Raw genomic sequence first — 54346 nt, forward strand, 5'->3', positions numbered from 1 at the left:
TAGACGCAGCCGGGATCGAGCGGCTCGCCGATCGAGCGCAGCTCGTCTCCGGTGGAGAAGAACGCCACGCGCAGGCGCCGGCGCACGCGCACCTCGGCCACGCCCAGCGAAGCCAGCAGGCCCAGGTCGGCCGGCTGGAGGATGCGTCCGGCCTGCAGCGCGGCCTGGCCGCGCGCCAGATCTTCGCCGCGCAGGCGCCGGTTGTCGCCGGTGCGCACGCAGTCGGCGGCAAAGCGGATGCGCGCGCCGTCGTCCACGGCTTCCACGAACTCCTGCGGCACCACGGTGTCGCAGCCGGCCGGCATCACCGCGCCGGTCATGATGCGCACCGCCTGCGCCGCCGTGGGCGCCAGCGCGCGGGCGCCGCCGGCGAAGGCGCTGCCGATGACTTCCAGCTCGACCGTGGCGGTCTGCGCGGCAGCCAGCGCGGCACCCTGGAAGGCATAGCCGTCCATCGCCGCGTTGTCATGCGCCGGCACGTCGATGGGCGAGACGATGTCCTCGGCCAGCACGCGGTCCAGGGCGCTGCGGATCGGCAACTGCTCGACGCCGCGCACCGGCTCGACTACCTCGCCGATGATGCGGTTGGCTTGGTCCACCGGCAGGGCGGTGGGGTCGTAGTCGGAAAGGCAGGAGATGACGGATTGCAGGGTGGGCATGGTGGCTCAGCGCGTTTCGTGCGTGCGCAGTTCGTCCAGGGTGTTGATATTGGCAAAGGCCGCGGCGTCGTCGAACAGCACTTCGGCCAGGCGGTGCGAGGCGGCCCAGGTCTCGATCTTGCGGCCGCCGCCGGAAAGATAAGCCACCAGGCTGTCGAGCGCACTGACCGGCATCAGGCAGAACACAGGTTGGGTCTGGCGTCGGCCGTCTTCGTCCAGCGTGACGGGGATCGCCAGGTCCGCGCCTTCGGCCTCGATCGCCTGCGCCAGGCGCGCCACCAGGTCGGTCGGCAGGAACGGCGAATCGCAAGGGGCGGTCACCATCCACGGCGTGGCGCATTGCTCCAGGCCGGCCAGCATCCCCGCCAGCGGACCGGCGAAGTCGGGCACGGTATCGGTGTAGACCGGCACGCCGAACGACTCATAGGCAGCCAGGTTGCGGTTGGCATTGATCATCAGCCCGCCCACCTGGGGGGTAAGCCGCATCATCGTGTGCATGGCCATCGGTGTGCCGTGCAGCGGCTGCAGGCCCTTGTCGGTGCCGCCCATGCGGCTGCCCCTGCCGCCTGCGAGGATCAGGCCGGTGATGTCGTCGCGTGCAATCATGGATTGTGTGTGCGGCGGGGTCAGCCGCCGATATAGGACATCTCGATCTTGCGCTCGGCACGCCTGGCGCGCACCGTCGGGTCGCTGCGCTGCTCGGAATAATTGTCGGTGCGGCCCTGCCACACCTGCGCAATCGCATTGGAGATTTCCAGGTCGCTGTAGCCGCCGCGCAGCAGCGCGCGCAGGTCGAAGCCCTCGGTGGCGAACAGGCACAGGTAGAGCCGGCCTTCGGTGGACAGCCGGATGCGGCTGCAGTCGCCGCAGAAGGCGTGGGTGACGCTGGAGATCACGCCGACCTCGCCGCTGCCGTCGCGGTAGCGCCAGCGCTCGGCGGTTTCGCCGGAGTAGTTGGCCTGCACCGGTTCGAGCGGGAATTCCGCATCGATGCGCTTCACCACCTCGGCGGACGGCAGCACTTCATCCATCTGCCAGTGGTTGCTGGCGCCCACGTCCATGAACTCGATAAAGCGCAGGATGATGCCGCTATTGCGGAAGTGGCGCGCCATCGGCACGATTTCCTGGTCATTGGTGCCGCGCTTGACCACCATGTTGACCTTGATCGGCGCCAGCCCCACGGCCTGCGCGGTCTCGATGCCGTGCAGCACGTCGGCGACGGCGAAGTCCACGTCGTTCATGCGGCGGAAGGTGGCGTCGTCGATCGCGTCCAGGCTGACGCTGACCCGCGTCAGTCCCGCGTCGCGCAGCGCGCGCGCCTTGCGCGCCAGCAGCGAGGCGTTGGTGGTGAGCGTCAGGTCCAGCGGCTTGCCCGAGACCGTCTCGATCTTCGCCAGCATCTCCACCAGGTGCTCGATATTCTTGCGCAGCAGCGGCTCGCCGCCGGTCAGGCGGATTTTCTCGACGCCGTGGGCGACGAACAGGCGCGCGGTGCGCTCGATCTCCTCAAAGCTCAGCAGCTCGGAGTGCGGCAGGAAGGTGTAGTCCTTGTCGAAGACTTCCTTCGGCATGCAGTAGACGCAGCGGAAGTTGCAGCGGTCCGTCACCGAGATGCGCAGGTCATGCAGCGGCCGGCCGCGGGTGTCGGCCACCAGGCCGGTGGGGGCAGCCAGCTTGCCGGGAATGCTGGGCGTCATCGAGCGGTAGCGATGGTCGCGCAGGTCGAAAATCGGAATGACGGATTCGGTCATGGCCTGTGGGTGGGCACGGCGTCCGGGGAGCGGCCTGGCGGCGTGGCCAAATCAGGGGCGCTCGAGGGCCGGATGCCTTCTGCTGCCATTCTAGCCGAGGCGGGGGCGGGGCACCCGCATCCCCCGGAGATGGCGGGGATTCATCCGGCCGGCTGCCCATGAAAAAAGGGGACGGCGTGGCCGTCCCCTTCTTGCTTTGGCTGCGGTGCAGCGGCAACGCTTACTGCTGCGATGCCATCTCCACTTCGCGGCCACCGGTTTCCACCAGGATCATCGGACCGTGGGGCAGTGGCGGCAGCGCCTTGCGCTCGCGCTGCACGCGCGGGGCGGGCGCGATGCGGGCGGCGGCTTCCTGGGCCGAACGCAGCTTGTCGCTGTCGGTATGGACCCATTGAAGGCCGGCGGTGGCCAGCATCGATTCCAGGTTTTCCAGCGCTGCCGGGGTGGCCGGCGCTGCAGCAACGACCGGGGCTGCCGGGGCGAACACTTCGGCCGGTGCGGCTTCGGCGACAGGGGCGGCGACCGGTGCAGCGGCAGGTGCCGCCACCACCGGAGCCGCTTCGACGGCCACGCTTGCGGTGGTCTCGACGATCGCTTCGGCGGCAAGGGCTTCCGTGACGGCAACGGCTACCGGCGCAGCTTGCTGGGGCGCGGGCTCGGCAACCGGCGCGGTCACCGGGGCTGCCTCGGCGACCGGCGCGGGCGTCACATCTTCCGGCACGGCGATGCGGATCGCTTCGACGGCCTCGGCCGCAGCGGCCACGGCCACGGCAGCTTGCGGTGCGGGCTCGGCCGGCACGGGGGCTTCTGCACGTACCGGGGCAACGGCTTCAGCAGCGGCGGCCTCTTCGTCGCCTTCGCCCTGGGCAACTTGCACCGACTCGTCGCGCTCGCGGCGATAGCGGTTGCGGCCACGGCGGTTGCGGCGGCGGCGCTCTTCGCCCTCAGCGGTCTCGGCGGTGCTTTCGGCACCTTCCGGCAACTCGGCGCGGACGGCTTGCGTCTCTTCGGTCACGGCCTGCGGCAGCACGCCCAGAGCCTGGGCGGCGGCGACGGCTTCCGGCCGCGGTGCTTCACCGGCTTCGGCTTCGCGCAGTTCGCTGCGTTCGCGCTGGCGTTCACGCTGGCGCTCGCGGCGTTCCTGGTTGCGGTCGCGGCGGCCTTCCTGACGGCCCTCGACGCGCTCGCCCTGGGCGCGCTCGGCTTGCACCGCCTCGCCCTGGCGTGCCAGGGCCGGGGTGGCCTGGCCTTCACCTTGCTGGCGCGGCTGGCGGCCCTGGCGTTCGCCACGGCCCTCGCGTTGCTCGCCGCGCTCGGCACCCTGGCGTTCACCACGTTCCGCGCGCTCGGCACGGTCGCCGCGCTGGCCGCGGCCCTGGCGCTCGCCACGCTCCGCGCGCTCACCACGCTCGGCGCGGTCGCCACGCTCACCACGCAGGCCACGGCCTTCGCCGCGCTGGCCGCGCTCGCGCCGGCCTTCGGCGCTGCGGGCCTCAGTGGCAACCGCCGGCTTGGCCGGTTCCACCACCGGCGGGGTTGCCGGACGGGCACCGAACAAGCCCTTCAGCCAGGCGATAAAACCGCCGCTGACCACCGGCTGGGTGGCCGGCACGGGCGGGGCGACCGGGGCTTCCGGCTTGGGTGCGCGCTCGGGGCGCGGCACCGACACCGGGGCCGGTTGTTCCGGGGTGATGCCCTTGACCGCGGCTTCCTGGCGCGGCTTGGCTTCTTCCTTGCGGCGGCTGCTGTAGCTGGTGTCGGCTTCCAGTTCCTTGGCGGCGGCCTCGGCCATGCGGTAGCTGGCGGTGCTTTCTTCCAGGCGCGGGTCGTCGTGGCGCAGGCGCTCCAGCTTGTAATGCGGCGTTTCCAGGTGCTTGTTGGGGATCAGCAGCACATTGACCTTGAAGCGCAGCTCGATCAGGTTGATTTCCTGGCGCTTCTCGTTCAGCAGGAAGGCGGCCACTTCCACCGGCACCTGGCAGTGGATGGCGGCGGTGTTTTCCTTCATCGCCTCTTCCTGGATGATGCGCAGCACCTGCAGGGCGGACGATTCCGTATCGCGGATATGGCCGGTGCCGTTGCAGCGCGGGCAAGTGATGTGCGAGCCCTCCGACAGCGACGGCCGCAGGCGCTGGCGCGACAGCTCCATCAGGCCGAAGCGGCTGATCTTGCCCATCTGCACGCGCGCGCGGTCGTGGCGCAGCGCGTCCTTCAGGCGCGTTTCCACGTCCTTCTGGGCCTTGCCCGACTCCATGTCGATGAAGTCGATCACGATCAGGCCGCCCAGGTCGCGCAGGCGCAGCTGGCGCGCGATCTCGTCGGCGGCCTCGAGGTTGGTGCGCAGCGCGGTTTCCTCGATGTCGGCGCCCTTGGTGGCGCGGGCCGAGTTCACGTCCACGGAGACCAGCGCCTCGGTGTGGTCGATCACGATGGCGCCGCCCGAGGGCAGCATCACCATGCGCGAGTAGGCCGACTCGATCTGGTGCTCGATCTGGAAACGCGAGAAGAGCGGCACGTCGTCCCGGTACTTCTTCACGCGGTTCATGTTGTCAGGCATCACCACGCTCATGAAGGCGCGGGCCTGTTCGTAGATCTCGTCGGTGTCGATCAGGATCTCGCCGATATCCGGCTGGAAGTAGTCGCGGATGGCGCGGATGACCAGGCTCGATTCCAGGTAGATCAGCAGCGGGGCCTTGTTGTCGCCGGCGGCGCCGTCGATGGCCTTCCACAGCTGCAGCAGGTAGTTCAGGTCCCACTGCAGTTCCTCGGCCGAGCGGCCGATGCCGGCAGTCCGGGCGATGATGCTCATGCCTTCCGGCACGGTCAGCTGCGCCATGGTCTCGCGCAGTTCCTGGCGGTCCTCGCCCTCGATGCGGCGCGACACGCCGCCGCCGCGCGGGTTGTTGGGCATCAGCACCAGGTAGCGGCCGGCCAGCGAGATGAAGGTGGTCAGGGCCGCGCCCTTGTTGCCGCGTTCTTCCTTCTCGACCTGGACGATCAGTTCCTGGCCTTCATGCAGGGCATCCTGGATGCGCGCGTTGCGCACGTCGATGCCTTCCTTGAAGAAGGCGCGGGCTACTTCCTTGAACGGCAGGAAGCCGTGGCGCTCTTCGCCGTAGTTGACAAAGCAGGCTTCCAGCGAGGGTTCGATGCGGGTGATGACACCCTTGTAGATGTTGCCCTTGCGCTGTTCGCGCCCGGCAGTCTCGATGTCGATATCGATCAGTTTCTGACCGTCGACGATGGCGACGCGCAATTCCTCCTGTTGCGTCGCGTTGAACAGCATGCGTTTCATCGCAATACCTCACTCCAGTGTCGCGGGTGGCACCGTCTGGGCGGTGTCCGCGGCGATCCATGGAGCACGCGAGGGAGCGAGCGAGGCGCGAGAATTGCCGGAAAGCGCCGCTGCGCGGGATAGGCGAGCGGCTGGGCGCGGGTGAAAGAGAGCGATGACGTCGGGGTAACGTCCGCGGGGCAGGAGAGAACACCGGAGGCTGCTCTTGCGCAGACATCCGGCGCGTTCCCGTACCGGAGGCGATGCTGAACGCCGGCGCAACCGGCGCCGGCGGCATCGCGGCCGGCCGCGGAAGGCCTAGACGCGTCAAAGAGCAAATTTTTCGGACACGGCATGGTTGCCGTTGCTGCCTGACTACTCCTGGCGGGCGCACCTACTACTTCTTGGAATTCTGCGACCGGGCGCCGGTATTTCCAGTCAGGCGGCAGGCTAACCTGCCGGCCGGCACCGTTTCCCGGTGCGGGCAGGACTTCTCTCACCGAAGCGGATGCCGGCAGTGGCATCCGCCTTTAAATTCTGTTTTACCTGAACACTCAGTTCCCACGTCACCGCCTGCCTCGCCGAAGCCTCCTTTGGGCGACTTCCTGCATGCCGGCGGCACCGTGCGTGCTGCTTTTTACTGCCATTTGCCCGTCTGGCGCTTGGCGGAACGCAAAGTTGCGGGAGACGGGCGGGGTTGGCGGCAACCCCAAGTGTAGAATGCGAAAAATCCAGGAAAACTCGAAGATTAATCGCTTACACAGGTCTTGCGCTGCCGGCCACAAGCCGGGACAGCGAGGAAATTATATTGAAAATGAATGAGTTACGCCATCAAATTGAAAAGGCTGCCGAAGCTGCGCCGGCCAGCCCACAGGTGGCGTATGTCACGATTGACGAAGGCTCGGAAGGTCAGCGCATTGACAACTTCCTGCTGAAGGTGGCCAAGGGCGTGCCCAAGAGCCATATCTACCGGGTGCTGCGTTCGGGGGAAGTTCGCGTCAATAAGGGGCGGATCGATGCCACTTATCGTCTGCAGTCGGGTGATGTAGTGCGCATTCCGCCAATGCGGGTGGCGAATTCGGCGCAATCGGACAATGCCCAGCATGTGCCGGCGGGGGAGTTCCCGGTGCTGTTTGAGGACGCCCAGCTGCTGGTGATCAACAAGCCGGCCGGCGTGGCCGTGCACGGCGGCTCGGGCGTGGCCTTCGGCGTGATCGAGCAATTGCGCCGGTCGCGGCCCGAGGCCAAGTTCCTGGAGCTGGTGCACCGGCTCGACCGCGAGACCTCCGGCATCCTGGTGCTGGCCAAGAAGCGCTCGGCGCTGGTCCACCTGCACGAGCAGATTCGCGGCAGCGCGATGGACAAGCGCTATTTCGCCTGCGTGGCCGGCGAATTCCCGAACGCGCGCCAGCACGTGAAGCTGCCGCTATATAAGTACAGCACGCCGGACGGCGAGCGCCGGGTGCGGGTGCAGGCCGACGGGCTGGCCTCGCACACCGTGTTCAACCGGGTCGAGGCCTTCCAGGGCTTCACCCTGCTGGAGGCCGAGCTGAAGACCGGCCGTACCCACCAGATCCGCGTCCACCTGGCCCACTCGGGTTTCCCGATCGTCGGCGACGAAAAATATGGTGACTTCTCGCTGAACAAGGCACTGGCGCGTTCCGGCGCCAGGCCGGGCCTCAAGCGCATGTTCCTGCATGCCCACCGGCTGGTGTTTATCCACCCGGCCACGGGCGAGCCGCTGGCGGTGGAAGCGCCGCTGCCCGACGAGTGCGTCGGATTCCTGCAACAATTGCGTGAACTGCATGCCCCGGAGTAGGGTAGTGCATCAAACGCCACAAGGATTTCCATGGCCAGGCAACAATTTGACCTGATCGTTTTCGACTGGGACGGGACGTTGATGGACTCGACCCCGACCATCGCGAAGTGCATCCAGCTCGCCAGCCGCGACCTGGGCCTGCCGGTGCCGGATGACAGCGCCGCCAGCCACGTGATCGGGCTGGGCCTGAAGGATGCGCTGTCTTACGCGGTGCCGACGCTGGACCCCGCCGACTACCCGCGCCTGGCCGAACGCTACCGCTACCACTTCCTCGCTCGCGACGCCGACCTGGTGCTGTTCGACGGCGTGCGCGAAATGCTGGAGGCCCTGCGCGGCGAACATTATTTTCTTGGCGTGGCCACCGGCAAGACCCGCGTCGGCCTGCAGCGCGCGCTGGCCGCGAGCGGTCTGACCCGCCTGTTCGACGCCACGCGCTGTGCCGACGAGACCTTCTCCAAGCCGCACCCGGCCATGCTGCACGAACTGACCCGCGAACTGGGCCAGGACGTGGAGCGCACGGTGATGGTCGGCGACACCACCCATGACCTGCAGATGGCGGCCAATGCCGGCGCCAAGGGGATTGGTGTGTGCTATGGCGCACATCCCGCAGATTCGCTGCGCGGGATGGCGCCGGTGCATTGCGCGACTTCCATCCCCGACCTGACCGACTGGCTGCTGGCCCATGCCTGAGGCAGCGACCGGCCAGGCGCCGGTGCGGCTGTGTGCCGCCGAGGACCTGGAGGAAGGCGGCCTGGGCGTGCGCTTCTCGGTGGCGCTGGACCAGCGCGAGATCGGCGCCTTCGTGGTGCGTTTCGACGGCGCCGCGCACGGCTACCTGAACCAGTGCGCCCATGTGCCGATGGAACTGGACTGGCAGGAAGGCCGGTTCTTCGATGCCTCGGGCCTATACTTGATGTGCGCCACACATGGCGCGGTTTATGCGCCGGACAGCGGCGAGTGCGTCGGCGGTCCCTGCCGCGGCGCATCGCTGGCCAAGCTGCGCATCGAGGAGCGCGACGGCCAGGTCTACTGGCTACCGGAAGCGCCATACCGGATTGCTGCGCGCATGGGCGGTGCCTGAATGACGGGCAGGGCCGGCAGTCAGGCCGGCCGTTGTATTTCCAGGCCTGGGGTTCCAGGCGTTTCCACGAGCGATTTGCATGACAGAACAACAGAAGCCGCCATCGGGTGAATCGGGTCAGCCGGACGAGCACAAGCCAGCCGGCGACGGTGCGCCGGGCGAAGGGGCGCCCCAGGCGGAGTCCGAGCGCCTGGTCACCGCCCCGCGCGCCGACTACCCGCTGGAAGACGAATTGCGCGCCGGCGACGACGCCGCAAGGCGTGAAGCGCGCGAGCGCAAGGCGCGCATGGCTGGAGCCACGGCGGGGCCCCCGGTTGGCGGCGGCGCCGGCTGGGAGCGCGATCTGCTGGAAAAAGTGCTGACCGCATCGCTGCGCGAGCAGCGCGCGGCACGGCGCTGGCGCATCTTCTTCCGCTTTGTCGGACTGGCTTTGCTGGCGCTGATCCTGGTCACGCTGTTCGACTTCAAGGGCGATGGCGCCATCAGCACCTCGGGCCGCCATACGGCCATGGTCACGCTGGAGGGCGAAATCGCCGCCGGCACCCCGGCCAGCGCGGAATCGATCAATGCCTCGTTGCAGGCGGCGTTCGCTGACGGCAATGCCGCCGGCGTGATCCTGAAGATCAATTCTCCGGGTGGCTCGCCGGTGCAGGCGGGCATCATCAACGACGAGATCCAGCGGCTGCGCACGCTTTATCCGTCCAAGCCGTTCTATGTGGTGGTGGAAGAGATCTGTGCCTCGGGCGGCTATTACGTGGCCGCGGCGGCCGACAAGATCTATGTCGACAAGGCCAGCATCGTGGGTTCGATCGGCGTGCTGATGGACGGTTTTGGCTTTACCGGGCTGATGGACAAGCTGGGCGTGGAGCGCCGGCTGTACACCTCGGGCGCCAACAAGGGCATGCTGGACCCGTTCTCGCCGCAGGTGCCCAAGCAGAAGGCCTTTGCCGAGGCCATGCTCAAGCAGATCCACCAGCAGTTCATCGACGTGGTCAAGGAAGGGCGCGGCGACCGGCTCAAGGATGATCCGGAACTGTTCTCCGGCCTGTTCTGGTCGGGCGAGCGCGCCGTGGAGCTGGGCCTGGCCGACGGGCTGGGCAGTGCCGACTATGTCGCGCGCGATGTGCTCAAGGCCGAGGACATCGTCGACTACACCGTCAAGGAGAACATCGCCGAGCGCGTGGCCAAGCGCTTTGGCGCGGCGGTGGGCTCGGCGGCGATGAAGACCATGCTGTGGAGCAACCGCATGCAGGGCATGCACTGAGCCTGGATGGCGCGGCGGCAACGGCAAAGGGGGCGTTTGCGCCCCCTTTGCCGTTTCTTACATGGCCAGCAGCGAGAAAATCGCCGGGCGCTTGTGCAGGTCGATCCGCTCGGGACGCCAGTCCGACAGCGGCAGCGTGACGATGGTCTCGCCCGGCAGGGTCAGGTCCACGGCCACGGACAGCAGCGTGGTGCCGGCGCAGTGCTGGCGCATGGCTTCCAGCAGCGCCGCATTGCGGTAGGGCGTTTCGATGAACACCTGGGTCTGGCTGGACTTGCGCGAGCGCTGTTCCAGCTCACGCAGGCGCTGCGCGCGCTCGCCGGCATCGACCGGCAGATAGCCGTTGAAGGCAAAGCTCTGGCCGTTCAGGCCCGAGCCCATCACCGCCAGCAGGATCGAGCTGGGCCCGACCAGCGGCCGCACGCGGATGCGGCGCGCATGGGCCAGCCGCACCAGGTCGGCGCCGGGGTCGGCCACCGCCGGCACGCCGGCCTCGGACAGCAGGCCGCCGTCGCGGCCGGCTTCGAGCGGGGCTAGCAGTGCGGCCAGGGCGTCGGCGCGCGTGTTGACGTTCAGCTCGCGGATATCGATCTGCTGGATCGGGCGTGCCAGCGGCGTGGTCTCGCCCAGCTTCTTCAGGAAGGCGCGCGCGGTCTTGGCGTTCTCGGCGACGAGGTAATCGAGGTTGGCCGCGATCTGCTGCACGCCGGCCGGGATCACGTCGGCCAGCGGGTCGGCTTCATCGCGTTTGCCGAGGGTGTTGGGGATCAGGTAGAGAGTGCCGCTCATCGTGGGCTCGTGCGGATCATGCGGAAAGAAGAGGGTAGCCAGCCTGGCGCAGCATGCCGGTCAGTGCGATCAGCGGCAGGCCGACCAGTGCGGTCGGGTCGTCCGACTCGACGCGTTCCAGCAGCGCGATGCCCAGGCCTTCGGACTTGGCGCTGCCGGCCACGTCGTAGGGGCGCTCCAGCTGCAGGTAGGTCTCGATTTCAGCATCGGTCAGGTCGCGCATGGTCACGCGGGTCTGCACGTCGGCCAGCTGCACGGTGCCGGTGCGTGCGTCCAGCAGGCACAGCGCCGAGTGGAAGGTGGCGGTGCGCCCGCGCATGCGGCGCAGCTGCGCCACGGCCTTCTCGTGCGTGCCGGGCTTGCCCATCTGTTCGCCGTCCAGGGTCAGCACCTGGTCCGAGCCGATCACCAGCACGCCCGGATGGCGCGCGGCAATGGCTTCGGCCTTGCGCTGCGACAGGCGCAGCGCGGTGGCTTCGGGCGCTTCGCCGGCAAGCGGGGTTTCGTCGATGTCGGGCACGGCCACCTCGAACGGGATGCGCAGGCGCTCCAGCAGTTCGCGGCGGTAGGACGAGCCGGAGCCAAGGATCAGGCTGGGGCGGGGGTCTGTGGACATAAGTAATGGAATCGGAACAGGAAGCGAAACAGTAAAAGGTGCGGCCCGCGTTGCAAGACCTTTGACCTCGACGCGGTTTACGTCGTACAATCGCGCGTTTAGCCGCATCCGCACCCGGGCGCAGTGCCGCCAATGTGCGCGGCCCGTAGTCCGGCAGGCGTGGAATGTGGCGAACCAGTCATTGTATAGCGACCGGAGCACGCACATGACCCAGCCGATTGACCTGCGCGCGCTTGATCTCTTCGCCTTGTGCCGGAAGGGTGAAAGCCTGGCCGGCGACGTGGCGGTGCGGGATTTGCCGCGCATCTTAGCCGAGACCGCCGCGCAAGCGCCAGCCTCGGCACCCGATGAGACGTTTGCCTATACGGTCACTGGCTTCATGCGTGAAGAGGCGGCCGAGCCGGGCGCCGCGGTGGCGCGGCGGCTGTTTCTCGACGTGACCGTGCAGGGCCGGATCTGGCTGGATTGCCAGCGCTGCCTGGCCCCCTATGCCGAGCCGATCGATACGGCAACGCGTTTCGAGGTGGTGGAAAGCGAGGAAGCGGCCGACGCCGCGCCGATGGACGACGACGAAGTCGACGTGATCGCCGGCTCGAAGCGTTTCTCGCTGCTGGACCTGATTGAAGATGAAGTGCTGCTGGCGTTGCCGGTGGCCCCCAAGCATGACGTCTGCCCGACGGTGCACGAAAGCCTCGTGACCGGTTCGGACGGCGAGGCGCAGCCAGAGGCTGAGCCTGAGGAAGAAAAGCGGCCTTCGCCCTTTGCGGCGCTGGCCGGCCTGAAGACCAAGCATTGATGCCGCCGGCAGGCGGTGCGCAAGGTCTTGCAGGTGAATCTGAAGCATCCGGCCGGGCCCCGGCTACGCCTTGGGCGGGATGCGTGTGTTAATATTGAAAAATTCTCGAAGGAGTCATCATGGCTGTTCAACAGAACAAGAAGTCGCCGTCCAAGCGCGGCATGCACCGTTCGCACGATCACCTGTCGGCAGCGCCGCTGGCAGTTGAGCCGACCACCGGCGAAACCCACCTGCGCCACCACGTCAGCCCGAACGGCTACTACCGTGGCCGCAAGGTCATCAAGACCAAGAACGACTGATAGCTTCGTTCGGCGTGACGTTGCGTCTCGCTCGCGCATGCCTGTAGGTCGGACACTAAAAGGTCAGAGACAAAAAAGCGGCAAGATCGTTGCCGCTTTTTTGTTGGGCGCTCGGATTTCCCGCCGGGCGTGGCGTGCGCCGCCGCGCTATCCGTACCAGGAACAATGACGATCAAAATCGCTATCGACTGCATGGGCGGCGATCACGGAGTCTCCGTGACGGTGCCTGCGGCGATCAGTTTTCTTTCCCGCCACGACGACGCCGAGATGGTGCTGGTCGGCTTGCCCGACGCCATCCGGACGCAGCTGAAGAAGCTGCACGCGCTGGACCATCCGCGCGTGACCATCGTCGAGGCCACCGAGGTCATCACCATGGATGACCCGGTCGAGGTGGCGCTGCGCAAGAAGAGGGATTCCTCGATGCGCGTCGCCGTCACGCAGGTCAAGGAAGGCCTGGCCGGTGCCTGCATCTCCGCCGGCAATACCGGCGCGCTGATGGCGGTGTCGCGCTATGTGCTCAAGACGCTCGAAGGCATCGAGCGGCCGGCCATCGCCACCACCATCCCGAACGAGCAAGGCTGGGGCACCACCGTGCTGGACCTGGGCGCCAATGCCGACTGCGAGCCCGAGCACCTGCTGCAGTTCGCGCGCATGGCCGAAGCCATGGTGGCCGTGGTCGACCACAAGGAACACCCCACGGTGGGCCTGCTGAACATCGGCGAGGAAGTCATCAAGGGCAATGAGGTGGTCAAGCGTGCGGGTGAACTGCTGCGCGCCTCGGAGCTGAACTTCTACGGCAACGTGGAAGGCAACGACATCTTCAAGGGCACTACCGACATCGTGGTCTGCGACGGCTTCGTCGGCAACGTGGCGCTCAAGAGCACCGAGGGCCTGGCCAAGATGATCGGCAGTATGATCAAGGAAGAATTCACCCGCTCGTGGTTCACCAAGCTGCTGGCCGCGGTCGCCATGCCGGTGCTGTCGCGCCTGGCCAGGCGGCTCGACCCGGCGCGCTACAACGGCGCCTCGCTGCTTGGGTTGCGCGGGCTGGTGATCAAGAGCCACGGCTCGGCCGATGCCCATTCTTTTGAGTGGGCCATCAAACGCGGGTATGATGCCGCCAAGAATGGCGTGATCGCCCGCATCACCCGGGCTTTTGCCGATAAATCCAGCGCCGCAGGCGCTGCACAGCCCGCCCCGGAGACAGAGGTGCCTGGCGCGCATCCCAGCCCCCACGTCGCCTGAGCGCCACGCGCGCCGGTCGAGGGTGCCTGCGGGCCATACGATCCGACAATACATGACCAAGTACGCAAAAATCATCGGTACCGGGAGCTACCTGCCTCCGCGGCGCGTGACCAACCATGACCTGGCCACGCAGCTTGCCGAAAAGGGCATCGAGACCAGCGACGACTGGATCGTCTCGCGCAGCGGCATTTCGGCACGCCACTGGGCCGAGCCGGATGTGACCAGCAGCGATCTTGCGGTCAAGGCTGCCGAGCAGGCCATCGAAGCCGCCGGCATCGACCGCCAGAGCATCGACCTGATCATCGTCGCCACCTCGACGCCGGACTTCGTGTTCCCCAGCACGGCCTGCATCGTGCAGGAAAAGCTGGGCATCACCAACCACTGCCCGGCGTTCGACCTGCAGGCGGTGTGCTCGGGCTTCGTGTACGCGCTGGCCACCGCCGACAAGTTCATCCGCAGCGGCTCGCACCGCAACGTGCTGGTGATCGGCACCGAGGTGTTCTCGCGCATCCTGGACTTCAACGACCGCACCACCTGCGTGCTGTTCGGCGACGGTGCCGGCGCCGTGCTGCTGTCGGCGTCCGAGGAGCCGGGGATCCTGTCCACCGCGATGCACTCGGACGGCAGGCATGTCGATATCCTGTGCGTGCCGGGCAACGTCGCCGGCGGCAACATCACCGGCAACCCGTTCCTGCACATGGACGGCCAGGCTGTGTTCAAGCTGGCCGTGAACGTGCTGGACAAGGTCGCGCGCGAAGCCATGGAGGCTGCCAGCGTGACGCCGGGCCAGATCGACTGGCTGATTCCGCACCAGGCCAATATCCGCATCATGCAGGGCACGGCAAAGAAGCTGGGCCTGCCGGCGGAGCGCATGGTCGCCACCGTGCATGAGCACGGCAACACCTCGGCCGCGTCGATCCCGCTGGCGCTGGACGTCGCGGTGCGCGACGGCCGCATCCGCGCGGGCCAGACCGTGCTGATGGAAGGCGTGGGTGGCGGCTTCACCTGGGGCGCGGTGCTGCTGCGCATGTGATTCGCGGCCGGCGCCATGGCATGCCGCGCATGCGGGGCATGCCGCGGCGCCGGCCACCCGTTTCTTGTTAGGGTTCCAATCCGATGAAATTCGCTTTCGTATTTCCCGGCCAGGGTTCGCAGTCGGTCGGCATGCTCAATGCCTTCGCCGATAACGCCGTGGTGCGCGCCACCGTGGAAGAGGCCTCGGCCGCGCTCGGCCAGGATCTCGGCCGCCTGATCGCCGAAGGCCCCGCCGAAGAGCTGAACCTGACCACCAACACGCAGCCGGTGATGCTGACCGCCGCAGTGGCGGTCTACCGTGCCTGGCTGGATGCCGGTGGTCCGGCACCGGCGCTGGTTGCCGGCCACAGCCTGGGCGAGTACTCGGCGCTGGTGGCCGCGGGCGTGATCCCGTTTGCCAACGCGGTACCGCTGGTGCGCTTCCGCGCGCAAGCCATGCAAGAAGCCGTGCCGGTGGGCGAGGGTGCCATGGCCGCGATCCTGGGCCTGTCCGATGACGACGTGCGCGCCGCTTGCGCCGAGGCATCGGCCGCCGGCGTGGTCGAGGCCGTGAACTTCAACGCGCCGTCGCAGGTGGTGATTGCCGGGCACAAGGCCGCGGTCGAGAAGGCCTGCGAAATCGCCAAGGGCAAGGGCGCCAAGCGCGCGCTGCCGCTGCCGGTGTCGGCGCCGTTCCACTCGTCGCTGCTCAAGCCCGCTTCGGACCGCCTGCGCGAGCGCATGGCCGGCCTGGCTTTCTCGGCGCCGTCGATCCCGCTGGTGAACAACGTCGACGTCGCCATCGTCAATGATCCGGATGCGATCAAGGACGCCCTGGTGCGCCAGGCCGCCGCGCCGGTGCGCTGGGTCGAGTGCGTGCAGAAGATGGCCGCCGAAGGCGTCACGCACGTGATCGAATGCGGCCCTGGCAAGGTGCTGGCCGGCATGACCAAGCGCATCGACGGCAACCTGACCGGCGGTGCGATCTTCGATCCGGCCTCGCTGCAAGACACGCTGGCACTGCTGAAGTAAGCAAGAGGACATCCGCATGACCAAACTTCTCGACAACCAGGTTGCGCTGGTCACCGGCGCCTCGCGCGGCATCGGCCGCGCCATCGCGCTGGAACTGGCCCGCCAGGGCGCCACCGTGATCGGCACCGCCACCAGCGAAGCCGGCGCGGCCGGCATCACCGATTACCTCGGCGCCGACGGCCTGAAGGGCAAGGGCGCCGTGCTCAACGTCAATGACGCGGCCGCTTGCGACGCGCTCATCGACGAGATCGTCAAGACCCACGGCGGCATCGGCGTGCTGGTCAACAATGCCGGCATCACGCAGGACCAGCTGGCGATGCGCATGAAGGACGAGGACTGGCTGGCCGTGATCCAGACCAACCTGACTTCGGTGTTCCGTCTGTCGCGCGCGGTGCTGCGCCCGATGATGAAGGCCCGCCAGGGCCGCATCATCAATATCACTTCGGTGGTGGGCTCGGTCGGCAACCCCGGCCAGATGAACTACTCTGCTGCCAAGGCGGGCGTGGCGGGCATGACCCGCTCGCTGGCCGCGGAAATCGGCAGCCGCAACGTGACCGTGAACTGTGTCGCGCCGGGCTTTATCGACACCGACATGACCAAGGCGCTGTCCGAAGAGCAGCATGCTTCGCTCAAGACGCAGATTCCGCTGGGTCGCCTTGGCCAGCCGGAGGATATCGCCAACGCGGTGGCCTTCCTGGCTGGCCCGCATGCCGCTTACATTACCGGCACTACGCTGCATGTGAACGGCGGGATGTACATGAATTAATGGGGTTTTGGCTGGCTGGTTTCGGGGGAGAAGCCCGAAGAAGCCGCCTGAAGTAGTAGTTTTCCGAACCAAACGGGCGCGATTCTTGCAAAGCTTGGCAGGCGGCATTTCTGTCGCCTCAAACCTGCTAAAATGCGCCCACTTTTTGTCGAACTTCCCTGGAGGGTTACATGGACAATATCGAACAACGCGTCAAGAAAATCGTGGCAGAACAGCTTGGCGTGGCCGAGGCAGATATCAAGAACGAATCGTCGTTCGTGAACGATCTCGGTGCGGACTCGCTGGACACGGTTGAACTCGTGATGGCGTTGGAAGATGAATTCGGCATGGAAATTCCTGATGAGGAAGCCGAAAAGATCACGACCGTGCAACAGGCTATCGACTACGCCACCGCGCACGTCAAGGCCTAAGCCCGTCGTCTCTGCATTCCGAGCCACAGAAGGCAGGTGGGCGGGCCGTTGCGGCCGCGCCTTGCTGTTTTCTGTGGCTTTCGTCTGTTTGAAGAAGCAGAATGGAATGTGCTTCGCCGCGCGGCCCGCAAGGCCGGCGGCGGGCTGATCTCCGTTCCGTTCCCGTTTCACGCACCCGTAGGAAAACATAGTGAGCCGTCGTCGCGTCGTCGTCACTGGGCTTGGCCTTGTGTCTCCGGTCGGAAACACGGTTGCCGAAGGCTGGGCCAACCTGGTTGCCGGCAAGTCCGGCATCGCCACCATCACCAAATTCGATCACTCCGCGCTTTCCGTGCACTTTGCCGGTGAAGTGAAGGGTTTCAATGCCGAGGACTACATCCCGGCCAAGGAAGCCCGCGCGATGGATACCTTCATCCATTTCGGCATTGCGGCCGGCACGCAGGCGCTGAAGGACAGCGGCCTGGAAGTGACCGAAGCCAATGCCGAGCGCATCGGCGTGCTGGTCGGCTCGGGCATCGGCGGCCTGCCGTTGATCGAAGAGACCCACGCCGTGCTGACCGAGCGCGGTCCGCGCCGGATTTCGCCGTTCTTCGTGCCTGGCTCGATCATCAACATGATCGCCGGCCACCTGTCGATCATCCACGGTATCAAGGGCCCGAACCTGGCTGCCGTGACGGCTTGCACGACCGGCCTGCACAGCATTGGCCTGGCCGCCCGCCTGATCCAGGCCGGCGATGCCGACGCCATGCTGGCGGGCGGTGCCGAGTCGACCGTGTCGCCGCTGGGCATCGGCGGTTTCGCCGCTGCGCGTGCGCTGTCGACGCGCAATGACGATCCGGCCGCCGCTTCGCGTCCGTGGGACAAGGACCGCGACGGCTTCGTGCTGGGCGAAGGCGCCGGGGTGATGATGCTGGAGGAGTACGAGTCGGCCAAGGCGCGCGGCGCGCGCATCTATGCCGAGCTGATCGGCTTTGGCATGAGCGGCGACGCCTACCACATGACCGCGCCGAACATGGACGGCCCGCGCCGTTGCATGGTCAATGCGCTCAAGGACGCCGGCATCAATACGGACCAGGTGCATTACCTGAACGCCCATGGCACGTCTACACCGCTGGGCGACAAGAACGAATCCGATGCGATCAAGGCCGCATTCGGGGACCAGGCCTACAAGATGGTGGTGAACTCGACCAAGTCGATGACCGGCCATCTGCTGGGCGGTGCCGGCGGCCTGGAATCGGTCTTCACCGTGCTGGCGCTGCACAACCAGGTGTCGCCGCCGACGATCAACCTCGACAACCAGGATCCCGAGTGCGACCTGGACTACGTGGCCAACACGGCGCGCGAGATGAAGATCGAGGTCGCGGTGAAGAACAACTTCGGTTTCGGCGGCACCAACGGCACGCTTGTTTTCCGCCGCGCCTGATCCGAGGTTGAGGCGGGCCCTTCGCGGGCTGCGCCAGGGCAGGGTCCACCCGTTGTGGTGGACCCTGTTCGTGTTTTGTGCCGGCGAAATGCTGGCGCTCGCGCTGCTGGCGCGGACGCTGGCCGCTGTAATAGCCGGCAGTCAGGCTGGTTTCCATTGGGGGCATGCCGCCATGGCGCTGGCACTCGTGCTTGCCGCAGCGGCAACGGTGCGTGCCTGGCCGGCGTGGTGGTGCAGCCTGCGCTGGCGCTGCACGGCAGTGCTGCATGCGCCCGACGGCAACGGCCCATTGCGGATCCGCCTGCAAGGGCCGGGTGATGCCCGGCACGAGGCTGTGGTCAGGCAATGCTGGCAGGCCGGCGGCGCCGCTGTCGTGCGCCTGGCGCCCGGAGCGCCCGGGATGCCCGGCGCCATCTTTCTTCCCTGGCAGGCAGGTTCGCCCGAGATGGCGCGGCGGTTGCAACGCGCCGCCAGAGTTGCACTGCGGGTGCAACCTGAGATGCCGGCAGGGGAACGATTTTGTTAGCTTGCGGTCACAGGATGCGCGTTGCTTCACCGGGCGGGCTTAGAATCGTAGGTAAAATACAACGTTTGTCGTGACGACCAAACCAAGAGATACACTGCAGGTGAGCCATACGTGAGCGAACGCGAAGCCGATCAGCTCCTAGTTGAACGCGTCCAGCAGGGCGACAAGCGGGCCTTTGAACTTCTGGTGACCAAATACCATCGGAAGATCATTCGCCTGATTTCGCGCCTGGTCAGGGACCCCGCTGAGGTGGAGGATGTGGCGCAGGATGCCTTTATCAAGGCATACCGCGCATTGCCCCAGTTCCGCGGGGAGTCGGCCTTTTATACGTGGCTGTACCGGATCGCCGTCAACACGGCCAAGAACTACCTTGCCACCCAGGGCCGCCGCCCGGAAGCGTCCAGCGATATCGATGCAGAGGAGGCTGAAACTTTTGCGGACGGTGAGCAACTAAGGGATATCAATACGCCGGAATCGATGCTCCACACACGCCAGGTCGCCGAGACGGTGAACCGCGCAATGGAGGCGCTTCCGGAAGAATTGCGGACCGCCATCACGCTGCGCGAGATCGAGGGCCTCAGCTATGAGGAGATCGCCGAAGCGATGGGATGTCCGATCGGCACGGTGCGTTCGCGGATCTTCCGGGCGCGCGAGGCGATTGCCGAGAAATTGCGTCCGCTGCTGGGAACGGCAGAGGGCAAACGGTGGTAGTAGTTGGGTAGTCAAGAAGAATGTCGTGCGGCCAGCGTTGCAGCGTATTCCTGCATCGATAAGCGACAGAAGTGACGGGATTATCGGTGTTCAATGGAATGTCTTGGGGTGGGAAATGGGTCAGGCTCATAAGCAGTCGGTTCATGTAGTGGAAGCAGCGGAGCAGATCTCCGTATTGATGGATGGCGAACTGGCGCCGCACGAAGTCGATGCCGTGCTGGGCCTCGCGAAAAGCGATGCCGGCATGTCCGACTGGGCCACTTACCAGTTGATCGGCGACACGCTGCGTTCGGAAGACCTGACGCACGCGGGTTCCACCTCTGCTTTCCTCTCTCGTTTCTCCGCGCGCCTGGAAGCCGAGCCGCATGTACTGGTGCCGGCAGTGGCGCAGGCCAGCGCCCGCCACCGCCTGCTGGTCAGGCCGTCGTGGGTGCGCCGCGTGATGCCGGGCACCGCGATCGCCGCCGCCGTGGCAGCGGTCAGCTGGGTGGTCGTGCCGCAGATGCGCGGCCCCGCCACGCTGGCCACGCCCGATGCCGTGGTGGCACGCGCCGACCAGCCGGCCAGCCCGGCCTCTGGCATCGTCACCGTGGCGGCGGAAACTCCCCAGATGATCCGCGACCCGCGCCTGGACGAATACCTGCGTGCCCATCGCACGTCGGTGGCAACGGATGCGTTCGTGCCCACCATGCGCACGGTTGCCAACGGTGCAAACTTCACTCAGGAAAATACGCAGGAATAATGCCGGACATGCATAAAGGAGGGTCGCCCGCCTATGTAGCGGGCGCGCAGAAAATCAGGGCCCTGCGTAGGTCCTTTTTTCTGGCCTTGTGTCTGAGCGCTGCCGCGGCCACCGCACAGCCTTCAGACAGTACGCTGAACCGACGCGACGCCACCGCCTGGCTCAACAAGATCCACAAAGCCGCACAGCGCGAGAACTATGTCGGCACGCTGATCTACCAGCGCGGCAGCGTCATGCACGCCTCGCGTATCCAGCATTACAGCGATCTCGTCCACAACGAGTACGAACGCCTGGAAACGCTCGACGGCAAACCGCGCGAGGTGCTGCGTCAGAATGACGTGGTGCACAGCCTGATCCCCGAAGCCAAGCTGGTGGTGGTGGAGAAGCAGGAGGCCAAGGATCGCTTCCCGGCGCTGCTCGCCACCAACAAGAACGACGTGCTGGACCTGTACGACATGCGCAAGATGCCCGCCGAGCGGGTGGCAGGCATGGAGTGCGAGGTCTTCGCGCTGGAGCCGCACGATGCCGCGCGCTATGCGGTGCGCCTGTGGGCGGAGAAAAACTCCGGCCTGCTGATGCGCGCGCAGACCATCGGCGATGGTGGCAAGGTGCTGGAGCAGGTCGCGTTCTCGCAGGTGCAGATCGGGGTGCCGTCCGAAAAGCAGCATATCCTCGGTGCGATCAAGAATTCCAGCAGCTGGAATCGCTATGAGGTGACCTACCAGCCGACCAATATCGCCGACGAGGGCTGGTCGATTGCGGTGCCGCTCAAGGGCTTCCAGAAGATCCGCGAAGTGCGCCGTCCGCTCGGCGAGCTGCGCGCACCCGCGCCGGGCAACGCGCGCGGCCAGGTCTTCGAAGTGCTGCAGGTCGTTTACAGCGACGGGCTGACCGGCCTGTCGGTCTTCATTGAACCGGTTTCCGAGCAACGCGTGCGCCGCGAGGGCGTGGCAGCGCTCGGCGCGACCCAGGTCGTGGTGCGCCGGATTGCCGATTTCTGGATTACCGTGGTGGGCGAGGTGCCGGCGAGCACCGTGCGGCAGTTTGCGACGGCCGTGGAGTACCGCCCGCCCAAGGCGGTACACTGAGCTTGACGCAGGTGCAGCCGACGCCGCCGGACTCTGTCCCGGCGCCGGCTTCATGAAACCTGCGCAGGGGTCCCCGCCACGGGATCACATCCGGACGGTTTTTCTTCTATTCGCTGAATCCCGGGAGTTGTCGATGATGTTCAGATCTCCAGCCCTGGCGCGGGCCGTGGTCATGGCTGCCATGATGCTGCTCGGCCCGACTGTTGCCGAAGTCAGCCATGCCCAGGCTGCCGCCTCCAACTACAACCTGCCCGATTTCACCGACCTGGTGGAAAAGGCCAGCCCGGCCGTGGTCAATATCCGCACCACGGAACTCGTGCGCCAGCGCGGTGCACCCGGCGGCGATGACGAGATGGCGGAATTCTTCCGGCGCTTCTTCGGCGTGCCGATGCCCGGTGCCCCGGCGCCCGGCGCCCCCCGCCGCGGCCAGCCGCCGCAGCAGGAAGAGCAGAGCCGCGGCGTGGGTTCGGGCTTCATCATCAGCCAGGACGGCTACGTGATGACCAACGCGCACGTGGTGGCCGACGCCGAAACCATTTATGTGACGCTGCCCGACAAGCGCGAATTCAAGGCCAAGCTGATCGGCTCGGACAAGCGCACCGACGTGGCGCTGCTCAAGGTCGAGGCCAGCGGCCTGCCGCGCCTGCCGCTGGGCGATTCCAACAAGGTCCGCGCCGGCGAATGGGTGCTGGCGATCGGCTCGCCGTTCGGGCTGGACAACAGCGTGACCGCCGGCATTGTCTCGGCCAAGGGCCGCGACACGGGCGACTACCTGCCGTTCATCCAGACCGACGTGGCGGTCAACCCCGGCAATTCCGGCGGCCCGCTGATCAACCTGCGCGGCGAGGTGATCGGCATCAACTCGCAGATCTACAGCCGCAGCGGCGGCTACATGGGTATCTCGTTCGCAATCCCGATCGACGAGGCGATGCGCGTGTCCGAGCAGCTCAAGAGCTCCGGGCGCGTGACGCGCGGGCGCATCGCCGTGGCGATCGGTGACGTCACCAAGGAGGTGGCCGATTCGCTGGGCCTGGGCCGTGCGCGCGGCGCGCTGGTCGGCAGCGTCGAGCCGGGCGGTCCTGCCGAGAAGGCGGGCATCGAAGCCGGCGACATCATTCTCAAGTTCAACGGCCGCGATATCGAGCGGGCCTCGGACCTGCCGCGCATGGTGGGCGAGACCAAGCCGGGCACGCGCGTGCCGCTGCAGCTGTGGCGCAAGGGCGCGGTCCGCGAGGTCACCATCACCGTCACCGAGCTGGAGCCGGACGGCAAGGCCAAGGCTCGCAGCGGCGCAACGCCCAAGGACGACAGCGCGGCACAGGCCGGCAAGCCCAATGCGCTTGGCCTGGTGGTCAACGACCTGCCCGAGGCGCGCCTGAAGGAGCTCAAGCTCAAGTCGGGCGTCGAGGTGGAAGTGGCCGACGGCCCGGCGCTGCGTGCCGGCATCCGTCCGGGCGACATCATCCTGCGCCTGGGCGATACGGATGTGACCAACGCCCGCCAGTTCAACGAGCTGGTGCGCAGCCTGGACAAGAACCGGATTGCCGCGGTGTTCGTGCGGCGCGGCGATGCCACCCAGGTGCTGACGCTGCGTCCGGGCGCCACGTCCAGCCGCTGATCCGCAATGGCCGGTATGCCTGCGCTGACACTGTACGGCCGGGCATACTGCCACCTTTGCGAAGACATGAAGGTCGCGCTGGAGCCGCTCCGGCGCGATTTTTCTTTCGCCCTGCACGAGGTGGATGTCGATGCCGATGCGGGGCTGGAAGACCGCTTTGGCGAACTGGTGCCGGTGCTGATGCCGGGCACCCCAGCAGACTTGCAGGGCGGCGCCGTGGAGCTTTGCCACTATTTCCTCGACGAAGCTGCCGTAAGGGTGTGGCTTGCCGCACATGGCAGCGCGCGCACAACCCGCTGATCCCTGTCGGTAACCGCCGCCAACCGCGCCACGCCGCCATTTGACGACCCGGAAGTCATTGAAAATCCGGTAAAATTGCGGATTGGCGCAAAAATTGCACCCCCCGAACCTGCGGTACGCCCGCGCCCGCCTTGCGGCGCGCGGCGCCGGGCCGCTCAACCGCTTGTTGCCGCGCGGGCTCTCACGCCGGCGCCCCCCTGAACACTAGATGGACCATATCCGTAATTTCTCGATCATTGCCCATATCGACCATGGGAAGTCCACCCTGGCCGACCGGATCATTCAGCTTTGTGGAGGGCTGTCGGATCGGGAGATGGAAGCGCAGGTCCTCGATTCGATGGATATCGAAAAGGAGCGCGGCATCACCATCAAGGCGCAGACCGCTGCGCTCAGCTACAAGGCGCGCGACGGCAAGGTCTACAACCTGAACCTGATCGACACCCCGGGACACGTCGACTTCAGCTATGAAGTGAGCCGCTCGCTGTCCGCCTGCGAAGGCGCGCTGCTGGTGGTCGACGCCTCACAGGGCGTTGAGGCGCAGACCGTGGCCAACTGCTACACCGCGATCGAGCTGGGCGTGGAAGTGGTGCCGGTGCTGAACAAGATCGACCTGCCGCAGGCCGACCCCGATAACGCGATCCAGGAGATCGAGGACGTGATCGGCATCGACGCGCAGGACGCCACGCCGTGCTCGGCCAAGACCGGGCAGGGCGTGCAGGACGTGATCGAGGCGCTGATCGCCAAGGTGCCGCCGCCCGAGGGCGACGCCGACGCGCCGCTGCAGGCGCTGATCATCGACTCGTGGTTCGACAACTACGTCGGCGTGGTGATGCTGGTGCGCGTGGTCAACGGCACCCTGCGTCCCAAGGACAAGGTACTGCTGATGGCCAACGGCTCACAGCACCTGGTCGAGCAGGTGGGCGTGTTTACGCCGAAGTCGATCCCCCGCGATGCGCTGACGGCGGGCCAGGTGGGCTTTGTCATCGCCGGCATCAAGGAACTGAAGGCGGCCAAGGTGGGCGATACCATCACCACCATGCAGCGCAAGGCCGAAGCGCCGCTGCCGGGCTTCAAGGAAGTCAAGCCGCAGGTGTTCGCCGGCCTGTACCCGGTTGAGGCCAACCAGTACGAGGCGCTGCGCGAGTCATTGGAAAAGCTGCGGCTCAACGATGCCTCGCTGATGTTCGAGCCGGAAGTGTCGCAGGCGCTGGGCTTCGGCTTCCGCTGCGGCTTCCTCGGCCTGCTGCACATGGAGATCGTGCAGGAGCGCCTGGAGCGCGAGTTCGACATGGACCTGATCACCACCGCGCCGACGGTGGTGTACCAGGTCGAGATGCGCGACGGCACCGTGATCACCGTGGAAAATCCGGCGAAGATGCCGGACCCGAGCAAGATCGAGGCGATCCTGGAACCGATCGTCACCGTCAACCTGTATATGCCGCAGGAATATGTCGGCTCGGTGATTACGCTGTGCACGCAGAAGCGTGGCTCGCAAATCAACATGAGCTACCACGGCAAGCAGGTGCAGCTGACCTACGAGATCCCGATGGCGGAAATCGTGATGGACTTCTTCGACCGCCTGAAGTCGGTGTCGCGCGGCTATGCGTCGATGGACTACGAGTTCAAGGAATATCGCCCGTCGGACGTGGTCAAGGTCGACATCCTGATCAACAGCGACAAGGTCGATGCGCTGTCGGTGATCGTGCACCGTTCGAACTCGCAATACCGCGGCCGCGAGGTCGCAGCCAAGATGCGCGAGATCATTCCGCGCCAGATGTACGACGTGGCGATCCAGGCCGCCATCGGCGCGAATATCATTGCGCGCGAAAACGTCAAGGCGCTGCGCAAGAACGTGCTGGCCAAGTGCTACGGCGGCGACATCACGCGCAAGAAGAAGCTGCTGGAGAAGCAGAAGGCGGGCAAGAAGCGGATGAAGCAGGTCGGTACGGTCGAGATCCCGCAGGAGGCTTTCCTGGCCATCCTGCAGGTGGATGACAAGTAAGAAGGCGCCGCGAGCAGGGCAGTGCCACGCGCGGCGGCTTGCCGCCGTGGTGAAAGAACAGGCTGTACCAGGATTTCAAAAAACCAGAAGCCGTCATGAATTTTGCACTGATCCTTTTTGTGCTGGTGGTGATTACGGGCGTCGCGTGGGTTGCGGACAAGCTCGTGTTCGAGCGACAGCGCCGCTCTTCGGCGCGGCTGGCGCTGGCCGAATTCGATTCGCGCCAGGCCGACCTGCAGGGCCGCTTCGGCGCGGCGGAAGCTGACGCCACGCGCAAGCGCCTGGCCGAGGAAAAGCTGCGCCAGCCGTGGTGGCTGGAATATTCGGCCAGTTTCTTTCCGGTGATCCTGGCGGTGTTCGTGCTGCGCTCGTTCGTGGTCGAGCCGTTCAAGATCCCGTCCGGCTCGATGATCCCGACGCTGCTGATCGGCGACTTCATCCTGGTCAACAAGTACGAGTACGGCATCCGCCTGCCGGTGGTGAACAAGAAGGTCATGGACATGGGCGAGCCGCAGCGCGGCGACGTCATGGTGTTCCGCTACCCGAAAGACCCGTCGCTCGACTACATCAAGCGCGTGATCGGCGTGCCAGGCGACGTGGTGCAGTATGCCAACAAGCGCCTGACCATCAACGGCAAGCCGGCCGAGTACGCCGCGCTGCCGGATTTCCTGGACGAGGAGCGCCTGGCATATTCCAGGCATTTCCGCGAAAAGCTGCCAGGCAGCGTCGATCATGGCATCCTGAACGACGCCGACCGCCCGGCGTTTATCGCGGGGGCGGACCCGGATTTCCCGTCCCGGGAAAACTGCACTTACAATCAGCAGGGCGTGACCTGCAAGGTACCTGCAGGTCACTATTTCGTCATGGGTGACAACCGGGACAACAGCCTGGATTCCCGTTTCTGGGGGTTCGTGCCGGATGAGAATATCGTCGGCAAGGCCTTTGTGATCTGGATGAACCTGGGCAATTTCGGACGCGTGGGAACGTTCAAATAAGAATCCCCGCGGCGCAAGAACACTCAACGCAAAACGAGGACGAGCGCATCATGGGTCAACTTGGGAAGGTGGTGGGCAGGAATCCGGTACGACGCCGGGCAGGCATGGGCGGGTTTTCCGTCTGGACGCTGCTGGTGATCGTGGTGTTCGTGATCGGGGTGGCCTTGCCGGCCCTGCGCGCGATCCCGAGCCTGGTGGAGTATTTTTCGGTCAAGCGCGCCGCCAGCTATGCCAAGCAGCGCGCCGCCAACAAGCGCGAAGTGGCCGATTTTTTTGAAAAGCAGGCAGCCATCGACCGGATTACCGCAGTCAAGGCCGAGGACCTCCTGATCCGGGAAGACGAGAACGGCACCATCCAGTCGGTCGATTTCTCGTACCGGACCGAGGTGCCCGTCTACGGACCCCTGAGCCTACTGATTACCTATTCAGGAACGCAGCACTGATATGAACCTTGACGCCTTGCAGCAACGACTCGGCTACCGATTCAGCAAGCCCGAATTGCTGCAACAGGCGCTGACGCACCGCAGCCACAGCGCCCAGCACAACGAACGCCTTGAATTCCTGGGCGATTCGGTGCTCAACTGCGCCGTGGCCGACATGCTCTATGGCATGTTCGGCAAGCTCGACGAGGGCGACCTGTCGCGCGTGCGGGCCAACCTGGTCAAGCAGCAGGCCCTGTACGAGATCGCCCAGATGTTGCAGCTGTCCGACACGCTGCGCCTGGGCGAGGGCGAACTCAAGAGCGGAGGCTTCCGCCGTCCGTCCATCCTCGCCGATGCGCTCGAAGCGATCGTCGGCGCGGTCTTCCTCGACGCCGGCTTCGACGCCGCGCGCGCGCTGATCCGCAAGCTCTATATCCCGATCCTGGAGCAGGTCGACCCGCGCACGCTGGGCAAGGACGCCAAGACCCTGCTGCAGGAATACCTGCAGGGCCACAAGATCGCCCTGCCGCAATATAACGTAATCGCCACACACGGGGCCGCGCACAGCCAGCAGTTTGAAGTCGAGTGCACGGTGCCTAAACTGGAAGTCCGGGTGTTTGGCACCGGCGCCTCGCGGCGCGCTGCCGAGCAGGCCGCCGCCAAGCTGGCGCTGGACGAAGTCCAGAAGCTGGTGCCGCAGCTGCTCAAGCGCAGCCGCGCCGAGCGCACCGGCAAGACCCGCAAGCAACCCGTGCCGCAGGACCCACAGCTGTCTCTCAGGTTGAAGGAATGACCGAATCTACCCATCCGCAGCAAGACGCGGCGGATACCCCGGCCGCGGCGTTCCGCTGCGGCACCGTGGCCATCGTCGGCCGCCCCAACGTGGGCAAGTCCACGCTGATGAACGCGCTGGTCGGCCAGAAGATCAGCATCACCTCGCGCAAGGCGCAGACCACGCGCCACCGCATCGTCGGCATCCAGACCACGGATGACGCGCAGTATGTGTTCGTCGACACGCCGGGCTTCCAGACCCGCCACGCCAGCGCGCTGAACCGTTCGCTGAACCGCGCGGTCACGTCCACGCTGTCGTCGGTGGACCTGGTCCTGTTCGTGGTCGAGGCCGGCTACTACGGCGCCGACGACGAGAAGGTGCTGTCGCTGCTGCCGAAGAACACGCCGGTGCTGCTGGTCGCCAACAAGCTGGACCGCGTCAACGGCGAGAACCGCCTGGAAGTGATGATGCCCTTCCTGGAAAAGATGGGGCAGCAGTTCCCGTTCCGCGAAGTGGTGCCGATGACGGCCAAGACCCACGACCATATCGCGCGCCTGTTCGAGATCATCCGGCCCTACCTGCCGGAAGGCGAGCCGATGTACGACGCCGACGCCATGACCGACCGCAGCGAGCGCTTCCTGGCCTCGGAGATCATCCGCGAGAAGGTGTTCCGCTGGACCGGCGACGAGCTCCCGTACACCAGCACCGTGATCATCGACAAGTTCGAGACCGAAGGCCGCCTGCGCCGCGTCTTTGCCACCATCCTGGTCGAGCGAGACGCGCACAAGGCCATGATCATCGGCAACAAGGGCGCCAAGCTCAAGCAGATCTCCACCGAGGCGCGCCTGGACATGGAAAAGCTGTTCGACGGCAAGGTCTACCTGGAAATGTGGATCAAGGTGAAGAGCGGTTGGGCCGACAACGAAGCAGGGCTGCGCGCGTACGGCTACGAGTGAGCACAACAGCGAGCGACCAGTGAGCAAGACGGCTGACATCGCGCGCGCGCCGGCGCCGGCGCCACGGTCCCGCCGCGCCGACCCCGTGGTCGACGAGGCCGCCGAACTGCTCGACAGCAGGGCGCTGCCCGGCATGGCCGACGCTGCCGCGCGCGCGATGATGGATCGTGCCATGCGCATCGTGCCGGCCCGGCCCGAGTCGCGCGTGGCCGAGCAGCCCGGCTTTGTGCTGCACGCCTGGCCGTATCGCGAGACCAGCCTGATCCTGGACCTGTTCACGCGCGACTACGGCCGCATCTCGATGGTGGCCAAGGGCGCCAAGCGCCCGCACTCCGCGTTGCGTGCGGTGTTGCAGCATTTCCACCCGGTCTCGGTGTCATGGAGCGGCCGCGGCGAGGTCAAGACCCTGACCAAGGCCGAGTGGGTCGGCGGCATGCCGCCGCTGGCCGGCGATGCGCTGCTGTCGGCGTTCTACCTGAACGAGCTGCTGATGCGCTTCTGCCCGCGCGAGGATGCGCATCCGGCCTTGTTCCGCCATTACCTGACGACGCTGACGCGGCTGGCGCACGGCGAGCAAGCCGGGCTGGTGCTGCGCAGCTTTGAACGCGTGCTGCTGCAGGAAACCGGCTTCGCGGTTGCCTTTGACCAGTGCCTGAGCACCGGCGAGCGGGTCCAGCCGGGCCTGGACTATGTCTACCAGCCAGAGCGCGGCGTGCGCCGCGCGCAGCCGAGCGACCCGTCGTCGTGGCCGGTGGTGACCGGCCAGACCCTGCTGGACATGGCGCAGGACGATTACAGCCGCGCGCAGACCGCCGCGCAAAGCCGCGCGCTGATGCGGTTCCTGCTGCATTATTATCTGCAAGGCGCGCCGCTGAAGACGCGCCAGATTCTGATCGACCTGCAGTATCTCTGACCGACTCAAGAACCATCCGACTTACTCCTGCACCTGCTCGCATGATCTTCCACGCAAATCCGGGCGTCATCGACCTTGGCGTCAATATCGACCACGTCGCCACGCTGCGCAACGCGCGCGGCACCGTGTACCCCGATCCCATCCGTGCCGCGCTGCTGGCGGAACAGGCCGGCGCCGACCTGATCACGCTGCACCTGCGCGAAGACCGCCGCCATATCCGCGATGCCGACGTGCGCGCGCTGCGCCCGCAACTGACCACGCGCATGAACCTGGAATGCGCGCTCACGCAGGAGATGCTCGACATCGCCTGCGAGATCCGTCCGCAGGACGTATGCCTGGTGCCGGAGCGCCGCGAGGAAGTGACCACCGAGGGCGGGCTCGATGTGGCCGGGCGTTTCGAGCAGGTCAAGGCGGCGTGCGCGCAGCTGGCCGGTGCCGGCATCCGCGTGTCGCTGTTCATTGATGCCGATGCCGGCCAGATCGCCGCGGCGGCCGCGTGCGGCGCGCCGGTGATCGAGCTGCATACCGGCCGCTATGCCGATGCGCATACGCCCGATGAGCAGGCGCTCGAGTTCCGCCGCATCGCCGATGGCGTCGATGCGGGCCAGAAGCACGGCCTGGTGGTCAACGCCGGCCATGGCCTGCACTACACCAATGTGCAGCCGATCGCCGCGCTGCCCGGCATCAAGGAGCTGAACATCGGCCACGCGATCGTGGCGCATGCGGTGTTCGCGGGCTGGGAGAACGCGGTGCGCGAGATGAAGGCCATCATGGTCGCCGCGCGCCTGGGCACGCGCTATCCTGCCGCGGGCGCGCCGGCGTGATCTACGGCGTCGGCACCGACATCATCCAGATCGCCCGCGTGCAGGGCGTGATGGAACGCACCAACGGCCGTTTCGCCGAGAAGGTGCTGGGCCCCGATGAGCTGGCCAAGTACCACGCGCGCAAGGCGCGCTCCGAGAAGCGCGGGCTGGCCTTCCTGTCCACGCGCTTCGCTGCCAAGGAGGCGTTCTCCAAGGCCATTGGCCTGGGCATGCGCTGGCCGATGACGTGGCGCGCCATGGAGCTGATGAACCTGCCGTCCGGCGAGCCCACGCCGATATGCCATGGCGAGCTGGCCGCATGGCTGGCGGAACGCGGGCTCTCCGTGCGGGTCAGTGTCAGTGACGAGCACGACTTTGCCGTCGCCTTCGCCATTGCCGAGCGTGCGGGCGGGGCGGCTTCCCAACCTACAGCCTTGTGAATCCAACAACTTCCATGTCCAAGAAGAACTCTGGCAAGCGGCCGGGCCCGGTGGTCCTCGACGTCGTCGGCAAGCAGCTCGACGCGGAGGACTTGCGCCGCATCGCGCATCCGCTGACCGGCGGCGTGATCCTGTTCGCGCGCAATTTCGAGTCGCGCGCGCAACTGCAGGCGCTGACGCGCGCCATCCGCGCGGTGCGAGACGACGTGCTGATCTGCATCGACCATGAGGGCGGGCGCGTGCAGCGCTGCAAGACCGACGGCTTCACCCACCTGCCGGCGATGCACTGCCTGGGCGAGCTGTGGGAGCGCGACGTGCTGGCCGCGACCAAGGCCGCCGTGGCCTGCGGCTATGTGTTGGCCGCCGAACTGCGCGCCTGCGACATCGACCTGAGCTTCACCCCGGTGCTGGACCTGGACTACGGCCGCAGCGCCGTGATCGGCGACCGCGCTTTCCACGCCGATCCGCGCGTGGTGTCGATGCTGGCCGGCCACCTGAACCATGGCCTGCTGCTGGCCGGCATGAGCAACTGCGGCAAGCACTTCCCTGGCCACGGCTATGTCGAGGCCGATTCGCACGTGGCGATCCCGGTCGACGAGCGCTCGCTGGACGAGATCCTGGAGCAGGATGCGCGCCCGTACGAGTGGCTGGGCCTGTCGCTGTCGTCGGTGATGCCGGCGCACGTGATCTACCCCAAGGTCGACCCGAACCCGGCCGGCTTCTCGCGCTACTGGCTGCAGGACGTGCTGCGCGCCCAGTTGGGCTTCGAGGGCGTGATCTTCAGCGACGACCTCAGCATGGAAGGCGCCAGCGTCGTCGGCAATGTCACCGAGGCCGCGCGCGCCGCGCTGACCGCGGGCTGTGACATGGTGCTGATCTGCAACCACCCGGAGCGCGCCGACCAGTTGCTGACCGAGCTGGACGTGGGCATCGACAAGACCTCGCAGCGCCGCATCCGCAAGCTGTTCGCGCGCAGGAAGCCGCTGGACTGGAACAAGCTGCACCAGGAGGGCGAGTACCGCGCCGCGCTGTGCACGCTGAAAGAGCACGACCTGATCGCCTGAACGGGGCCGCGTGCACAAACAAAAATGGCAGCCGAGGCTGCCATTTTTGTTGACCGGCCCCGCGCTGAGGCGGGGTGAGGCAAGCGCCTTAGTTGGCGCGGCTGCGGTATTCGCCGGTGCGGGTGTCGATTTCGATCTTGTCGCCGATGTTGCAGAACAGCGGCACTTGCAACTCGAAGCCGGTGTTGATCTTGGCGCCCTTGAGCACCTTGCCCGACGAGGTGTCGCCCTTGACTGCCGGCTCGGTGTAGACGATCTCACGGACCAGCGTGGTCGGCATTTCAACCGAGATGGCCTTGTCGTTGTAGAACACCACTTCAACGTTCATGCCGTCTTCGAGGTAGTTCAGCGAGTCGCCCATGCTGTCCTTCTCGACTTCATACTGGTTGTAGTCGGCGTCCATGAACACGTACATCGGGTCAGCGAAGTACGAGTAGGTGCATTCGCGGCGCTCCAGCACCACGACTTCGAACTTGTCGTCGGCCTTGAACACCGACTCGCCCGGTGCGTCCGTCAGCAGGTTCTTGTACTTCATCTTGACCACAGCGGCGTTGCGGCCCGACTTGTTGTATTCGGCCTTCTGCACGACCATCGGATCGCCGCCGATCATGAACACGTTACCGACGCGGAGTTCCTGTGCGATTTTCATCTGAACTGTTTTCCTGAAATAGAAAGTAGGAATTTGGAATGGCGAAGGCGCGCTGCCGGCATCACCTGCGGTGAGCCTGTGAGCCCCAACGAGAGGCGTTCACGCGCTCGCGACCCCGTGCTCAGCTTGCATTCAGGTCTTCGCCCAGTGTCGGTCTGACGCCTGGGAAAGGCCCTGGTTCTCCGGCCCAGGTCGCCATTTGAATCAACCGATCATTTTACCCGATTTTCGCAAAACGCCACCAGGTTGGCGGCAAGATCGCCAGGATGCTGCAAACGCCGCTCCCAGCGCGCTGCGATCGCGGCAAGTGCCGGCAGGTGCGCACGCAGACGCGGCCAGTCCGCGGCATTGCCGTAGCCGTTCCAGGCGTGCCAGAAGTCCGTCAGCGCGGCCGCTGCTTCCGGCGCCACGCCGCCCTGGCCGAACAGGTCGAGCCAGGCGTCCAGCTTGACCCGGTGCGCGGCATCGTCCTGCGGGTAGATATGCCACACCAGCGGCCGCGCCGCCCATTGCGCGCGCACGAAGGAATCCTCGCCGCGCACGAAGTTCAGGTCGCAGGCCCACAGCAGTTCGTCAAAGTGCTCCTGGCGTACGAAAGGGATCAGCTGCACGCACAGGCTGCCGCGTTCCACCGGGTCGCCAATCCGCAGCGGGGCAGCCAGCCATTCGGCGACCTGGTCCGCGGCCAGGCCTGCGGGCACCAGGCAATGGACCGCCTCGGCGGCATCGCGCCACTGCTCCAGCAGCGCGGGCAGGGCCGGGTTGCGGTAGGCAAACAGGCTCACGCGCAGCGCATCGGGCCGGGGCGTCACGCTCAGCCGGTGCCACAAGGCCGCCTGGGCAGCCGTGCCGCCGAGGAAGGCGGCGCGCTGCGCGCCCAGCATCGATTCCCGCAGCAGGCCGCCGGTGCCGGGCTCGAAGCCGGGGAAGAAGAAATGCTTCACCAGCGGCAGCCGGGGATGGGGCGAGGGCATCGCATGGTGCTCCCGTACCCAGGGCTCGGCGCTCAGGTATTCCAGGTTGATCCAGGCGGGTTTGGGGTCACGCGCGGCCATGCGGGCCAGGAAGGCTTGCGGCACATCACAGGCGAAGGCTTCGATGACGGCATCGTGTGGCTCGACCCCGGCGGTGTCATCCACGCTGTCGCCACCCGGCCGCCACGGACGGATCTCCACGCCCGCCAGGCGCTGCACCGTGGCGCCGGTATCGAGTTCCGGCGCCAGCCGCGCGAAGCTGGCCAGGTCATCGACCCACAGCCGCACCGCGTGCCCGTGTTCCTGTGCGAGCTGGCGTGCCAGCCGCCAGCAGACGCCGATGTCGCCGAAATTGTCGATCACGGTGCAGAAGATGTCCCAGGAGCGGATAGGCATGGCGGGTGAGGGGCGGGCGGGGCGCGCGCTGAATTGCTCTAAACTTGCGATTTTAGAGGCCATGCCGTTTTGATGCGCGCAGGCCGTGTAGCGGTCACCGTCCCCAATGTCCGACCAGCAACCCGATTCCCCAAATCCCGCCGACGAAGTTCCGGCCGAAGCGGCGGCCGCCCGGCCAGCCGAGGTGACTGCCGAGGCGGCTGCTGAAGCGCCGCCGGAGCCGTTCGACCCGCGCCCGGTCATTTCCCGCCTGCCCGGCCTGCCGGGCGTGTACCGCTATTTCGACGCGGCAGGCAATGTGCTGTACGTGGGCAAGGCGCGCGACCTGAAGAAGCGGGTGTCGAGCTACTTCAACAAGACCCAGTTGTCGCCGCGTATTGCGATGATGGTGGCGCGCATTGCCCGCATCGATACCACGGTGGTGCGCACCGAGGCCGAGGCGCTGCTGCTCGAGAACAACCTGATCAAGGCGCTGGCGCCGCGCTATAACATCCTGTTCCGCGACGACAAATCGTACCCGTTCCTGAAGCTGACCGGGCACCGCTTCCCGCGCATGGCGTACTACCGCGGCGCCACCGACCGCAAGCATCAGTACTTCGGGCCGTTCCCGAGCGCCTATGCGGTGCGCGAGAGCATGCAGATCCTGCAGAAGGTGTTCCAGCTGCGCACCTGCGAGGACACCGTCTTCAACAACCGCACGCGGCCGTGCTTGCTGCACCAGATCCATCGCTGCACCGGTCCGTGCGTCAACGCCATCAGCGAAGAGGACTACGCGCGCGACGTCGCCAATGCGGCGCGCTTCCTGCAAGGCCGCCAGACCGAGGTGCTGGAAGGCCTGCAGGGCAAGATGGAACAGCACGCCGAGCGGCTGGAGTTCGAGCAGGCCGCGGCCGTGCGCGACCAGATCGCGGCGCTGTCGACCGTGCTCAAGCGCCAGGCGGTGGAAGAGGTAGGCGGGCAGGCGCGCGACATCGACGTGCTGGCCGTCGCCGTGGAGGGCGGGCGTGCCTGCGTCAACCTGGCCATGGTGCGCGGCAGCCGCCATCTGGGCGACAAGGCCTACTTCCCGGCCCATGCCGACGAAGCGGCGATGATCGTCGAGGATGCCGATGAGCGCGAGGATGACAGCGCCGCCGCCGCGCCGCCACTGACCGTCGACCGCATCGCCACCCGGGTGCTGTCGGCCTTCATGGTGCAGCACTACCTGGAGCAGCCGGCGCCGCCCATCATCGTCGTCAGCCATGCGCCGGACGATGCCACGGTGCTCGAGGCGCTGACGCTGCACGCCGGGCGCAAGGTCACGCTGGTGCGCCAGCCGCAGGGCCAGCGCAAGGTCTGGCTGGAGATGGCGCAGCAGGGCGCCGCGCTGGCGCTGTCGCGCCGGCTGGCCGAGCAGGGCAGCCAGGAGGCGCGTACGCGCGCGCTGGCCGAAACCATCGGGCTGGACCTGGAAGACCTGGCGCTGCTGCGCGTGGAATGCTTTGACATCAGCCATACCGCCGGCGAGGCCACCCAGGCATCGTGCGTGGTGTACCACCACCACGACATGCAGAACAGCGAATACCGCCGCTACAACATCCAGGACATCATTCCCGGCGATGACTACGCGGCCATGCGCCAGGTGCTGACGCGGCGCTACCAGAAGCTGGTCGAGCAGATCCAGGAAGACGGCGGCATGGAGGCCGGCAGCGAAGCCGCGGCGCAGGTGCCGCAGATCGTGCTGATCGACGGCGGCAAGGGACAGGTCGAGGTGGCACGGCAGGTGTTCGAAGAACTCGGGCTGGATATCGGCCTGCTGGTCGGCGTGGCCAAGGGCGAGGGCCGCAAGGTCGGCCTGGAGACGCTGGTGTTCGCCGATGGCCGTCCGTCGCTGGAACTGGGGCAGGGCAGCGCCGCGCTGATGCTGGTGGCGCAGATCCGCGACGAGGCGCACCGCTTTGCCATCACCGGCATGCGCGCGCGCCGCGCCAAGACGCGCACCACCTCGAGGCTGGAAGAGATCGAGGGCATCGGCGCGCGCCGGCGCCAGAAGCTGCTGACCCGCTTCGGTGGGCTGCGCGGCGTGATGGCCGCCAGCATCGACGAACTGGCCAGCGTCGAGGGCATTTCACGCGGCCTGGCCGAAGAGATCTACCGGCAGTTGCACTGAGCGCGCGGGGCCGCGGGGTGGGAAATTGACCAGTGATGGTCGATTGGTCCGGAAATCGGCGACAATCGCAAGATTGGTTACCGTCCCCCGCCGCCCGAGTTCCATGCCCTTCAATTTCCCGATCCTGCTGACCTGGCTTCGCGTCGCCATGATTCCCCTGGTGGTTGGCGTGTTCTACCTGCCCGACGCGTGGTTGCCGATGCACGCCAAGAACCTGACGGCGGCGTCGTTCTTCATCATTGCCGCGGTCACGGACTGGCTGGACGGGTTCCTTGCGCGGCGCTGGAACCAGACCTCGTCGTTCGGGGCCTTCCTGGATCCGGTCGCCGACAAGCTGATGGTGACGGCGGCGCTGCTTTCGCTGCTGGCACTGGGCCGGGTCACGGACCTGATCGCGCTGGTGATCATCGGGCGCGAGATCACCATTTCGGCTCTGCGTGAATGGATGGCGCAGATCGGCGCTTCCAAGAGCGTCGCGGTGAACTTCCTCGGCAAGCTCAAGACCACGGTGCAGATGGTGGCGATCCCGCTGCTGCTGTACAGCGACCGCCTGTTCGGCTTCGATGCCCACCTGCTCGGCACGTGGATGATCTACGTGGCGGCGGTGCTGACGCTGTGGTCGATGTTCTATTACATGAAGCTGGCCTGGCCGCAAATCCGCGAGCGCAGCGGGATGGTGGCGCGCGCCGGCGCGCAGAAATGAAAAGAATTTTTGAAAAGGTGTTGACGGCGAGAGCAGTTCTTTGCATAATCTCATTCTCGTTGCTGACGACACAAACGAAAGCAGCGAGATAAGGTGGGTTTGGCGCAAGATGTTGTGAGATAGCAGCGTGTTGCGGCATAAAACACCTTATTGGAATTCGGTAGTGCCCCTGCGGGAGTAGCTCAGTTGGTAGAGCGCAACCTTGCCAAGGTTGAGGTCGCGAGTTCGAGACTCGTCTCCCGCTCCAGGTTAAAGAAGGTCCGGCAGCGTGCTTGCGCGGTGCGGGGCTGGCAGTAAAAAGTTGTATGCGGGAGTAGCTCAGTTGGTAGAGCGCAACCTTGCCAAGGTTGAGGTCGCGAGTTCGAGACTCGTCTCCCGCTCCAATCCCCAAAGGGAAGCACCGCTTCCCTTTTTGTTTGGGTTGAATCGCCGCAAGACATTGCCGGAAGCTGCGCTCCGGCAGCATCGGCTGAATGCGGATACAATCCAGCAGCACGTCACCTGGCGGGGTGGCAGAGTGGTTATGCAGCGGCCTGCAAAGCCGTGTACGCCGGTTCGATTCCGACCTCCGCCTCCAGTTGCATGCAGAACGGCGCCTCGCGGCGCCGTTTTTGTTTTCCGGGCCAGTTCCCTGCCTGGCCTTCAGTCAAGCAGGCGCCGGATCGTCCGCCATCTCCGCGCCTCGGGCACGTGGCGGGCATGTTACATTACTCCTGTCGTACGCTTTTCGGGGGGCTCCGCGTGATGGATAGCGGGGCAGCATGTCAATCGCCATCCCCGATCCGTGACGCGCCGCCGGCGTGTCCGGGGCCGCTGCGGCACTTCCCGTTCTTCCCCGTTCCGATGCTGCTGCCAATTGTTGCGGCGATTTCCCCGCGCTGACCGCTGGTGCGCGCCGGATGCGCTGTCGCGGTTGCCAGGGCCGGGAGCGGGTTAGCCGTTCAGCCCCTGACACGAGGAATCCCGCGCGCATGCATCACGCCACCCCGCTTATCAGTACCATCGTCGGCGGTATCGTCCTGGCCTTTATCCTTGGCGCCATCGCCAGCCGGCTGCGCCTGCCGCCGTTGATCGGCTACCTGTGCGCGGGCATCGTGGTCGGTCCGCACACGCCCGGCTATACCGCCGACCAGGCCCTGGCGCCGGAGCTGGCCGAGCTTGGCGTGATCCTGCTGATGTTCGGGGTGGGGCTGCACTTTTCGATCAAGGACCTGATGGCGGTCAAGCGCATCGCCATTCCGGGGGCGGTGGTGCAGATCGGCATCGCCACGCTGATGGGCATGCTGGTGGCCTGGGGCTTCGGCTGGTCATGGGGGCAGGGGCTGGTGTACGGACTGGCGCTGTCGGTGGCGAGCACCGTGGTGCTGCTAAAGGCCTTGCAGGAGCGTGACCTGGTGGAGTCGCCGCAGGGCCGCATCGCGGTCGGCTGGCTGATCGTGGAAGACCTGGCGATGGTGCTGGCCCTGGTGCTGCTGCCGGCCATGGCAGGTCTGCTGGCGGCTTCCGGCGTAACCTCGGGCGAAACATCGGGCGAGGCCGCGCCGGCTACCGGTGACGTGGTGCTCGCGATCTTCGCGACGCTGGGCAAGGTGGCCGCTTTCGTCGCGGTGATGCTGGTGATCGGCCGGCGCTTTATCCCGTGGATGCTGGAGCGCATCGTCTGGACCGGCAACCGCGAGATGTTCCGCCTGGGCGTGCTGGCGACGGCGCTGGGTGTGGCCTACGGCGCCTATGCGCTCTTTGGCGTGTCGTTCGCGCTGGGCGCGTTCTTTGCCGGCATGGTGCTGGCGGAGTCCGAGTTCAGTCATCGTGCGGCCGAAGAGTCGCTGCCGCTGCGCGATGCCTTCGCCGTGCTTTTCTTCGTATCCGTGGGCATGCTGTTCGACCCGATGGTGCTGGTCAACGATCCGTGGGGCGTGCTGGCGACGGTGTTTATCATCGTGGTGGGCAAGTCGCTGGCGGCGCTGGGCATCGTGCGTGCCTTCGGGCATTCCGGGCAGACCGGCATGACCATTGCCGTGAGCCTGGCGCAGATCGGCGAGTTCTCGTTCATTCTCGCCAGCCTCGGCGTCTACCTGAAGATCCTGCCCGAGCGCGGCCAGGCGCTGATCCTGGCCGGGGCGCTGCTGTCGATCATGCTCAATCCGGTGCTGTTCCACCTGCTCGACCTGTACACGGCGCGGCGCAATCGCAGCGCGGATCCGCAGCCGGCATGACCGGAGCCTGGGTGCGGCTCAGCCGCCGATCCGCGGCGCCATGGTGCGCAGGTATTCGGTAAAGGCCAGCAGCCCCTGGGTCGGGAACTTGTCCTGGTGCACCACCAGCTGCAGCGGCCGCACGATGCGTGGCAGGCCGTCGCGGATCGCCACCAGCGTGCCGCGCTCCAGTTCATCGCGCACCACATGCAGCGACAGGCAGCTGACGCCGAAGCCGCTCATCACTGCGCGCTTGATGGCTTCGGCGTTGCCCAGCTCCAGCGCGAAGCGCAGCTCGCCCAGCAGCGGCACCAGCCGTTCCTCGATGACCTCGCGCGTGCCCGAGCCCGGCTCGCGCACGATCCACTCGGCATCGCGCAGCGCCACCAGGTCGTGCGGCACGGCCGCAAGCGGATGCGAGGGGCCGACTACCACCACCATCTCGTCATCGCACCAGGGCACGCTGCGCAGGTCGCGCTCATGGCTGGCGCCTTCGACCAGGCCGATATCGGCGTCGAACTGCAGCAACGATTGCAGCACCTCGCGGGTATTGCCGATGCGCAGGTCCAGCGTGCACGGGCCGCTGCGCGAATGGCGGAAGCCCGCCAGCAGCGGCGGCAGGATGTAGCTGCCTATGGTATTGCTGGCCGCGATGCGCAGCTGCACGCCGGTCTGGGTGGCAAAGCGCTCCAGTTCCTGGGCCTGGTCCAGCAGCGACAGCGCGCGCGGGAAAAACTGGCGGCCGGTCTCGTTGATGCTGAGCCGACGGGCCACGCGGTCGAACAGCGGGCTGTCGAGCGCGCGCTCAAGCTCGGCCAGCGAGGCGCTGACGGCCGACTGCGACATCGCAAGTGCCTGCGCCGCCGCCATGGTGCTGCCATGCTGGGCCACGGCAACGAAGACGGACAGCTGGCGCAGCGTCAGGCGCAGGGGACGATGTTCGGGCCGGGGATCGGGGCGGTGGTCCATATCGATATAATCAATAACGCATAACGATATTACCCGTTTTACGGGTTAGCGGGGGGCCAGTACGCTTGAGTCACTAAAGAACACGACCCGAGCCTGCCATGTCCTCCGTCTCCGCCCCCCGCACCACCCCGGCCGCCGCGCCGGCCTTGCCGCCGCCGTGGTCGCAGCGCCTGCTGACGCTGGTACCGCTGGGCGGCATTGCCTGGCTGGCGATTGCGCTGGCCGAGCATCCGGCCGTGGCGCGCTACGGGCTCAGCGCGCTGACGCTGGCCATGTGCGCCGGCATGGTCGCGGCCAACACGCTGCCGCGCCACTGGCTGGCGCCGCTGGCCCCCGGCATGCAGGTCGCACGCCACCACCTGCTGCGGCTAGGCGTGGCGCTGTACGGGCTACGCCTGACCTTTGCCTCGATTGTCGCCCTGGGCCTGCCGGGCATCGTGGTGCCGCTGACCATGCTGGTGGCCACGCTGCTGTTCGGCACCTGGGTGGGTACGACGTTCTTCGGCCTGAGCCGCCGCGAAGCGATCCTGGTCAGCTCCGGCAGCGCCATCTGCGGTGCCGCCGCGGCCATCGCCGTATCGTCGGTGGTGCGCACCGACGACAAACAGACCGCCGTGGCGGTGGCGACGGTGGTGCTGTTCGGCACCGTCGGCATGCTGCTTTATCCCTATCTGTACGAACTGGCGACCGGCCACTGGCACTGGGCCGTCAGCGAGCGCATGTTCGGCATCTTTACCGGCGCGACGCTGCACGAGGTGGCCCAGGTGATCGCCGCCGGCAAGATGATCAGCGAGCCGACCGCCGACGCTGCCGTGGTGGCCAAGATGGTGCGCGTGCTGGCATTGGGCCCGCTGCTGCTGGTGATGGCGCTGTGGCCGCAGGGCGGCGAGCAAGCCGAGCAAGGCACCGCAGGCGGCAGCCGCCTGCATGGCATCCTGAAGTCGGTGCCGTGGTTCGCGGTGGGGTTTGTCGCAGTGATGGCGGTCAACTCGGCCGGCACCGTGCCCACTGCCTGGAAGGCGCCGCTGATCGCGCTGGACAACTGGCTGCTGGCCTGCGCGATGCTGGCGATCGGCCTGCACACCCGCATCGGCGATCTGGTGCGCGCCGGACGCAAGCCGCTGGCGCTGGCCGGTGTGCTGTTCGTGTTCCTGATGGGGGTGGGTGCGCTGATGTGCTACGCGATGGCCTGACGCGCGCGGAGCTGAAGGCAGCAAAAGAAGGGGGCCGATGGCCCCTTCTTTTATTTTGAAGCGGGAGCGGAGGGGGGCTGTACACCCTGGTGCGGCCGACGGGACTCGAACCCGTAAGCCTGGAAAGGCGGCAGATTTTAAGTCTGCTGAGTCTACCAATTTCTCCACGGCCGCACGGCAAGCCCGGTATTGTGGTGGTTCGGCATCCCGGATGCAAGCGCGTTACTGCTGCGGGCGCCTGGCGCGCGAAAAAGTGACGCCGCTGTTACGGCTGGTAACAATGTCGACCTTGCCGTTGCACCTGGAAAATTCCGAACCCCTACAATACGGATTAAGAGAAATCTCACTTTGAGAGGCGGATATGAAACGTTGGTGGCTCGCAGCATTCGGTGTCGCAGCCGGGCTTGCTTCCGGGGCAGCAATGGCCCATGTGAGCGTCGGCGTGGCAATCGGCGTGCCGGGCGTAGTGGTTGGCGCGCCCGCCTATTATCCGCCAGCCCCGGCTTACTATGCACCGCCGCCTGTCGTGGTGGCACCTGCGCCGGTCTACTACGGCCCGCCCCCGGTGGTGGTACGACCGCGTCCGGTCTATTACGGTCCTGGCTACTACGGCCCGCCGCGCTATTACGGCGGCCACCGCGGCTACTATGGCCCGCCGGGATACCATCGTGGCCGTGGGCATGGCCATGGTCATGGCCGTTGGCGCGACGACTGATCGCCCGTTCGAGCTGCGCAAGCTTTTTAAAAGAGAAGGGGCCCTCCGGGGTCCTTTCTTTTTTCCTGCCGCACTGCGACATGAGGCGCTGAAGCCAGTTCCCGGAAATTCGACCCCTTGCTGAGCGTAGTCAAATTATTTGAACAGACTGCTCAAAGCGTCACCTCTATCGTCATAAGGGTTTTCCCCTAAACTACCGTTGTGACATCGTGATGACGGCACCGCAAAGTGCTGTACGGTGCCTCGACTAACAATAGCAAGGGGGATATCCATGAAGATCACACAAGCCGTTGCTGCCGTCGCAGCCCTGGCCGCGCTGGGCGCGCTTTCCACCTCCGCATTTGCCGCCGTCGGCAAGGTCGATCCGTACCTGGACGGCGCCAGGGTCGGCAAGACGGACCCGTACACCGATGGTGCCAAGATGGGCAAGGTTGATCCGTTCACCGACGGTGCCCGCCTCGGCAAGCCCGATCCATACACCGATGGCGCGCGCATGGGCAAGCCGGATCCGTACTCGGACGGCGCCTGAATCGCTGTTGTCCGTCCATGATGAATGGCCCGCCAAGCGCGGGCCATTTTTGTTTTTCCCCGCGCTCCGGCGCACCGCAATGGGGCGCCTGTCATGACGATGGCGGGGGTGCGGCGCTATACTTCGGCCTCAACCAAATGAATGACCAGGAGAGTGGCATGCAGCAAAAGACGGTTCTGACGGCAGACGACGTGAAGAAGATCATGGCCGCTGCGGAAACCGAGGCGAAGAATCATCAATGGGCCGTGTCGATCGTCGTGGTGGACGATGGCGGCCATCTGCTGGCGATGCAGCGCCTGGATGGTGCCGCGCCGATCTCGGCCTATATTGCCGGCGAAAAGGCCCGTACCTCGGCGCTGGGCCGTCGCGAGTCGAAGGTATACGAAGACATGATCAACAACGGCCGCTACTCGTTCATGACGGCGCCGGTGCTGCAAGGCATGCTGGAGGGCGGCGTGCCCATCGTCTGCAACGATCAGGTGGTCGGTGCCGTGGGCGTGTCGGGCGTGAAGTCGACCGAAGACGCGCAGATCGCGCGTGCCGGCATCGCTGCGCTGGGCCTGTAAAGCCCTTGCGCCGGCCACTGTGCCGGCGCATGAAAATGCCCCGCAGGCATGGCCTGCGGGGCGGCATAAAAGAGGGCATGGCTGGGTACGGTCGGCCCGGCGTGGGGTCTGAATCCCGCCCGCGGCACCAGTACCTGGCTACTGCCCAACACCTCGTTCCGAGGTGGTCCCCACAAAAGTCTTTACTGCCACGTACGTGGCACCCGCGCCCAACGCGGGTCTAGATCGCTTCCCTCTGGCTTCAACCTTGCGGTATCGCCGCGGGGCCGCGTCATTTCGTCAGGATCAGCTTGCCGTAGCGCGTGACGCGCAGCGTGTAGACATCGCCGTTGTGCAGGATCGGCAGGGTGCTGGCGCCGCGCATGATGGCATCCAGGGCGACCGCCTCGCCGGCAGGCGCTGGCGACAGGCTGTCGCGCACCAGTGCCTCGAGCCGGGCGGGCAGGGCCGCCACCGCGGATTTCACGGATGCGATGGTCGACGGTGCCGCCTTCGCGCTGGCCTCGCGGCGCGGTTGCGCGGCGACCTCGACGCGGCGCAGCGACAGCCGGCGGCGGGTGACTTCACGCGGTTGCGACAGCGGCAGGGAAAGTGTGCTCATCTTCTGGCTCCGTTCTGCAAAAAGGGCGCGCCGGTCATGGCGCAGTCGATGGAAAGATATTAAATGAGAATCGTTATCATTACAATAGCCTCTGACTAAGATTCGCGGAACGACCAAGTGCGGTTAGAAGGGGGGCGCAAGAGGCGACGCAGCGCAGGCTGGCGCCATGACTCGGCGGCATCAACGACAAAGGGCACCCTGAGGTGCCCTTTGTCGTTCCGGAGCGCCTGGCGGCGCCCGCCTACTGCTTGGGTTCGGTGATAAAGCCGATCTTGCCCAGGCCGCCGTGCTGCGCGGCGGCCATGACCTCGGCCACGCGCTCGTAGCGCACCTCGCGGTCCGCGCGCAGGTGCAGCTCAGGCTGCGGCTGCTGCTGCGCGGCCAGCGCGATATTGCTTGCCAGCGTGGCCTGGTCCACTTCCACCTGGTTCCAGAAGACCTTGCCGGCAGCGTCGATCGAGACGTTGATGTTCTGCGGCTTCGGGTCGTTCGGGGTGTTGGTGGCGCGCGGCAGGTCGATCTTCACCGCGTGGTTGATCACGGGGATGGTGATGATGAAGATGATCAGCAGCACCAGCATGACGTCGACCAGCGGCGTCATGTTGATCTCGCTCATCACCTCGTCGTCGTCGCCGTCGAGAGTACCGAATGCCATGATGACTTCCTTGCTTGCGGTTTAGCGCTGAGCCGCGGCCAGGCGCACGGTACCGTCCTCGGCGCGGGCGCCGGTGGGGCGCACGCGCGCGCCGGTGACGAAGTAGGCGTGCAGGTCGTGGGCAAAGCGGTTGAGCTTCGAGATCACCGACTTGTTGCCGCGGGTGAGGGCGTTATAGCCCAGCACGGCGGGAATTGCCACGGCCAGGCCGAAGGCGGTCATGATCAGCGCCTCGCCCACGGGACCGGCCACTTTGTCGATGGTCGGCACGCCCGAGGCGCCGATGCCGATCAGAGCGTGGTAGATGCCCCACACGGTGCCGAACAGGCCCACGAACGGTGCGGTCGAGCCCACCGAAGCCAGCACTGCCAGGCCCGATTGCATGTGCGCCACCGAGTCGTCGATGGAGCTCTTGAGCGAGCGGGTCAACCAGTCGGAGATATCCATCACGTCGTGCAGCTGCGGCTGGCTGGCGCGGTGGTGCTGGGCGGCCTCCTTGCCGGCGATGGCCAGCGTGCGGAACGGGTTGGAGTCGCCGGCGCCCAGGGTTTCGAGCGCGTGGTCGAAATCGTCCGAATGCCAGAAGCGCTTTTCCGCGCCGTGCGCCATCTTCTTCAGGCGCACCAGATCCCACGCCTTGGTAAGGATCACGATCCATGAGGCGAGCGACATGATCAGCAGAATGATCGCGGTCGCACGCATGACGAAGTCGCCTTGCGTCCAGAGGTGGGAGAGTCCGAGGTCCTGCATGTGTTGGTTCCTGGTGAGTTCGCTTGGTTTAGGTCAGATCAGAGATCGGAAATCTGGGGCGGTCAGTTCAGTTCGAAGCCAATCGGCTGCTGCGCCGTGACGGCGACGGCGCGGCCGTTGTCCATGTAAGGCTTGCAGCGCATGGCCTGCACGGCCTCTACCGCGGCCTGGTCCAGGCGCGATGAACCGCTCGAGGATACGACGGAAGTCTTCACGACCTTGCCGCTTTCGTCGGTGGTCAGGCGCACCACGGCCTTGCCGGTCTCGCCCATGCGGCGTGACTGGGAAGGATACTTCGGTTGCGGCGCCGTGCACTGGATTTCGCCGATGCCGACCGCACGCGGCGCGGCGGATACCGGCGCCGGGGCGGGCTCAGGTGCCGGTGCCGGGGGTGCCGGCGGCGCGGGAGGAGCCTCGGGCGCGTTCGGTGTTGGCGGCAGGCTGGCTACCGGCTGCGGGGTTGGCTTGGGCTGCGGCGGGGTCGGCTTGGGCGTGGTCACCTTCACCTGCTTGGGCGGGGTTTCCTGCTTGGGCTTGGGTTTGGGCGGCTCCGGCGGGGCTTCCTGCTTGGGAGGCTCCAGCGGGATGATGCGCGCGACGATTTCCGGCGAGATCACCGCCTCGGTCAGCTTGCGGCCCAGGCCGCTTTGGATCAGGTAGAGCAGGCCGACGTGGAACAGCAGTACGGCGAGCGTAATCTTGAGGAAGCGTTGGTCGAACATGTGTCAACAACAAAAGTCTGCCAGCGGTGGCACCGCGGCGGCGCTGTGCGCCGTCACTTGCGATAAAACAGGATCAGCGAGATGCCGCAACCAACCAGCAGGCTAAGCAGCAATTCCATGATAAACGCTCCTTCAACTGGGTTGCCGTGGGAGCGCCACTCTGGGGCAGCGTGTCAGCGGGCTAGTATAAACGATAATGATTCTTATTTTTTGTAATTTGTGCGTCGCAACTGGAATTTTCTGGCCCGGCACGTTATACCGGCAAGTCCAGGCAGCATTTCGGGAGGTGATGCAGCGGTGCATGCGCGCTGGCGCGCTCTGGCACTTTGCTGCGCTTCGGTGCCCCAGGCCACAATTGCCGGTGCCCGTGGCGCACAGGCATGCGCGGTCGGTACCAAAGCGCGCTAGCATAGGAAGAAACTGCAGACGTGGCGGTGCCCCGGTCGCGGCCCCGCCATCGCGCACAGCGCGCTCGGGGACCCGTTCATGGACTTCACACGTTTTGCTGAAGATGACCGATCGACGATTCTGCGCTCCATGCCTGGCACATCGTCCAGTTCAGCATTGGACTGGATGTGCGCGCAGTTTGCCCTGCGCGTGGTCTGCGCGCTGGGCCCGCGCTTCAACCTGCGCAGCAATATCAACGATGTCCTGACCGTCAGCGCGCAGGAGATGGTGTGGCCGTACGGCGTGGTGCTGCGCGTGCAGCGCTTCCTGGCCGCGCGCTGCGCCGACATGCCCGCCTGGAAGGGCACCGCTCGCCTGACCCCTGAGGAATTCCTGGACCGCCACGGCCAATGGAACAGCGCTTTCGACGAAAGCGCGCTGTTCTATTACCTGGACGAGTACGTCAAGCACCACGCCAAGGACATGTTCGCCGTGTTCGATGCTTCGGCCGCTGCCATCGCCCAGCGCCTGGAAGGCGAGCGCGTGCTGCTGGTGCGCAATATCGACATGCTCAGCCATGTGCTGGACCTGCCCGAGCACGAGCGCAAGCTGCTGCTGTACGCGGCGCTGGCCAAGTACAAGCGCGACCTGCGCGCGGTGATGGTCGACTGCAAGGTGGCGCACAGCCAGGAAGCGTTCCAGATCCTGGCCGGGCTGACCGGCGCCGGCGCGGCCGACGTGGCCGCCTCGCTGCGCCCGGGCTCGCGGCTGGAGACGCTGAACCTGATCGAACAGCCGCTGCCGGAAAACAGCGTGACCGACCTGGGCGACCTGATGCGGCTCTCGGACCGGCTGCTGCACGTGCTGCTGGGCAACTACGCCAACGAAGCCGAGATGATGGCGGTCTTCACCCGCCCGGCCGCGCCGCCCACGCTGACCACTGCCGACTATCCCCATGTCGAGACCGACGCGCGCTACCTGTGCGCGCTGCTGTCCAATGCCACGCGCCAGCATGCGAGCGGAGTCAACGTGCTGATCTACGGGCCGCCCGGCACCGGCAAGACCGAGTTCGCGCGGCTGCTGGCGCGCGAGGCGGGCTGCGAGCTGTATGAAGTCGATTGCCTGGACCGCGACGGCAACAGCCTGTCGGGCAAGGACCGCTACCGCTCGCTGCAGGTGTCGCAGGCCTTCCTGCGCGGGCGTGCCCATACCGCGCTGCTGTTCGATGAGGTGGAAGACGTCTTCCCGGGCAGCGCGCGCGAGCTGATGAGCCTGTTCGGCCAGGAAGACACGCGCGCCTCGGTCAACGGCAAGGCCTGGGTCAACCAGACGCTAGAGCAGAACCCGGTGCCGGTGATCTGGATCTCGAATTCGATCCGGCAGATCGACCCGGCCTACCTGCGCCGTTTCCAGTTCCACCTGGAGCTGAAGATCCCGCCGCCGCTGGTGCGCGAGAACATCATCCGCAAGCACCTGGGCGGGCTGGACGTCAGCGACGCATTTATCACCGGGCTGGCCGGGCGCAAGACGCTGACGCCCGCGCAGGTGCAGTCGGCCGCGCGCTTTGTCGAGCTGGCACGGCCCGACGTGGAAGAGCCGGTGGAAGCGCTGATCCTGCGCCAGCTGGAACACGCCGACCGCGCCATGGGTCTGCGCCCCGAGGCCGAGGCGCGGCCGGTGGTCACGCACTACCGGCTGGAGAACCTGCACCTGGAAACCCGCTACGAGGTGGTCAAGATCGTCGACGCGCTGCGCGTGCGCCAGCGCGGCACGCTGTGCTTCTACGGCCCGCCCGGCACCGGCAAGACCGCGCTGGCCGAGCATATCGCGTCCGAGCTGGACCTGCCACTGATGATCCGCCGCGCCTCCGACCTGATGAGCAAGTATGTGGGCGAGACCGAGCAGCAGATCGCCGCCATGTTCGCGCGCGCCGAAGAGGATGGGGCGGTGCTGCTGCTGGATGAGGCCGACAGCTTCATGCAGAGCCGCCAGCAGGCGGTGCGCAACTATGAGATCTCCGAGGTCAACGAGATGCTGCAGGGCATGGAGCGCTTTAACGGCATCTTTATCTGCACCACCAACCTGTTCGACCGCATCGACGAGGCGGCGCTGCGCCGCTTCTCTTTCAAGATCCGCTTCCTGGCGCTCAAGCCCGCGCAGCGCGTGGCGATGTTTGTCGACGAGGCGCTCGACGGCGATGCCGCCGGCCTGACCGACAGCATGCGCCGTGAACTGGATACGATGGATTGCCTGACGCCGGGCGACTTCGCCACGGTCAAGCGCCAGTGCGTGCTGTTGGGCGAGGCGCTCACGCCGGATGAGTTCCTGGCACAGCTGCGCCAGGAGCACGCGATCAAGCCCGAGGTGCGGGAGCACCGGCCACTGGGCTTCCTGCAGTAGGGGAAGGCGCCGGTCAGAGGTCAGAGCGCCGGCGCCGGCTCGATCACCACGGTTTCCGCATCCGCTTCCACCTGCAGCAGCGTGGCTGCCATCGCGCGCAGGTGCGCGGCGTCCTTGGTCGAGGCAAAGCGGTCGTGCGGCGTGGCATCGGGCGCGGCGGCCAGCTTGTGTTCGGCCAGCTTGCGTGCCAGCTGGCGCGCAATGGCGCTGCCGGTGTCGACCAGTGCCAGCTGGTCGCCAACCATCGCGCGGATCGTGCCGGAGAGAAAAGGGTAGTGGGTGCAGCCCAGCACCAGCGTGTCGGCGCCGGCTTCGAGCATGGGCGTGAGGTAGGTATCGAGGCGCTCGCGCACGGCCGGGCCATCGATGTCGCCTTGCTCGATCAGCGATACCAGGCCCAGGCCGGCTTCGCAGATAAAACGGCTTTCACCATCCAGAGACGCCAGCAGGCGCGCGAACTTGGCGCTCTTGAGCGTATTGGCGGTGGCCAGCACGCCCACCACCTTGCTGCGGCTGGCCGCGGCGGCAGGTTTCAGGCCGGGTTCCACACCGATGATTGGTAGCGGCAGTTGCTTGCGCAGCAGCTCCACAGCGTGGCCGGTGGCCGTGTTGCAGGCGATCACCAGCGCCTTGCAGCCTTGGGCGATCAGCCATTCGCAGGCCTGCAGGGTGCGCGCTTCGACAAACTTCTCGGGCTTCTCGCCGTACGGGGCGTATTTCGAATCGGCGAGGTACAGCACCGATTCATGGGGCAGCAGCGCGCGGATCTCGCGCAGCACGGACAGGCCGCCAAGGCCGGAATCGAAGACGCCGATGGGTGCGGGGTTCACTGGGGTGCAGGGACGACAAGAAACAAGGTAGAAAAAAGCCGGGTCGGAACCCGGCTTCTTTTTCGAGCGCGACGGCAGATTCTACCGTCCTGCCAGGCTTACAGCGCGGCGACCGGGATCTTGCCGATCTTGGCCTGCCATTCCGCGGGGCCGGTCTTGTGCACCGAGGTGCCTTCGCTGTCCACGGCGACCGTCACCGGCATGTCCTTGACGTCGAACTCGTAGATCGCTTCCATGCCGAGGTCTTCGAAGCCGACCACCTTGGCTTCCTTGATCGCCTTGGCCACCAGGTAGGCGGCGCCGCCCACGGCCATCAGGTAGGCCGACTTGTGCTTCTTGATGGCCTCGATTGCCACCGGGCCGCGCTCGGCCTTGCCGATCATCGAGATCAGGCCGGTTTCGGCCAGCATCATCTCGGTGAACTTGTCCATGCGCGTGGCGGTGGTGGGGCCGGCCGGGCCGACTGCCTCGTCGCGCACCGGATCGACCGGGCCAACGTAGTAGATCACGCGGTTCTTGAAGTCCACCGGCAGCTTCTCGCCCTTGGCCAGCATGTCGGCGATGCGCTTGTGCGCGGCGTCGCGGCCGGTCAGCATCTTGCCATTGAGCAGCAGGGTCTGGCCCGGCTTCCACGAGGCGACTTCTTCCGGCGTCAGCGTGTTCAGGTCGACGCGCTTGGAGGTCTCGGTGTTCGGGGCCCACTCTACCTTCGGCCATTGCGACAGGTCAGGCGCTTCCAGCTTGGCCGGGCCGCTGCCGTCCAGCGTGAAGTGCACGTGGCGGGTGGCGGCGCAGTTGGGGATCATCGCGACCGGCTTGGACGCGGCGTGGGTCGGGCAGGCCATGATCTTGACGTCCAGCACGGTGGCCAGGCCGCCCAGGCCCTGCGCGCCGATGCCCAGCGCGTTGACCTTCTCGTACAGCTCGACGCGCAGTTCCTCGACCCAGTCCTTGGGGCCGCGGGCGATGATGTCCTGGATGTCGATGGACTCCATCAGCGATTCCTTGGCCATCACCATGGCCTTCTCGGCGGTGCCGCCGATGCCGATGCCCAGCATGCCCGGCGGGCACCAGCCGGCGCCCATGGTCGGCACGGTCTTCAGCACCCAGTCGACGATCGAGTCGGACGGGTTCAGCATCACGAACTTGGACTTGTTCTCCGAGCCGCCGCCCTTGGCCGCAACCTGGATGTCGACGGTGTTGCCCGGCACCACTTCGTAGTGGATCACAGCCGGGGTGTTGTCCTTGGTGTTCTTGCGGCCGCCTTCGGGCGGGCTGACGATCGAGGCGCGCAGCACGTTATCCGGATGCGTGTAGCCGCGGCGCACACCCTCGTTGATCATGTCGGTCAGGCCCATGGTGGCGCCATCCCAGCGCACGTCCATCCCCACCTTGACGAAGATCGTGACAATGCCGGTGTCCTGGCAGATCGGGCGCTTGCCCTCGGCGCACATGCGGCTGTTGGTCAGGATCTGCGCGATCGCGTCCTTGGCCGCCGGGCTCTGCTCCAGCTCATAGGCGCGGCCCAGGCTGGTGATGTAGTCCATCGGGTGGTAGTAGCTGATGTACTGCAGGGAGTCGGCGACGCTCTGGATGAGGTCTTCTTGCTTGATGACAGTCATTTTGTGGGGGAGGGCAGCGGTGAAACACAGCCTGAAATCATACACTGAGCCGGGGCGCTCTGCCCGGCTGCATACATCCGTCTACAGCCGATAATGTGCGGCAAACGCCGCTGCCTGCGTGGGGGCGGGCCCAAAAGCAAAAACCGCGGCACATGGCCGCGGTCTGGCTGGGACTAGGCGTCCGATGGCGCACTAATGTGATTAGTGCTTGGCAGCTGCGCCGGCCGGGTGCGACACCATCCGGTCCACCCAGGCCATGGCGACCGCCGACAGCAGGAAGGCAATATGGATGGCCACCTGCCACATGATGGTGTGCGTGGTCCGTTGCTCGGCATCGATAAAGGTCTTGAGCAGGTGGATCGACGAAATCCCGATCAGCGCCATCGACAGCTTGACCTTGAGCACCCCGGCGTTGACGTGGTCCAGCCATTCCGGCTCGTCCGGGTGGTTGTCGATGCCCAGGCGCGAGACAAAGGTCTCATAGCCGCCCACGATCACCATGATCAGCAGGTTGGAGATCATCACCACGTCGATCAGGCCCAGCACCACCAGCATGATCTTGTTCTCGTCGAACTCGGTCACATGCGCCAGCAGGTGCCAGACCTCGACCAGGAAGTGGTAGACATAGACGCCCTGGGCCACGATCAGGCCCAGGTAAAGCGGCAACTGCAGCCAGCGCGACGCGAAGATGATGCTCGGGATCGGCCGCATGGTCTGCGGCCTGGTCATTGGATTGGAAGCCATGGGCGGGGCGGTGTCAGCGAGTTGAAAGGCGGCGTGGATTGTACCAAGCGCCGATGACCGGGCGGTGTTACCGACCGTAACCGAACCGTTCGTCGCCGGCGTGGCTCAGCCCGCGGCGCCGGGATCGGCGCCGGCCGCCTTGCCGCGCCACGCGCCGCGCGCGATCCGCCCCGGCCAGCTGGCCAGCACGATCCCGGCCAGCACGCACGCCAGCGCCACCCCATGCGGCCAGCCCGGCTGCTCGCCCAGGAAGACGATGCCGTAGGTGGCAGCCGCCACCGGCAGTACCGAGGTGAACACCCCCGCCAGCTGCGCCGGCACATGGCGGATTCCCTTCATCCACAGCCAGAACGAGAACACGCTCGCCGACAGCGCATACCACAGCAGCATCAGCCAGGTCTGCGTGGGCACCGTCGACGCATCGAAGCCCAGCAGCGGCACCAGCCCCAGCGGCAGCATCAGCAGCCCGCCAATCAAATGCGTGTAGGCACAGATCTCGATCGCGGCCAGCGTCTGCGTGAGCCGGCGCGACAGGATCACGTAGATCGATTCGCACACCACCGCGCCCATGATCATCAGGTTGCCCAGCCATGCCTGGCTGCCGCTGCCGGCACCGTGCGCGTCGCCCCGGGCGATATTCAGCACGGCGATGCCGGTCATCGCCAGCAGCACCGATGCCACCGTGCGCCGCGACAGCCGTTCGCGCAGCAGCAGCCACGACAGGATCGCCACCGTGGCCGGGATGGTGCTGGTGATCACGCCGGCCGCCATGGCGCTGGTCAGCCGCACGCCATTGAGCATCAGCAGCGTAAACAGGAAGGTGCCGAAGAACGCCTGCAGGAACAGGTTCAGCCATTCCCCGCGCGAGACCCGGCGCATGCGCGCGGGCCGGTACCAGGGCGCCAGGCAGACGATGGCAATGACAAAACGCAGCAGCGCGAACAGCAGCACCGGCACATGCGCGATGATCGATTTGCCGAGGCCCACGTTGCTGCCGACCAGTGCCATCGAGGCAACCAGGAAGAGGGCGTAGACCGGGGAGAATGCTGAAGGGTTGGCGGGCACGGGTACGGCCTTGGTCGTCCGGCGGGCGCCGCGGCGCCTTGGCGCGGCGGGTGCTGAGCCGGCGGGAGCGGCAAGGGTAAGCGCCGCGATCAGGTATGGAACTCGCGGCATTATAGCTGTGCTAGCCTAATGGAGAAGGCTGCACTTTCGCGGCGCGTGCGTGGATTTTTCCCGCTGCATTGCAACAAGTTGCAGGCACGCCCCGGCCTACCGTCAGGTCTTACCGTCAGGTTTAAGTAAGCCGTCGGGCGTAACGTGGCAGCCAAAGCCAGTCCAAAATCAGGAGACAAACCTATGTCCGCCATCGAATCGGTGATGCAAGAGCATCGCGTGTTCAACCCGCCCGAAGGCTTCGCCAGCCAGGCCGCGATCCCCAGCATGGAGGCCTACCAGGCGCTGTGCGACGAAGCCGAGCGTGACTATGAAGGCTTCTGGGCGCGCCACGCGCGCGAGCTGCTGCACTGGACCAAGCCCTTCACCAAGGTGCTGGACCAAAGCAACGCACCGTTCTACAAGTGGTTCGAAGACGGCGAGCTCAACGCCTCTTACAACTGCCTGGACCGCAATCTGCAGAACGGCAATGCGGACAAGGTCGCGATCGTGTTCGAGGCCGACGACGGCAGCGTGACGCGCGTCACCTACCGCGAGCTGCATGGCAAGGTGTGCCGCTTTGCCAACGGCCTGAAGGCGCTCGGCATCAGGAAGGGCGACCGCGTGGTGATCTACATGCCGATGTCGGTCGAAGGCGTGGTCGCGATGCAGGCCTGCGCACGCCTGGGCGCCACGCACTCGGTGGTGTTCGGCGGCTTCTCGGCCAAGTCGCTGCAGGAGCGGCTGGTGGACGTGGGCGCGGTGGCGCTGATCACCGCCGACGAGCAGATGCGCGGCGGCAAGGCGCTGCCGCTCAAGGCCATCGCCGATGACGCGCTGGCGCTGGGCGGCTGCGAGGCCGTCAGGAACGTGATCGTCTACCGCCGCACCGGCGGCAAGGTTGCCTGGACCGAAGGCCGCGACCGCTGGATGGAAGATGTCAGCGCCGGCCAGCCGGATACCTGCGAAGCCGAGCCGGTGAGCGCCGAGCACCCGCTGTTCGTGCTCTACACCTCCGGCTCCACCGGCAAGCCCAAGGGCGTGCAGCACAGCACCGGCGGCTACCTGCTGTGGGCGCTGATGACAATGAAGTGGACCTTCGACATCAAGCCCGACGACCTGTTCTGGTGTACCGCGGACATCGGCTGGGTCACCGGCCACACCTATATTGCCTACGGCCCGCTGGCCGCGGGCGCCACCCAGGTGGTGTTCGAAGGCGTGCCGACCTACCCCAACGCCGGCCGCTTCTGGGACATGATCGCGCGCCACAAGGTCAGCATCTTCTACACCGCGCCGACCGCGATCCGCTCGCTGATCAAGGCCGCCGAGGCCGACGAGAAGATCCACCCGAAACAGTACGACCTGTCCAGCCTGCGCCTGCTCGGCACCGTGGGCGAGCCGATCAACCCCGAAGCCTGGATGTGGTACTACAAGAACATCGGCAACGAGCGCTGCCCGATCGTCGACACCTTCTGGCAGACCGAGACCGGCGGCCACATGATCACGCCGCTGCCGGGCGCGACGCCGCTGGTGCCGGGTTCGTGCACGCTGCCGCTGCCGGGCATCATGGCCGCCATCGTCGACGAGACCGGCCATGACGTGCCCAACGGCAACGGCGGCATCCTGGTGGTCAAGCGTCCGTGGCCGGCCATGATCCGCACCATCTGGGGCGATCCGGAGCGCTTCAGGAAGAGCTACTTCCCCGAAGAGCTCGGCGGCAAGCTCTACCTGGCCGGCGACGGCTCGATCCGCGACAAGGACACCGGCTACTTCACCATCATGGGCCGCATCGACGACGTGCTGAACGTGTCGGGCCACCGCATGGGGACGATGGAGATCGAGTCCGCGCTGG

The 54346-nt window shown here is 66.2% G+C and carries 53 protein-coding genes and 4 tRNA genes (1 of these 57 only partly in view); 39 read left to right on the plus strand and 18 right to left on the minus strand.

The window, feature by feature from the left end:
* From glp to C265_RS17780, 4 genes are all read right to left on the minus strand, one after another.
* Window positions 1-659, minus strand: the 5' portion of a protein-coding gene (gene glp, locus C265_RS17765; RefSeq protein WP_010814664.1) for a gephyrin-like molybdotransferase Glp. Its footprint begins 631 nt before the window's first position; the window shows 659 of its 1290 coding nt (coding positions 1-659); the start codon lies at window positions 657-659; its stop codon lies beyond the left edge, outside the window.
* A gap of 6 nt (window positions 660-665) precedes the next feature.
* Complete coding sequence (mobA, locus tag C265_RS17770) at window positions 666-1265, minus strand: molybdenum cofactor guanylyltransferase MobA (protein ID WP_010814665.1); 600 nt, start codon at window positions 1263-1265, stop codon at window positions 666-668.
* Between the two features lie 20 nt (window positions 1266-1285).
* Window positions 1286-2410 carry a GTP 3',8-cyclase MoaA gene (gene moaA, locus C265_RS17775; protein ID WP_010814666.1) on the minus strand — a complete coding sequence of 375 codons (1125 nt, stop codon included), beginning with the start codon at window positions 2408-2410 and terminating at the stop codon, window positions 1286-1288.
* Between the two features lie 220 nt (window positions 2411-2630).
* Window positions 2631-5705: an Rne/Rng family ribonuclease gene (locus C265_RS17780; protein ID WP_010814667.1), complete on the minus strand. Its 3075-nt coding sequence runs from the start codon at window positions 5703-5705 to the stop codon at window positions 2631-2633.
* 793 nt (window positions 5706-6498) lie between these two features.
* Between C265_RS17780 and C265_RS17785 the strand changes: the two genes are divergently transcribed.
* The 4 genes from C265_RS17785 (at window position 6499) to C265_RS17800 (ending at window position 9848) form a co-directional block, all read left to right on the plus strand.
* The gene (locus tag C265_RS17785; protein WP_010814668.1) at window positions 6499-7503 is read left to right on the plus strand and encodes an RluA family pseudouridine synthase; all 1005 of its coding nucleotides are present in this window, start codon (window positions 6499-6501) and stop codon (window positions 7501-7503) included.
* 30 nt (window positions 7504-7533) lie between these two features.
* Window positions 7534-8193 carry an HAD-IA family hydrolase gene (locus tag C265_RS17790; RefSeq protein ID WP_010814669.1) on the plus strand — a complete coding sequence of 220 codons (660 nt, stop codon included), beginning with the start codon at window positions 7534-7536 and terminating at the stop codon, window positions 8191-8193.
* Entirely contained in the window at window positions 8186-8584 is a 399-nt protein-coding gene (locus C265_RS17795; protein ID WP_010814670.1) for a Rieske 2Fe-2S domain-containing protein, read from the plus strand. Before C265_RS17790 ends, C265_RS17795 begins: the two co-directional genes overlap by 8 nt.
* Window positions 8585-8663: 79 nt before the next feature.
* The gene (locus C265_RS17800) at window positions 8664-9848 is read left to right on the plus strand and encodes a S49 family peptidase (protein WP_010814671.1); all 1185 of its coding nucleotides are present in this window, start codon (window positions 8664-8666) and stop codon (window positions 9846-9848) included.
* Between the two features lie 57 nt (window positions 9849-9905).
* Here the strand turns inward: C265_RS17800 and C265_RS17805 are convergent, their stop codons facing one another.
* The gene (locus C265_RS17805) at window positions 9906-10637 is read right to left on the minus strand and encodes an SAM-dependent methyltransferase (protein WP_010814672.1); all 732 of its coding nucleotides are present in this window, start codon (window positions 10635-10637) and stop codon (window positions 9906-9908) included.
* Window positions 10638-10653: 16 nt separating this feature from the next.
* The gene (locus C265_RS17810) at window positions 10654-11253 is read right to left on the minus strand and encodes a Maf-like protein (protein ID WP_010814673.1); all 600 of its coding nucleotides are present in this window, start codon (window positions 11251-11253) and stop codon (window positions 10654-10656) included.
* 205 nt (window positions 11254-11458) lie between these two features.
* Between C265_RS17810 and C265_RS17815 the strand changes: the two genes are divergently transcribed.
* The 23 genes from C265_RS17815 (at window position 11459) to nagZ (ending at window position 31590) form a co-directional block, all read left to right on the plus strand.
* Complete coding sequence (locus C265_RS17815; RefSeq protein WP_010814674.1) at window positions 11459-12049, plus strand: DUF177 domain-containing protein; 591 nt, start codon at window positions 11459-11461, stop codon at window positions 12047-12049.
* A 119-nt stretch (window positions 12050-12168) separates the two neighbouring features.
* Window positions 12169-12348 carry a 50S ribosomal protein L32 gene (rpmF, locus tag C265_RS17820; RefSeq protein WP_010814675.1) on the plus strand — a complete coding sequence of 60 codons (180 nt, stop codon included), beginning with the start codon at window positions 12169-12171 and terminating at the stop codon, window positions 12346-12348.
* A gap of 165 nt (window positions 12349-12513) precedes the next feature.
* The gene (plsX, locus tag C265_RS17825) at window positions 12514-13593 is read left to right on the plus strand and encodes a phosphate acyltransferase PlsX (RefSeq protein WP_010814676.1); all 1080 of its coding nucleotides are present in this window, start codon (window positions 12514-12516) and stop codon (window positions 13591-13593) included.
* Between the two features lie 52 nt (window positions 13594-13645).
* Window positions 13646-14626 carry a beta-ketoacyl-ACP synthase III gene (locus tag C265_RS17830; RefSeq protein ID WP_010814677.1) on the plus strand — a complete coding sequence of 327 codons (981 nt, stop codon included), beginning with the start codon at window positions 13646-13648 and terminating at the stop codon, window positions 14624-14626.
* Window positions 14627-14709: 83 nt separating this feature from the next.
* Complete coding sequence (fabD, locus tag C265_RS17835) at window positions 14710-15639, plus strand: ACP S-malonyltransferase (RefSeq protein ID WP_010814678.1); 930 nt, start codon at window positions 14710-14712, stop codon at window positions 15637-15639.
* 16 nt (window positions 15640-15655) lie between these two features.
* Window positions 15656-16405, plus strand: coding sequence for a 3-oxoacyl-ACP reductase FabG (fabG, locus tag C265_RS17840; RefSeq protein WP_010814679.1), 750 nt, complete (start codon window positions 15656-15658; stop codon window positions 16403-16405).
* A 170-nt stretch (window positions 16406-16575) separates the two neighbouring features.
* Window positions 16576-16815 carry an acyl carrier protein gene (gene acpP / locus C265_RS17845; protein ID WP_008644813.1) on the plus strand — a complete coding sequence of 80 codons (240 nt, stop codon included), beginning with the start codon at window positions 16576-16578 and terminating at the stop codon, window positions 16813-16815.
* 190 nt (window positions 16816-17005) lie between these two features.
* Window positions 17006-18238: a beta-ketoacyl-ACP synthase II gene (gene fabF / locus C265_RS17850; RefSeq protein ID WP_010814680.1), complete on the plus strand. Its 1233-nt coding sequence runs from the start codon at window positions 17006-17008 to the stop codon at window positions 18236-18238.
* Window positions 18239-18290: 52 nt separating this feature from the next.
* The gene (locus C265_RS31640) at window positions 18291-18764 is read left to right on the plus strand and encodes a hypothetical protein (RefSeq protein WP_231881359.1); all 474 of its coding nucleotides are present in this window, start codon (window positions 18291-18293) and stop codon (window positions 18762-18764) included.
* A gap of 111 nt (window positions 18765-18875) precedes the next feature.
* Window positions 18876-19475 (plus strand): RNA polymerase sigma factor RpoE, encoded by a 600-nt coding sequence (rpoE, locus tag C265_RS17855; protein WP_010814682.1) that lies wholly within the window; start codon window positions 18876-18878, stop codon window positions 19473-19475.
* A gap of 115 nt (window positions 19476-19590) precedes the next feature.
* Window positions 19591-20217 (plus strand): sigma-E factor negative regulatory protein, encoded by a 627-nt coding sequence (locus C265_RS17860; protein ID WP_010814683.1) that lies wholly within the window; start codon window positions 19591-19593, stop codon window positions 20215-20217.
* Between the two features lie 8 nt (window positions 20218-20225).
* On the plus strand, window positions 20226-21305 hold the full coding sequence (locus tag C265_RS17865; protein ID WP_011615723.1) for a MucB/RseB C-terminal domain-containing protein: 1080 nt from the start codon (window positions 20226-20228) through the stop codon (window positions 21303-21305).
* Window positions 21306-21438: 133 nt separating this feature from the next.
* Window positions 21439-22923, plus strand: a complete 1485-nt coding sequence (locus C265_RS17870; RefSeq protein WP_010814685.1) for a DegQ family serine endoprotease — start codon at window positions 21439-21441, stop codon at window positions 22921-22923.
* A 15-nt stretch (window positions 22924-22938) separates the two neighbouring features.
* Complete coding sequence (locus tag C265_RS17875; protein WP_010814686.1) at window positions 22939-23223, plus strand: glutaredoxin family protein; 285 nt, start codon at window positions 22939-22941, stop codon at window positions 23221-23223.
* 208 nt (window positions 23224-23431) lie between these two features.
* Window positions 23432-25225, plus strand: a complete 1794-nt coding sequence (gene lepA / locus C265_RS17880; RefSeq protein ID WP_010814687.1) for a translation elongation factor 4 — start codon at window positions 23432-23434, stop codon at window positions 25223-25225.
* Window positions 25226-25320: 95 nt separating this feature from the next.
* On the plus strand, window positions 25321-26220 hold the full coding sequence (gene lepB / locus C265_RS17885) for a signal peptidase I (protein WP_010814688.1): 900 nt from the start codon (window positions 25321-25323) through the stop codon (window positions 26218-26220).
* Between the two features lie 50 nt (window positions 26221-26270).
* Window positions 26271-26663, plus strand: coding sequence for a DUF4845 domain-containing protein (locus C265_RS17890; protein ID WP_037024639.1), 393 nt, complete (start codon window positions 26271-26273; stop codon window positions 26661-26663).
* Window position 26664: 1 nt separating this feature from the next.
* Window positions 26665-27435 carry a ribonuclease III gene (rnc, locus tag C265_RS17895; RefSeq protein WP_010814690.1) on the plus strand — a complete coding sequence of 257 codons (771 nt, stop codon included), beginning with the start codon at window positions 26665-26667 and terminating at the stop codon, window positions 27433-27435.
* On the plus strand, window positions 27432-28370 hold the full coding sequence (gene era, locus C265_RS17900; RefSeq protein WP_010814691.1) for a GTPase Era: 939 nt from the start codon (window positions 27432-27434) through the stop codon (window positions 28368-28370). Before rnc ends, era begins: the two co-directional genes overlap by 4 nt.
* 19 nt (window positions 28371-28389) lie before the next feature.
* Window positions 28390-29283 (plus strand): DNA repair protein RecO, encoded by an 894-nt coding sequence (gene recO / locus C265_RS17905; protein ID WP_010814692.1) that lies wholly within the window; start codon window positions 28390-28392, stop codon window positions 29281-29283.
* A 41-nt stretch (window positions 29284-29324) separates the two neighbouring features.
* Window positions 29325-30107 (plus strand): pyridoxine 5'-phosphate synthase, encoded by a 783-nt coding sequence (gene pdxJ / locus C265_RS17910; RefSeq protein ID WP_010814693.1) that lies wholly within the window; start codon window positions 29325-29327, stop codon window positions 30105-30107.
* Entirely contained in the window at window positions 30104-30526 is a 423-nt protein-coding gene (gene acpS / locus C265_RS17915; RefSeq protein ID WP_010814694.1) for a holo-ACP synthase, read from the plus strand. The genes pdxJ and acpS overlap by 4 nt, the downstream gene beginning before the upstream one ends.
* Before the next feature lie 14 nt (window positions 30527-30540).
* Window positions 30541-31590: a beta-N-acetylhexosaminidase gene (gene nagZ, locus C265_RS17920; protein ID WP_010814695.1), complete on the plus strand. Its 1050-nt coding sequence runs from the start codon at window positions 30541-30543 to the stop codon at window positions 31588-31590.
* Between the two features lie 88 nt (window positions 31591-31678).
* On the opposite strand, the gene efp is transcribed toward nagZ, so the two are convergent.
* Both efp and earP read right to left on the minus strand, forming a co-directional pair.
* A complete protein-coding gene (efp, locus tag C265_RS17925; RefSeq protein ID WP_010814696.1) occupies window positions 31679-32239 on the minus strand; it encodes an elongation factor P in 561 nt (186 codons plus the stop codon).
* A gap of 212 nt (window positions 32240-32451) precedes the next feature.
* Window positions 32452-33609, minus strand: a complete 1158-nt coding sequence (earP, locus tag C265_RS17930) for an elongation factor P maturation arginine rhamnosyltransferase EarP (protein WP_010814697.1) — start codon at window positions 33607-33609, stop codon at window positions 32452-32454.
* A gap of 106 nt (window positions 33610-33715) precedes the next feature.
* On the opposite strand from earP, the gene uvrC reads away from it, so the two are divergent.
* The 6 genes from uvrC to C265_RS17960 all read left to right on the plus strand — a co-directional run bounded on the left by uvrC (window position 33716) and on the right by C265_RS17960 (window position 38677).
* Window positions 33716-35758 carry an excinuclease ABC subunit UvrC gene (uvrC, locus tag C265_RS17935; RefSeq protein WP_010814698.1) on the plus strand — a complete coding sequence of 681 codons (2043 nt, stop codon included), beginning with the start codon at window positions 33716-33718 and terminating at the stop codon, window positions 35756-35758.
* A 103-nt stretch (window positions 35759-35861) separates the two neighbouring features.
* Window positions 35862-36461, plus strand: a complete 600-nt coding sequence (gene pgsA, locus C265_RS17940) for a CDP-diacylglycerol--glycerol-3-phosphate 3-phosphatidyltransferase (RefSeq protein ID WP_010814699.1) — start codon at window positions 35862-35864, stop codon at window positions 36459-36461.
* 171 nt (window positions 36462-36632) lie between these two features.
* Window positions 36633-36708: transfer RNA gene (locus tag C265_RS17945), tRNA-Gly, on the plus strand.
* 60 nt (window positions 36709-36768) lie between these two features.
* Window positions 36769-36844: transfer RNA gene (locus C265_RS17950), tRNA-Gly, on the plus strand.
* A gap of 120 nt (window positions 36845-36964) precedes the next feature.
* Window positions 36965-37038, plus strand: a tRNA-Cys gene (locus tag C265_RS17955).
* Between the two features lie 394 nt (window positions 37039-37432).
* Window positions 37433-38677: a cation:proton antiporter gene (locus tag C265_RS17960; protein ID WP_010814700.1), complete on the plus strand. Its 1245-nt coding sequence runs from the start codon at window positions 37433-37435 to the stop codon at window positions 38675-38677.
* Window positions 38678-38695: 18 nt separating this feature from the next.
* Here C265_RS17960 and C265_RS17965 read toward each other — a convergent pair whose 3' ends face one another.
* Window positions 38696-39625: a LysR family transcriptional regulator gene (locus C265_RS17965; protein WP_010814701.1), complete on the minus strand. Its 930-nt coding sequence runs from the start codon at window positions 39623-39625 to the stop codon at window positions 38696-38698.
* A 98-nt stretch (window positions 39626-39723) separates the two neighbouring features.
* Between C265_RS17965 and C265_RS17970 the strand changes: the two genes are divergently transcribed.
* A complete protein-coding gene (locus C265_RS17970) occupies window positions 39724-40818 on the plus strand; it encodes a YeiH family protein (RefSeq protein WP_010814702.1) in 1095 nt (364 codons plus the stop codon).
* Window positions 40819-40905: 87 nt separating this feature from the next.
* Here C265_RS17970 and C265_RS17975 read toward each other — a convergent pair.
* A tRNA-Leu gene (locus C265_RS17975) sits at window positions 40906-40992 on the minus strand.
* 187 nt (window positions 40993-41179) lie between these two features.
* Between C265_RS17975 and C265_RS17980 the strand changes: the two genes are divergently transcribed.
* The 3 genes from C265_RS17980 to C265_RS17990 all read left to right on the plus strand — a co-directional run bounded on the left by C265_RS17980 (window position 41180) and on the right by C265_RS17990 (window position 42628).
* The gene (locus tag C265_RS17980; RefSeq protein ID WP_037024642.1) at window positions 41180-41533 is read left to right on the plus strand and encodes a hypothetical protein; all 354 of its coding nucleotides are present in this window, start codon (window positions 41180-41182) and stop codon (window positions 41531-41533) included.
* Between the two features lie 271 nt (window positions 41534-41804).
* Complete coding sequence (locus C265_RS17985) at window positions 41805-42062, plus strand: hypothetical protein (RefSeq protein WP_010814704.1); 258 nt, start codon at window positions 41805-41807, stop codon at window positions 42060-42062.
* A 158-nt stretch (window positions 42063-42220) separates the two neighbouring features.
* On the plus strand, window positions 42221-42628 hold the full coding sequence (locus C265_RS17990) for a heme-binding protein (protein ID WP_010814705.1): 408 nt from the start codon (window positions 42221-42223) through the stop codon (window positions 42626-42628).
* A gap of 271 nt (window positions 42629-42899) precedes the next feature.
* Here the strand turns inward: C265_RS17990 and C265_RS17995 are convergent, their stop codons facing one another.
* From C265_RS17995 to C265_RS18010, 4 genes are all read right to left on the minus strand, one after another.
* Window positions 42900-43229, minus strand: coding sequence for a hemin uptake protein HemP (locus C265_RS17995; protein WP_010814706.1), 330 nt, complete (start codon window positions 43227-43229; stop codon window positions 42900-42902).
* A 241-nt stretch (window positions 43230-43470) separates the two neighbouring features.
* Complete coding sequence (locus C265_RS18000) at window positions 43471-43884, minus strand: biopolymer transporter ExbD (RefSeq protein ID WP_010814707.1); 414 nt, start codon at window positions 43882-43884, stop codon at window positions 43471-43473.
* A 21-nt stretch (window positions 43885-43905) separates the two neighbouring features.
* On the minus strand, window positions 43906-44634 hold the full coding sequence (locus C265_RS18005; protein ID WP_010814708.1) for a MotA/TolQ/ExbB proton channel family protein: 729 nt from the start codon (window positions 44632-44634) through the stop codon (window positions 43906-43908).
* A gap of 62 nt (window positions 44635-44696) precedes the next feature.
* A complete protein-coding gene (locus C265_RS18010; RefSeq protein WP_010814709.1) occupies window positions 44697-45356 on the minus strand; it encodes an energy transducer TonB in 660 nt (219 codons plus the stop codon).
* A 486-nt stretch (window positions 45357-45842) separates the two neighbouring features.
* Here C265_RS18010 and C265_RS18015 point away from each other — a divergent pair, with 486 nt between their 5' ends.
* On the plus strand, window positions 45843-48143 hold the full coding sequence (locus C265_RS18015) for an AAA family ATPase (RefSeq protein WP_011615711.1): 2301 nt from the start codon (window positions 45843-45845) through the stop codon (window positions 48141-48143).
* 20 nt (window positions 48144-48163) lie between these two features.
* Here C265_RS18015 and murI read toward each other — a convergent pair whose 3' ends face one another.
* The 4 genes from murI to C265_RS18035 all read right to left on the minus strand — a co-directional run bounded on the left by murI (window position 48164) and on the right by C265_RS18035 (window position 52404).
* Window positions 48164-48973, minus strand: coding sequence for a glutamate racemase (murI, locus tag C265_RS18020; protein ID WP_010814712.1), 810 nt, complete (start codon window positions 48971-48973; stop codon window positions 48164-48166).
* A 98-nt stretch (window positions 48974-49071) separates the two neighbouring features.
* Entirely contained in the window at window positions 49072-50595 is a 1524-nt protein-coding gene (locus C265_RS18025; RefSeq protein ID WP_010814713.1) for a fumarate hydratase, read from the minus strand.
* A gap of 201 nt (window positions 50596-50796) precedes the next feature.
* Window positions 50797-51339 (minus strand): TIGR00645 family protein, encoded by a 543-nt coding sequence (locus C265_RS18030; protein ID WP_037024644.1) that lies wholly within the window; start codon window positions 51337-51339, stop codon window positions 50797-50799.
* Window positions 51340-51444: 105 nt separating this feature from the next.
* Window positions 51445-52404: a DMT family transporter gene (locus tag C265_RS18035; protein WP_011615710.1), complete on the minus strand. Its 960-nt coding sequence runs from the start codon at window positions 52402-52404 to the stop codon at window positions 51445-51447.
* A gap of 294 nt (window positions 52405-52698) precedes the next feature.
* Between C265_RS18035 and acs the strand changes: the two genes are divergently transcribed.
* A partial coding sequence (gene acs, locus C265_RS18040) for an acetate--CoA ligase (RefSeq protein ID WP_010814716.1) occupies window positions 52699-54346 on the plus strand: 1648 nt, incomplete at its 3' end.

Origin of the sequence: Cupriavidus sp. GA3-3 (assembly GCF_000389805.1) — a bacterium.
Lineage (GTDB): Bacteria > Pseudomonadota > Gammaproteobacteria > Burkholderiales > Burkholderiaceae > Cupriavidus > Cupriavidus necator_D.

Excerpts from the sequence above, each read along its gene's own strand:
- mobA (WP_010814665.1), bottom strand. The coding sequence starts at position 1,265 with ATGATTGCACGCGACGACATCACCGGCCTGATCCTCGCAGGCGGCAGG.
- moaA (WP_010814666.1), bottom strand. The coding sequence starts at position 2,410 with ATGACCGAATCCGTCATTCCGATTTTCGACCTGCGCGACCATCGCTAC.
- C265_RS17780 (WP_010814667.1), bottom strand. The coding sequence starts at position 5,705 with ATGAAACGCATGCTGTTCAACGCGACGCAACAGGAGGAATTGCGCGTC.
- C265_RS17785 (WP_010814668.1), top strand. The coding sequence starts at position 6,499 with ATGAATGAGTTACGCCATCAAATTGAAAAGGCTGCCGAAGCTGCGCCG.
- C265_RS17790 (WP_010814669.1), top strand. The coding sequence starts at position 7,534 with ATGGCCAGGCAACAATTTGACCTGATCGTTTTCGACTGGGACGGGACG.
- C265_RS17795 (WP_010814670.1), top strand. The coding sequence starts at position 8,186 with ATGCCTGAGGCAGCGACCGGCCAGGCGCCGGTGCGGCTGTGTGCCGCC.
- C265_RS17800 (WP_010814671.1), top strand. The coding sequence starts at position 8,664 with ATGACAGAACAACAGAAGCCGCCATCGGGTGAATCGGGTCAGCCGGAC.
- C265_RS17805 (WP_010814672.1), bottom strand. The coding sequence starts at position 10,637 with ATGAGCGGCACTCTCTACCTGATCCCCAACACCCTCGGCAAACGCGAT.
- C265_RS17810 (WP_010814673.1), bottom strand. The coding sequence starts at position 11,253 with ATGTCCACAGACCCCCGCCCCAGCCTGATCCTTGGCTCCGGCTCGTCC.
- C265_RS17815 (WP_010814674.1), top strand. The coding sequence starts at position 11,459 with ATGACCCAGCCGATTGACCTGCGCGCGCTTGATCTCTTCGCCTTGTGC.
- rpmF (WP_010814675.1), top strand. The coding sequence starts at position 12,169 with ATGGCTGTTCAACAGAACAAGAAGTCGCCGTCCAAGCGCGGCATGCAC.
- plsX (WP_010814676.1), top strand. The coding sequence starts at position 12,514 with ATGACGATCAAAATCGCTATCGACTGCATGGGCGGCGATCACGGAGTC.
- C265_RS17830 (WP_010814677.1), top strand. The coding sequence starts at position 13,646 with ATGACCAAGTACGCAAAAATCATCGGTACCGGGAGCTACCTGCCTCCG.
- fabD (WP_010814678.1), top strand. The coding sequence starts at position 14,710 with ATGAAATTCGCTTTCGTATTTCCCGGCCAGGGTTCGCAGTCGGTCGGC.
- fabG (WP_010814679.1), top strand. The coding sequence starts at position 15,656 with ATGACCAAACTTCTCGACAACCAGGTTGCGCTGGTCACCGGCGCCTCG.
- acpP (WP_008644813.1), top strand. The coding sequence starts at position 16,576 with ATGGACAATATCGAACAACGCGTCAAGAAAATCGTGGCAGAACAGCTT.
- C265_RS17860 (WP_010814683.1), top strand. The coding sequence starts at position 19,591 with ATGGGTCAGGCTCATAAGCAGTCGGTTCATGTAGTGGAAGCAGCGGAG.
- C265_RS17865 (WP_011615723.1), top strand. The coding sequence starts at position 20,226 with ATGCATAAAGGAGGGTCGCCCGCCTATGTAGCGGGCGCGCAGAAAATC.
- C265_RS17870 (WP_010814685.1), top strand. The coding sequence starts at position 21,439 with ATGATGTTCAGATCTCCAGCCCTGGCGCGGGCCGTGGTCATGGCTGCC.
- C265_RS17875 (WP_010814686.1), top strand. The coding sequence starts at position 22,939 with ATGCCTGCGCTGACACTGTACGGCCGGGCATACTGCCACCTTTGCGAA.
- lepA (WP_010814687.1), top strand. The coding sequence starts at position 23,432 with ATGGACCATATCCGTAATTTCTCGATCATTGCCCATATCGACCATGGG.
- lepB (WP_010814688.1), top strand. The coding sequence starts at position 25,321 with ATGAATTTTGCACTGATCCTTTTTGTGCTGGTGGTGATTACGGGCGTC.
- C265_RS17890 (WP_037024639.1), top strand. The coding sequence starts at position 26,271 with ATGGGTCAACTTGGGAAGGTGGTGGGCAGGAATCCGGTACGACGCCGG.
- rnc (WP_010814690.1), top strand. The coding sequence starts at position 26,665 with ATGAACCTTGACGCCTTGCAGCAACGACTCGGCTACCGATTCAGCAAG.
- era (WP_010814691.1), top strand. The coding sequence starts at position 27,432 with ATGACCGAATCTACCCATCCGCAGCAAGACGCGGCGGATACCCCGGCC.
- pdxJ (WP_010814693.1), top strand. The coding sequence starts at position 29,325 with ATGATCTTCCACGCAAATCCGGGCGTCATCGACCTTGGCGTCAATATC.
- nagZ (WP_010814695.1), top strand. The coding sequence starts at position 30,541 with ATGTCCAAGAAGAACTCTGGCAAGCGGCCGGGCCCGGTGGTCCTCGAC.
- efp (WP_010814696.1), bottom strand. The coding sequence starts at position 32,239 with ATGAAAATCGCACAGGAACTCCGCGTCGGTAACGTGTTCATGATCGGC.
- earP (WP_010814697.1), bottom strand. The coding sequence starts at position 33,609 with ATGCCTATCCGCTCCTGGGACATCTTCTGCACCGTGATCGACAATTTC.
- uvrC (WP_010814698.1), top strand. The coding sequence starts at position 33,716 with ATGTCCGACCAGCAACCCGATTCCCCAAATCCCGCCGACGAAGTTCCG.
- pgsA (WP_010814699.1), top strand. The coding sequence starts at position 35,862 with ATGCCCTTCAATTTCCCGATCCTGCTGACCTGGCTTCGCGTCGCCATG.
- C265_RS17960 (WP_010814700.1), top strand. The coding sequence starts at position 37,433 with ATGCATCACGCCACCCCGCTTATCAGTACCATCGTCGGCGGTATCGTC.
- C265_RS17965 (WP_010814701.1), bottom strand. The coding sequence starts at position 39,625 with ATGGACCACCGCCCCGATCCCCGGCCCGAACATCGTCCCCTGCGCCTG.
- C265_RS17970 (WP_010814702.1), top strand. The coding sequence starts at position 39,724 with ATGTCCTCCGTCTCCGCCCCCCGCACCACCCCGGCCGCCGCGCCGGCC.
- C265_RS17980 (WP_037024642.1), top strand. The coding sequence starts at position 41,180 with ATGAAACGTTGGTGGCTCGCAGCATTCGGTGTCGCAGCCGGGCTTGCT.
- C265_RS17985 (WP_010814704.1), top strand. The coding sequence starts at position 41,805 with ATGAAGATCACACAAGCCGTTGCTGCCGTCGCAGCCCTGGCCGCGCTG.
- C265_RS17990 (WP_010814705.1), top strand. The coding sequence starts at position 42,221 with ATGCAGCAAAAGACGGTTCTGACGGCAGACGACGTGAAGAAGATCATG.
- C265_RS17995 (WP_010814706.1), bottom strand. The coding sequence starts at position 43,229 with ATGAGCACACTTTCCCTGCCGCTGTCGCAACCGCGTGAAGTCACCCGC.
- C265_RS18000 (WP_010814707.1), bottom strand. The coding sequence starts at position 43,884 with ATGGCATTCGGTACTCTCGACGGCGACGACGACGAGGTGATGAGCGAG.
- C265_RS18005 (WP_010814708.1), bottom strand. The coding sequence starts at position 44,634 with ATGCAGGACCTCGGACTCTCCCACCTCTGGACGCAAGGCGACTTCGTC.
- C265_RS18010 (WP_010814709.1), bottom strand. The coding sequence starts at position 45,356 with ATGTTCGACCAACGCTTCCTCAAGATTACGCTCGCCGTACTGCTGTTC.
- C265_RS18015 (WP_011615711.1), top strand. The coding sequence starts at position 45,843 with ATGGACTTCACACGTTTTGCTGAAGATGACCGATCGACGATTCTGCGC.
- C265_RS18025 (WP_010814713.1), bottom strand. The coding sequence starts at position 50,595 with ATGACTGTCATCAAGCAAGAAGACCTCATCCAGAGCGTCGCCGACTCC.
- C265_RS18030 (WP_037024644.1), bottom strand. The coding sequence starts at position 51,339 with ATGGCTTCCAATCCAATGACCAGGCCGCAGACCATGCGGCCGATCCCG.